Origin of the sequence: Bacillus sp. SM2101 (assembly GCF_018588585.1) — a bacterium.
Taxonomy (GTDB): Bacteria; Bacillota; Bacilli; order Bacillales; family SM2101; genus Nanhaiella; species Nanhaiella sioensis.
Genome location: NZ_JAEUFG010000032.1, coordinates 1 through 41,467 on the forward strand (window position 1 = coordinate 1; position 41,467 = coordinate 41,467).

General features: G+C 35.6%; 34 protein-coding genes. 6 read left to right on the forward strand and 28 right to left on the reverse strand.

Going from position 1 to position 41,467, the window contains the following annotated elements; translation table 11 throughout:
* The 9 genes from JM172_RS20690 to JM172_RS20730 all read right to left on the reverse strand — a co-directional run.
* A partial coding sequence (locus JM172_RS20690) for a ZmpA/ZmpB/ZmpC family metallo-endopeptidase-related protein (RefSeq protein WP_284730491.1) occupies positions 1-887 on the reverse strand: 887 nt, incomplete at its 3' end.
* A gap of 890 nt (positions 888-1,777) precedes the next feature.
* Positions 1,778-2,074 (reverse strand): antibiotic biosynthesis monooxygenase family protein, encoded by a 297-nt coding sequence (locus JM172_RS20695; RefSeq protein ID WP_214484278.1) that lies wholly within the window; start codon positions 2,072-2,074, stop codon positions 1,778-1,780.
* A 462-nt stretch (positions 2,075-2,536) separates the two neighbouring features.
* On the reverse strand, positions 2,537-3,394 hold the full coding sequence (locus JM172_RS20700) for an amidohydrolase family protein (RefSeq protein WP_214484279.1): 858 nt from the start codon (positions 3,392-3,394) through the stop codon (positions 2,537-2,539).
* Positions 3,381-6,467: a GNAT family N-acetyltransferase gene (locus tag JM172_RS20705; RefSeq protein WP_214484280.1), complete on the reverse strand. Its 3,087-nt coding sequence runs from the start codon at positions 6,465-6,467 to the stop codon at positions 3,381-3,383. The genes JM172_RS20700 and JM172_RS20705 overlap by 14 nt, the downstream gene beginning before the upstream one ends.
* An 800-nt stretch (positions 6,468-7,267) precedes the next feature.
* Positions 7,268-7,933 carry a TetR/AcrR family transcriptional regulator gene (locus JM172_RS20710; protein ID WP_214484281.1) on the reverse strand — a complete coding sequence of 222 codons (666 nt, stop codon included), beginning with the start codon at positions 7,931-7,933 and terminating at the stop codon, positions 7,268-7,270.
* Between the two features lie 74 nt (positions 7,934-8,007).
* Positions 8,008-9,036: an ABC transporter permease gene (locus tag JM172_RS20715; RefSeq protein ID WP_214484282.1), complete on the reverse strand. Its 1,029-nt coding sequence runs from the start codon at positions 9,034-9,036 to the stop codon at positions 8,008-8,010.
* The gene (locus JM172_RS20720; RefSeq protein ID WP_352223935.1) at positions 9,033-9,761 is read right to left on the reverse strand and encodes an ABC transporter ATP-binding protein; all 729 of its coding nucleotides are present in this window, start codon (positions 9,759-9,761) and stop codon (positions 9,033-9,035) included. Before JM172_RS20720 ends, JM172_RS20715 begins: the two co-directional genes overlap by 4 nt.
* Positions 9,762-10,071: 310 nt before the next feature.
* Positions 10,072-10,431, reverse strand: coding sequence for an MmcQ/YjbR family DNA-binding protein (locus JM172_RS20725; RefSeq protein WP_214484284.1), 360 nt, complete (start codon positions 10,429-10,431; stop codon positions 10,072-10,074).
* Positions 10,432-10,475: 44 nt separating this feature from the next.
* Positions 10,476-11,237 (reverse strand): MerR family transcriptional regulator, encoded by a 762-nt coding sequence (locus tag JM172_RS20730; protein WP_214484285.1) that lies wholly within the window; start codon positions 11,235-11,237, stop codon positions 10,476-10,478.
* Between the two features lie 385 nt (positions 11,238-11,622).
* On the opposite strand from JM172_RS20730, the gene JM172_RS20735 reads away from it, so the two are divergent.
* From JM172_RS20735 to JM172_RS20750, 4 genes are all read left to right on the forward strand, one after another.
* Positions 11,623-12,333: a CPBP family intramembrane glutamic endopeptidase gene (locus JM172_RS20735; protein ID WP_214484286.1), complete on the forward strand. Its 711-nt coding sequence runs from the start codon at positions 11,623-11,625 to the stop codon at positions 12,331-12,333.
* A gap of 102 nt (positions 12,334-12,435) precedes the next feature.
* Positions 12,436-13,083 (forward strand): hypothetical protein, encoded by a 648-nt coding sequence (locus JM172_RS20740; protein WP_214484287.1) that lies wholly within the window; start codon positions 12,436-12,438, stop codon positions 13,081-13,083.
* Positions 13,084-13,750: 667 nt separating this feature from the next.
* Positions 13,751-15,001, forward strand: coding sequence for a polysaccharide deacetylase family protein (locus JM172_RS20745; RefSeq protein ID WP_214484288.1), 1,251 nt, complete (start codon positions 13,751-13,753; stop codon positions 14,999-15,001).
* Between the two features lie 513 nt (positions 15,002-15,514).
* On the forward strand, positions 15,515-15,775 hold the full coding sequence (locus JM172_RS20750) for a hypothetical protein (RefSeq protein ID WP_214484289.1): 261 nt from the start codon (positions 15,515-15,517) through the stop codon (positions 15,773-15,775).
* A 369-nt stretch (positions 15,776-16,144) separates the two neighbouring features.
* On the opposite strand, the gene JM172_RS20755 is transcribed toward JM172_RS20750, so the two are convergent.
* The gene (locus tag JM172_RS20755) at positions 16,145-16,417 is read right to left on the reverse strand and encodes a hypothetical protein (RefSeq protein WP_214484290.1); all 273 of its coding nucleotides are present in this window, start codon (positions 16,415-16,417) and stop codon (positions 16,145-16,147) included.
* 378 nt (positions 16,418-16,795) lie between these two features.
* Here JM172_RS20755 and JM172_RS20760 point away from each other — a divergent pair, with 378 nt between their 5' ends.
* Positions 16,796-17,329 (forward strand): CueP family metal-binding protein, encoded by a 534-nt coding sequence (locus JM172_RS20760; RefSeq protein WP_214484291.1) that lies wholly within the window; start codon positions 16,796-16,798, stop codon positions 17,327-17,329.
* Between the two features lie 121 nt (positions 17,330-17,450).
* Here JM172_RS20760 and JM172_RS25505 read toward each other — a convergent pair whose 3' ends face one another.
* On the reverse strand, positions 17,451-18,644 hold the full coding sequence (locus JM172_RS25505) for a PDZ domain-containing protein (protein ID WP_214484292.1): 1,194 nt from the start codon (positions 18,642-18,644) through the stop codon (positions 17,451-17,453).
* Between the two features lie 467 nt (positions 18,645-19,111).
* On the opposite strand from JM172_RS25505, the gene JM172_RS20770 reads away from it, so the two are divergent.
* A complete protein-coding gene (locus JM172_RS20770) occupies positions 19,112-19,681 on the forward strand; it encodes a GNAT family N-acetyltransferase (protein ID WP_214484293.1) in 570 nt (189 codons plus the stop codon).
* A 100-nt stretch (positions 19,682-19,781) separates the two neighbouring features.
* Here JM172_RS20770 and JM172_RS20775 read toward each other — a convergent pair whose 3' ends face one another.
* The 17 genes from JM172_RS20775 to JM172_RS20855 all read right to left on the reverse strand — a co-directional run.
* Positions 19,782-21,242: a S41 family peptidase gene (locus tag JM172_RS20775; protein ID WP_214484294.1), complete on the reverse strand. Its 1,461-nt coding sequence runs from the start codon at positions 21,240-21,242 to the stop codon at positions 19,782-19,784.
* 645 nt (positions 21,243-21,887) lie between these two features.
* Positions 21,888-22,637, reverse strand: coding sequence for a methyl-accepting chemotaxis protein (locus tag JM172_RS20780; protein WP_214484295.1), 750 nt, complete (start codon positions 22,635-22,637; stop codon positions 21,888-21,890).
* 574 nt (positions 22,638-23,211) lie between these two features.
* On the reverse strand, positions 23,212-24,453 hold the full coding sequence (locus tag JM172_RS20785) for a murein hydrolase activator EnvC family protein (protein ID WP_214484296.1): 1,242 nt from the start codon (positions 24,451-24,453) through the stop codon (positions 23,212-23,214).
* 78 nt (positions 24,454-24,531) lie between these two features.
* Positions 24,532-25,419, reverse strand: coding sequence for a permease-like cell division protein FtsX (ftsX, locus tag JM172_RS20790; protein WP_214484297.1), 888 nt, complete (start codon positions 25,417-25,419; stop codon positions 24,532-24,534).
* On the reverse strand, positions 25,409-26,095 hold the full coding sequence (gene ftsE / locus JM172_RS20795; protein ID WP_214484298.1) for a cell division ATP-binding protein FtsE: 687 nt from the start codon (positions 26,093-26,095) through the stop codon (positions 25,409-25,411). Before ftsE ends, ftsX begins: the two co-directional genes overlap by 11 nt.
* A 466-nt stretch (positions 26,096-26,561) precedes the next feature.
* Positions 26,562-26,936 carry a cytochrome c551 gene (cccB, locus tag JM172_RS20800; RefSeq protein ID WP_214484299.1) on the reverse strand — a complete coding sequence of 125 codons (375 nt, stop codon included), beginning with the start codon at positions 26,934-26,936 and terminating at the stop codon, positions 26,562-26,564.
* 55 nt (positions 26,937-26,991) lie between these two features.
* A complete protein-coding gene (locus tag JM172_RS20805; protein ID WP_214484300.1) occupies positions 26,992-27,861 on the reverse strand; it encodes a YitT family protein in 870 nt (289 codons plus the stop codon).
* A gap of 677 nt (positions 27,862-28,538) precedes the next feature.
* A protein-coding gene (gene prfB, locus JM172_RS20810; protein WP_214484301.1) for a peptide chain release factor 2 occupies positions 28,539-29,640 on the reverse strand; the annotation gives its coding sequence in 2 pieces (ribosomal slippage) (positions 28,539-29,567 and positions 29,569-29,640; 1,101 coding nt in all).
* 186 nt (positions 29,641-29,826) lie between these two features.
* Positions 29,827-32,334: a preprotein translocase subunit SecA gene (gene secA, locus JM172_RS20815; RefSeq protein WP_214484302.1), complete on the reverse strand. Its 2,508-nt coding sequence runs from the start codon at positions 32,332-32,334 to the stop codon at positions 29,827-29,829.
* 486 nt (positions 32,335-32,820) lie between these two features.
* Positions 32,821-33,102 carry a hypothetical protein gene (locus JM172_RS20820; protein WP_214484303.1) on the reverse strand — a complete coding sequence of 94 codons (282 nt, stop codon included), beginning with the start codon at positions 33,100-33,102 and terminating at the stop codon, positions 32,821-32,823.
* A gap of 264 nt (positions 33,103-33,366) precedes the next feature.
* Positions 33,367-33,912 (reverse strand): ribosome hibernation-promoting factor, HPF/YfiA family, encoded by a 546-nt coding sequence (gene hpf, locus JM172_RS20825; protein WP_214484304.1) that lies wholly within the window; start codon positions 33,910-33,912, stop codon positions 33,367-33,369.
* A gap of 814 nt (positions 33,913-34,726) precedes the next feature.
* Positions 34,727-35,113: a DUF8042 domain-containing protein gene (locus tag JM172_RS20830; protein WP_214484305.1), complete on the reverse strand. Its 387-nt coding sequence runs from the start codon at positions 35,111-35,113 to the stop codon at positions 34,727-34,729.
* Between the two features lie 8 nt (positions 35,114-35,121).
* Positions 35,122-35,472 carry a flagellar protein FliT gene (gene fliT, locus JM172_RS20835; RefSeq protein WP_214484306.1) on the reverse strand — a complete coding sequence of 117 codons (351 nt, stop codon included), beginning with the start codon at positions 35,470-35,472 and terminating at the stop codon, positions 35,122-35,124.
* Complete coding sequence (fliS, locus tag JM172_RS20840) at positions 35,472-35,873, reverse strand: flagellar export chaperone FliS (RefSeq protein ID WP_214484307.1); 402 nt, start codon at positions 35,871-35,873, stop codon at positions 35,472-35,474. The genes fliT and fliS overlap by 1 nt, the downstream gene beginning before the upstream one ends.
* Before the next feature lie 22 nt (positions 35,874-35,895).
* Positions 35,896-37,407, reverse strand: coding sequence for a flagellar hook-associated protein 2 (locus JM172_RS20845; protein WP_214484308.1), 1,512 nt, complete (start codon positions 37,405-37,407; stop codon positions 35,896-35,898).
* Between the two features lie 18 nt (positions 37,408-37,425).
* Positions 37,426-37,782 (reverse strand): flagellar protein FlaG, encoded by a 357-nt coding sequence (gene flaG, locus JM172_RS20850; RefSeq protein WP_214484309.1) that lies wholly within the window; start codon positions 37,780-37,782, stop codon positions 37,426-37,428.
* A 241-nt stretch (positions 37,783-38,023) separates the two neighbouring features.
* On the reverse strand, positions 38,024-41,467 hold a 3,444-nt coding region (locus tag JM172_RS20855), incomplete at its 5' end, for an Ig-like domain-containing protein (RefSeq protein ID WP_214484310.1).

Here is a 41,467-nt window from a genome sequence, read left to right on the forward strand (position 1 = left end):
TTTCGTGATGTATAACCGATTAAGCCACCCACATATGTTGTTCCACTCACATCACCTAATGCATAGTTGTTCGTAATTACCATGTTTCCTGAAGAGCTTGGAATTTGTCCAATCAGTCCACCTACATACTCTCCTCCACTTACATTGGATGTTGAATAGCTTTCATTCACAGACATATTGCCGTTAATTCCAATCAGTCCACCTACGCCATTTCCATTTCCACTTCCAGTTACAGTTCCTAAAGCATAGCTTTTATTTAACGTTCCAGCGTTCGTAGAGCCAAATAATCCTCCTACATAGCTCGCTCCATGAACCGTACTGTTTTCTGTTAGTTTGATCTCTGTAGCTAGCGCTCCCCTTACATTACCAACCAATCCACCTACGTAGTTCGCTCCACTAACTGTACTATTTCCCGTTAGTTTCACGTTCTCGATGATTGTCGTTCCAGCTGCAATACCGATTAAGGAGCCAACATAGTTCTTCCCTGTGATTTGGATATCGTTTAATTCCAAGCTCTTAATCGTTGCATTTGATGTATAACCAAACAAGCCGATATAGTCTATACTAGATTGATCGATTACAAGATTATGAACCTTGTATCCGTTCCCATCTAATGTACCTGTGAACGTGGCACTGTTAGTGCCAATTGGTGTCCATTCTTCACCTTTGAGATCTATATCATTCATCAGTTTGTAATGCGCACCTAATTCATTACTTATCCCCTTTAAATCCTCGACAGAATAAATTAAATAAGGAGAATCAATTGTTCCACTACCTGTTTCTTCTGCTAAAGCTTGTATTTCATTAATGGGTAAAGTCAATGATAGACTTAATAAAATGAATAAAAATAAACGAATAAAAAAATGATGCTTAAATTTGTTTGACATTTTACAACCCTCCTATGGATTTTTTTGTAAATTACAGACATAAAATGTGATAAATTGCAATATTCTTCCCTTTTCGACAATACCCAACTATTTTTATACCACATTTTTCCGTTGAGAAAAAGGTTGATTTTTTCTTCTACTATTCAAAACAGGGAACATAGTCACTTATTGCAAGTAGATCCATACTCCATACGTGAGGAAAATTATAATGGTCATTATGACTGAAAGGGTGTTTGGTAAGGGGTACGGGCTTTATGATAGAGGTAAGAACCAGGAGAGTGAGTAAATTCAGAATGTGTTAAACAAAAAAATATATCAATGGGTAAAATATAAAGGTGGTGAAAATAGAAAATGTCCACCAATATATAAACATGAACGGCATAGAAAAATAAGGACTTCCATAAAAAGAGAAAATTCATTTACAGGTGAGAAATTAAGAAAAGGGAATAGTCCCTTAAAAAAAAGAAATCACATTCTTAAACAAGGTTAGGGAATTCAAGAGGGTGCGAGGTTAAGTCAAGGACGATTACTACTGAAAAGTAAAAAGTATATCGCTTTCAAGAGCTACATATAGAAGTAGGGTTTTCTATTATTATCCTTTGTTCAGGACTAGCACTTGTTTTTTCAAATCGTTAAACAAGCATCTTCAGAAACTTAAAAACCTTAGCCCTTTGAGTAGCGGGCTAAGGTTGCTTAAAGTCTAATTTTTCCTAATATTTTTTTACACAAAGTACCCTTCCGAGGAGAAAATTTTTTTGCGCTAAATAGATCATATAGGGAACCTTAGCAAATATATTCCTACTTTCTTTTTTTCACAACCTAAAAATAACATAGTTAACACCTTTTAAACATCTCATTTACATATTAATTTAACATCTTCATGTCACATATTACGAGCTATGTACGACTTCATAGATTTCTATCTTTGATCCAGTTGCAGTTGTGCCTCGTGTTCGACGCTCAGCGTGAGCTTGACGAAAAGCATCGCTTTCAGTCCATGCCTTAAAATCTTCCTTGCTTTCCCATTTTGTATACACAACTTGTTTCTCTTCTTCCGACGAGCTTAAAAATTGAAATTCTACACAACCTGGTACCTTTTTCATATTTTCAGCACTTTTGCTAAATAACTCAACCATTTTTGACTTACCGTCTTCAGGTACAGTTAACACATTCATCACTACATACATGTTATAACCTCCACTTTCTGTTATTGGATAAGATCTTTTTAATCACTTTACATTCTTATATCCATCTTAACAGCAAACCTTTGCATTATTCAATTTTTACACTTAATCGTCACGGAATCACAATAATATATAAACAGTAAATATTAAAGAAATAGCATTTTTTCAAAGCTAGTTGTCACATTAACTGTTGTTTCGTTTTCAAAATAAAAAAATCACACATATACACCAAAAGCTCGTGGCACCATCACTTCTTTATATAATAAACGTGTATAACCATCTCTTGCTGTTTTAATTGGTAACACTAGCGATAAAAGTGTCTTTAAAAAACAAAAAGACTGGCCTATAAAACCTTTGTCAAAATAGCTAACACATGTATGCGTATTACTATAAAGGTTATTGGCCAGCCTTATCTTTAGCAAGAAATAAACGGCATTATATATCTTTGCAAAAATAACAAAACGTTTATACATTTAAAAATGGTTTAATTTTCGGAAACACTTTTATTGCATTATGATAAAAAACATCCTCGTGATGCTGCTCTGGTACTAGCTCCTTCACTAAATCAATGTATGCTTGTATCGGAGCAAGTGGCCAATCTGTGCCAAATAATAGCTTGTCGTAACGATCACAAAACGTTAAAGCATGACGTATATGATCTAAAAAATTGGAGTTTATATGCTTTTCAATATCTTGTTTTGTACCAACAAGCCAACCGGATAAATCTGCGTACATATTAGAGTTTTTATATACTACTTCTGCTCCATCTAACACCCACGGATCTCCGAAGTGAGCCATCATAAAAGTGACATCACGATGCTCTACAGCAACTTCATCAAGTGTAAGAGGGTGGGAATACTTTAATAAGCCTCTCTCTGAATAAGTATCTCCTGTATGAAATACGACTGGTAGCCCATATTTCGCAGCTATTTTATATACTGGCTTATAAACGTCATCATACGCATAAAAAGGATAGTACCCTAAATAAATTTTTATCCCGACTACATGAGGCTTCTGAACTTCTTTCTCGAGCATTCGCAATGATTCATTAGTTAAAGTATAAGGATTAACCCCTGCACAATATACAATAGAAGGAGGAATTGACGACGATAGATCAATCCCCATAGGTGTTTGTGCATACTTTGAAGGAAATCCTTGATTGGACGTTTCAGTTAACCCCATTGCAATCCCAAGCACGACATTTGCGTCTTCAAATTCCTTTACGATTCCTTCAGATGAGTAATTAACTTTTGACATTTCATCTGCAGTTTGAAAGAAGCTATTAATATTTGAAAAATGCAAGTGAGCATCAATAATTTTCATGCAATTTTTCCTCTTTTGTTAGAACTAAATTTGCTAAATGATGCAGTGCCTTGTGATTAATTTTACCCTTGCCTACTGTAATGAGTAACGGTTTTGTAAATATTGTTTGACGATTAGCTAAGTGTAGCTTTTGATTGATACTTGTAAAATTCACATCCTTGTTCATATATACTTCAGTCTCAGATACTTCATCATGTTGAATGATGTGTAGTAATTCGTCTACTTCATCCCCACCAAACGCATGCTGAAGTTCTAATTTAGCCTCGTATTCCGCACCACCACCAGTAACCTTCACATCACCATTTTGTATAAAGGTTTTATCCAAATGTGAATTTGGTTTGATAGACAATTCAGTTTCCAATTTTTTATCGAGTAGGTACGTGCCTGTATGTTGTTCAATTTTCGAGAAATGAGCAACGACAGGTACCCCTGGTAGCATAACAAAATATTGATGAAAATTAAGTCCTTTATATTTTTCGTGTTCTGTAATGCTCGTTGAAATTTCTAAACCTTCCCAAACATTATGAAATTGATCCTTTAAAGTAGCAAACTGAATCGAAGATGATTCCTTGCTCCAAGAGCGGTTACTTAAATCACTCATTGTGCTACGAATACCACCTGACCATGGATTCCACCACGATTTAGATGTTAGTTTTGGAAAGGATGAGTCTAACCACTCTACTCCATTCATTTTTAATGAAAATAGCGTAGGGAAAAAGTCTGTTGATGCTCCTATTTCTATTAAACCATTATTCACTCTATGAACCTTTAGGTCATCCTCTTCAACAATATGATGCACAACTTTATCATTTGAAGGTTTCAGTAAGACACGGTCTGAATAATATACTATATTATTACGTCGATCTTTCACCTTCACATGTACGAACGGATCATGAATCTGCTTAACTGGGACAGATACTTCATGCTCTCCTGCGTATGTGTCATTTGCCAAGGTGACTTGGACAGTTCCATCAGATGAGGTATTTTTCTTTTGTTCGGTTTTAATGACGATTTCATTTGTTGAGATAACAGGGTTTCTATCATTATATACAACCTCAATTGCATCCTGTGGCAACTGTTTGTTGACAGGCTTTCTTTCCGCGAAACGACGGAATTCTTTCCATGTTTGAAAGGCACCTATGTTGATGAAGATTGGCTCTGTTTGTACAGTCACTCCTCCATCAAGCTTACCAAGGTTTTGTTCACAATATGTGTACCAGTTTTCAAATTGCAACTGCGATTGCTTTGGCCAGCAAAATCCACTAGGGTAAGGTTTGTATTGTGAAAAAATCCAGTTTTCCGTAAGCTTAGAGCTTTCCCATTCTCCGTAAAAAGTGAAGCCTTTACCGTGTTCAACTAGCTCATGATTATAATGAAAAATTGGGTTTTCCAGACTATGATAAATCGGCTGACTTATCCACACATCTTCTGATGTAGCTTCATTACCTTCGTTCGTCAGTTGTACTGCTGCTTCTATTAAACCTTCTGCAAAAAGCTTATAAATATAAACAAATGAAATGTTATTCATCGACTCTGATTCAAATGTTGCCTTTAAAACCATTGCTCCTTGTTGTTGCTCAAACTCCACCTTCTTTGGTTTTCTCTTAGAAAACTCATCGTTATACGGCTTCCCAAGCTTAGGAAACATGAGCGTTGTCGGTTGAGAATCACTCATTATACGACCGGGAATGAATTGATTATTAAACTTACTAAAATATCCTTGGTAGCTCCCATTATATATATGCCAGTATTCATCACATTCCCCGTCAAATTGCGCGCCAATCCCTTTAAAGCCAACCCCAATTCGTTTATTAAAGGTTTGTTCAGTATGACCGTCCCTAATAACACACACTTCTATTTCCGGTCCATAAAAACCATAGTCATGTAAGTATGCATCGATCGGTATAGACATTTTTTCTTTCCCTTGTAATGTTACTTCTATCTTTTGTTGCTTAATCGTTAGCAAATTCGTAGAAGGTAGTGAGAAAGAAAATGTTTGCTCGCCCTTCGATTGATTTTCAATATCAAGGAAAAAGGTTATCTCTTCCCCTGCCATAAATTGCTCTTGTGGTGCAGCAGCTTTTATATTTGCAGGTAATTTTGGATTCACTCCAATTGCAAAAGTAGCTTTTTTGCCATTTATCCACACATTTGTTTGCACAGCTGGATGCGTTCGCCACGGACTTTGCTCTTCCACATAGTCAGCGATTGAGAACATCGCTTCAATAGTCTTTTCACCTTCGACCATGACTTCATTCTCATATAAGAATCTAATTTGCCCTTGCTCTTCCCCTTCAAATCGAAATTGAAGTGGCTCATTGGTTTTATTTATGACATGAAATTGGATTTGATGGGATTTATTACAAACAAGTTCAAAATCCTCTACTGTAGCTTCTACTAAATAGTCATCCGTTTCAATAAGCCGTAAACCACGTCCTGACCTTTCAAACTGCATACGTAATTTTCCATAGTTCTCGTCGTTCCACGAATACTCGTAATAAACAAAATGATTACGCTTAATATCGTCTGGTACGACCTCAATTTGTCGATCACTAGCAGTATACCAATCTACTTTTGCAAAATAACCTTTCACTGCATCTGTAGCGAGCACAGTTGGAATAAAATTCATCAAATGTGTAGTATCATCACGATCTTCCCAAAAGAACCCACATTTTTTGTAAAGAGGAACAGCCTTCGTATTTCCGGGCCATGTATACAAGTCAAGACGCGGCCATTTCCTTTGAATTACTTCGTTTAATACTGTTGTGACGAGCATTTTTCCAATCTTCTTCCCATGATAATCTGGGTGAACATTTAATAATGGAATATACATAGCTCCTCGATCTTCACGGTATTCAGATAAAGAACAATAACCAACTACCATATCTCCGTCCATTGCTAAAAATACTTTAATATTACTAGAATTTTCCTCCTGTACCTTCACCTGTACACCTGTTTTAACAGATGTGGAACCTCCCCAGCCCTCTTGACTGTTATTCCACATATCTGCTACAGCTTCAGCTAATCCGTTATGATATTCTACAATATTAATATCTGATGTCACTTTCCCCATGATCATTCTCCTTATTGAAATGCTCAACAAATCCGTCAGTGATTCCACTCTAGAAGCTTTTTGCTTTCATTTCGTATTTATAGCTTAGTTCTTCTAGAACAATACCTCGTTATTAAAAGTCGCTTGTCATTGTTGAACACTCAGTTGTAGTTTTTTCTTATTTCTACGTTTTACAATTCCTAACCTTATGAAAATCCTTCAACTTTTTTGTTATTACCATCTCAATCTCCTCCTTATATTTTTTTAGATACTAAACTATCCATTGCTAATATTCAAAAAAATAGATTAATACCCATTTTTATACTAACGAATGTACAGATAATTGTAAATGTTTTTTAGAATAGTAATAGTTGTATTAATTTAATTAGCTTTTTAAGTAAGAATTTTTTCCGCTTTGATTGTTTTTCGTACGTAGAAATAATTATGTATCCAACTACAGTGGCTTGGCATATGTTCTTCTATAAAGGCTGTTTTCGCATTAATTGTTGCTTTTCGTACTAAGAGCCAAACACGTAGACAACTAAAGATCGTGGCATCTTTCCTCCTGTACAACAATGACTAACCATGTAAAAACCATAATCGGATAACAATAGCAATAACGTTTAAGAAAAGAGCCTCTATATAAGAGGTAACATTCACATTAGTTATATAAAAAAGTACAAAACTTAAGACACATAAATAACAAAAAGAAATGTATGATTTTACACACATTTCCTTTTAAATGGATATTTTCATATTGACTGTTGTTTAACATTAACCCTGTACATACAGCTATTATTTTTGCTCTTAATATTCGTTTTTTAACTGTCTTTCCCAGATAAACCATAGAGCATAAATTGAATAGTGTGCTCAATCTCTTGTTCGTCATCCCATTCAGCATCAGGTAAAATGAATAACCTTGTAAGAATAAATCCAATACCAGTAGTTAAAATCATACGGATAACCGTTTTTGAAGGGAGATCAATAATATCCCCTTGCTGTTGGAAATGTTCAATAATCTTTTGCAATTGAACATATATATGTTCTGTAAATATACTCGTAAATTGCTCTTTCAGCTCCTCCTGAAAAGGGATCTCTTGCAACAGGATTTTCAGCATCGGTAAATGCTTCTTAGCGAATTCTAAGCGGTTAGTTAGTAACGCTCGAAGAAAATCCTCCGCTTGATTGTATTGATTTTTCTTAAACACTTCTTTCACGAATGATTTTGCGAGCAATGGTGTAATAATTTTTGTCCAAGTTGGAACTACGATTGAAATTAATAGGTCATGCTTGGTTTTGTAATGTCGAAAAATTGTACCCTCTGCTACCCCAGCCCTTTTGGCTATTTCACTAGTAGATGATGCTGCAAATCCCTTTTCGGAAAATATTTCAACAGCAGCCTCAAGGATTTTCTTTTGCTTAGGACTAAGTTTTTCGTCACGACTACCCATTTCTAGAAGCTCTTCAAGCCATTCTTTATCCTGCATTATGATTAACTCCTTATATCTGCTAGCTTTTGCTCTCTTCTATCACCATGTTGAAATACCAGCTTTTTATACTTTTATAATCTTCTATGCTTCTTTAAAGCTACTACATTTAATACCATAAATAATAAAGAGAATCCAAGCAAGACGAATACATCAATTTGTATATCAGCCCAGCCTCCACCACGGATCATAATGTCTCTCATAGCATCCCCACCATACGTCATCGGCATAATTACACTTAATGACTGTAACCACGGTGCCATTGTTTCCAAATGGAATAATCCAGAAAAGAACACCTGTGGAATAATAACTAGCGGGATAAATTGGATCATCTGCAATTCGTTATTAGCAAATGCAGACAAGAATGTTCCTAAAGTGAGTGCAGTTAATGACAATAGAAATGTAATGAGTAACACATACCAAATTGATCCAACCATAATAATATCAAGAATTTCTATTGAGAAGAACACAATGATAGTCGCTTGAACGGTTGTGAATATACCGTATCCTAAAGCATAACCTATAACCATTTCCCACCGTTTGAGCGGTGTAGATAATATACGATCTAACGTACCACTCGTTCTTTCTCGTAAGAAAGAGACCCCTGCAATTAAAAATACGAAGAAAAATGCAAAATAACCGATTAAAAATGGACCAATGTTATCAAAGAGAGCCATCTCATCTGAACCATGTAAATATGTGAATTCAGGCTTTATTAACGATTGTTGCTCGTTTTCCAGCTGTTGAAATGCTTGTTGTATTGATAATAAAACCGCTTTATTGACAGTAGGATCACTACCTTCAAGGCTAATGTGCGGTACATTCTGATCCATAATAATAAATGCATCTATTTCTTGCTCAGTAAGCTTTGTTTCTGCTTCTTCTTGATTTATCGAAAGTAGCTCTACATTTTCCTCTTCTAGTTGCTCTAACAACATATCTGGGACATCAACCATCCCTATTGTAGGTGTGTATTCGTTACCATCAAATACTAGCGACATTAACCATAAAATAAACATAGGGGCTACTAACATAAGACCTATCGTTCGTTTATCTCTCAAGAACTGACGAATAATTCGTATAACCATCGCTCTTATTCTCATCCTCTTACACCCCCGAATGTTAAAAAGGCTTCTTCTAGAGTGTTAGCTCTCGTTTGGGCTTTTAACTCCTCTGGTGTACCGAGTCCGATTAAGCACCCTTCTCGTATCATACCGAGGCGAGAACACTTCTCTGCTTCATCCATGACATGTGTTGTTACGATGATTGTTTTTCCGTTATCTTTTAATCTTCTTAATTCATCCCAAATCGATTGTCTTAAGATAGGATCAATCCCAACAGTCGGCTCATCTAATAATAAAACTTCTGGCTCATGAACAATAGCAATAGCAAGTGATAACCGCCGCTTCATTCCTCCAGAAAACTGGTGAACAGGCTTTTTCTTTTCTGGTAGCAGGTTGACCAGTTCTAATACTTTATCAATTCTTTGTTGCTTTACCTGGCCTTTTAAACCATAAATCGTAGCAAAAAAATCAATGTTTTCAAATGCTGTTAGTTCATTATATAACGCATCTGATTGTGCCATAAAACCAATTTTATTCATCATCTTTAAATTAGGCATCTTAGTGTCTAAAACCGATATCGACCCTTCAGTTACTTCATCTATTCCACCTATCATTTTTACGAGTGTTGTTTTTCCAGCTCCAGATGGACCAAGTAAACCAAAAAACTCTCCGAAGGAAATGTCAAATGTTACATCTTGTAGCGCAGCTTTTTTACCAAACCTCTTTGTTACATGACTAACTGAAATACAAGTATCATTATTCACGTTGTATCCCCCCATTTTAGTGAGTGATTACTCACTTTTATTATACGTTGCATTTCAATTATATGTAAATGTTTTTTTGCTCTTTTCGCATAGATTGTTGGTTTACGTACTATAAATAAACTCGTTACATTTTCTCTGCTATAAAACGATGACTGTTGAGTATTTTCTATATTGCAACAAAATTTACGAAAAGAGCCTGTATTTTTGTTGTGATAATTACATTGGCATAGGTAAATGGTGTTTTGATCTGATTGACCCTAGTCATTAATGTAATTGTTGAAGCTGAGTTTCTGTTATGCGAAAACAGCTTTTAATTTTTTTCGTTAATCTCTGCCTTTTCAGCCTTTCTTAAACTGTTAAACACTAATTCATAAGACCTATCAATCATTTGTAAGATTTGTTTATTTGGTACTGTGCCATCAACTGTAATTGTATTCCAATGTCGCTTGTTTAAATGATAACCTGGTTTAATGGCTGGATATTGCTCACGAAGCATTTCATTAACATCTGGCTCACATTTTAAGCTAATGGCAGGATGGGTTTCTCCTTGAGACAAAATAGCAAACATTTTAGTTCCTACCTTCATCACATGCGCATCATCCCCAAATGGAAAATCCTCATAAGCACCTCGTTTTGTTAAACAACTTTCCTGCAGCTCTTTGAAATCCATCTTATCTCTCCTTTTTATGATTTTGATGATTTTGTTTATCCGTTTCATATGTAATTTTCTTCTAAAATATAATCAATAGCTTGTTCGATAAACTTAACAACTTCGTCATTCATCGGATATAGTCCTAGCTTTTTAGATTTCTCCTTTGATTTGCGAACTTCCCAAAATTTCAGTTCCAGTTCTTCATCTCCATGAAAGGTTTCTTTCGACAGTAATAGGATATCTTCTGCAATGAGTTGACCTTCTGCAGATTCTGGTTTTATGCTGTTTTTCAAACATAACTCCACCCTCCTAATAATGTTAATCCACTTCTTAGTTTGCTCATCGTCCTCGCCCATTTTTGGAAGGTTATTTGAGAGTGCATCAACTTCCTTTTCATTAAAAAACTCCTTCCAAATCATTTCTTTTTGTTCTGCTGACTTACGATGTTGATATTCATCTATTAGTGGTAACAAAACCTCCCAATTTAATTGTTGTTCTACTCTTATACTAGTTAAAATCGTCGTTGTATGATTCAACGACCCTTGTAGCTCAAGAATTTGGTTCTCTAATGACTTTTTATGGACAACTAAAATGTCTTGAACTGTGATTTGATCTAGAACTTTTTTAATGTCATCAAGAGAAAGTGTGAGAGCTTTCAGTATTGTAATCTTTTCTAGTTTAAGCATATCTCCCTCTGAATAAAGACGTCGGCCGTTGTCTTCTTTAATCGTCGGTTCGACGAGTCCTATTTGATCATAGTAACGAAGCGTTCGTACGGAAAGATGAAGCTTCTTTGAAGCGTCACCCGTTGAATAATATGTCACTTCTATTCCCCCTATTAGCAAGCACAATAATTTCATAACAAACTACTCCTAAATTAAGAAAAATAACTTTCTAAAAACCATTTAGGTAAAACATTTCTATGGATATACGAATTTTTCGGAGCATCTTTTCTTCTATAAAAAGGTGAATGTTGAGCAAAATCTTCCTTTATAGGAACTATATCAACAAAGTTTACGGATAGTTATTTTCATAACGATTGTTAAAAAATGCCATCTATTCTGACAATATCCCATAAAACACTTTAGAAAAAGTACTTGCAGGTGACGTTACGTCACCTTTTACAATAATTGTATCATATGGAATTTATTCATATCGAAGTCATTCACCATTCTTACTAAAACATACATTAATTTGGAGGATTTATTTATGGAAAGTATACAAATTACACGATTCGATTTTAAAGATGAAGTTTGGACATGGAAGGAATTCATAGGAGCACTTATAGTAGCATTCGTTGTTGTACCCATACTTATTGAATATTTATTACATGCATATATAAATAATATATTAGCAAACGATCTATATGCAGGTACCTTCACTGGGCTAATTATGGCAATATGTTTTCTATATAGTATTTATATGATTTCATTAAAGCCTCATCATTTAACATGGAAGGATATTGGTCTACGATCGTTTCCAATTCAATATTTGACATGGATTATACTTTGGATAATACTTTTAATCATTGTTGGCGTCATTTTACTATTTGCTATGTCGTGGTTTGGAGTTAGCTATGAAAATAGTAAAACAGCTAGTATTCAATCGCAGGTCACTCCTGTTAACTTTATCATTGGGTTTGTATCTGCTAGTGTAATTTCTCCTTTTTATGAAGAAATTTTTTATCGGGGGTTTATTTATAAATGGCTAAGGGCGAAATGGGGGATATATACCGGTATGTCGGTTAGCTCATTAATCTTTATGCTCGTTCACATACCAACATATAATGTGCTGCCAATCACTTTTGTAAGTGGACTTGTTTTTTCATGGACATACGAACGGACAGGGTCGGTCATACCAGCTATGATCATTCATGGTTGCTTTAATGGTATTGCTGTAGTAGTTACAGCTTTGGCCTAGTATCACATATAAGGAGTTAGCTAGGGTTTAATTTCAGAGGTCATATTGAAAATTGAAATGAGAGTCCAAAGCTCTTTTAAAAATTAGGAGGAGAAGTTCGTTATGGATTTCGTGCTAGAACATAAATGGATTTTTTTAATTATTGCTGAAATCTTCTTTTGGGTGTTTATGATATCATTTTTGACTGTTCGCTATTGGTTTGGGTTAAAAAAGCTGAGCATGCTTTTATTTCTCATTTTTATCATAAATGATCTATGGATTGCAGCAATGGGGTTTTTTGATTATTTAAAAACAGGAGATTTTACGAGCTATCAGATCATTATTTTAGTTATTATCGTCTACGCTCTCACATACGGTAAAGCAGATGCACAAAAGTTAGATACTATTATTCAACAAAAAGTTGCTCTTTGGAAAGGAGAACCTATCCCTCAAGCTAAACCAGCTAAAGTACTATATGGTAAAGCTCATGCCAAAAATCAACGAAAACAATTTTTTTCTCACTTTCTTATCTTTGCTATTGTACATTTCATATTATTCATTTCTTACGGTTTGTCAGAAGAAATTGTTAATATTAACAGCATCGAACAACTATTTACAGTTTGGCTTAACAATAAAAATGCTACTTTCCCTTTTAACAACGCAATTGTAAATAACCTAAGCAGAATTTGGATGATCATTCTAACACTTGATGCGGTGATCTCACTATCATATTCAGTCTTTCCAAAATCGAATAAAGCAGCTTCTTCATAACAAGTAGGACAACGGTAAAACTACTAGCGCTGGGAGATTTCCCTAGCGCTTGTTATCATTTCACGTAAGAAAGCCTCTATATCATGTCGACAACAGTATAATAAAAAAATTAGGCTGTTATAGGATTGCTTCTACAGCTTAAAAAATAATACTAATCGAACATTTTTAGTTACCCTAACTTTAATAGAATAATAAGAAAGATTGTGAAAAGAGCTTTTACAAAAGGCTATTTTCGTATAATATATTGCTTTTATTCACATATTTTCAACCGCATGCAGTGGTTTGGTATACTTTGATTTGCAGAAGAAAGGCTGTCACTAACTCTATATTTATACGTGTTAAGACCTTAGTACGAATAACAACAGTTTATGCGAAAACAGCCTACAAATAACAACTAAACTCATTACCTCCTTCCACCTAAATATCATACACAAAAAATGTAATTATTCCCTCTTCACAATAACCTAGCTACTAAACTACGATTGGATATACATACCATTGAAATGAATTAGACATCTATACTAATATCAACAAAGATTAGTTACTAAGTAATGTGCTCATTTACTTATAGCTCTCAAATTTTATTAATTGTATAATATGTGACTATAGCATTCTATCTTCCATTATTAGTAATAATAATCAATCATCATTGGAACAAGGGGAAAATATGAAAAGGTATAAAATGATTTTTAAGTCTTTAAGTGTCATGGCAGGATTGTTTTTGCTTTTTGCATTCGTTATTGGCATTGTTCAATCTGCTATGAGTATTAATTACACACCTACAAAAGCAAGTCAACAAACAAGCATACTAGAATTAGAGCCTAATAGCGCTTTTACTCCTGTATACGATAATAGGAAGGAAGAATTCACCATTGTAGGGTATTTACAAAATGGACATACATTCGAGATACTACGTGATTATAGCAATGAATGGTGGCAAATTTCCTTTGGTAACGGAAATGGATATGTAAAAAAAACAGATGTCATTGTTAATGAAGAACCATACAGATTGAAGTCTACCAAAAACACAAACGATATGTTTATTACGATTAAAGAAACAAATATATTTGAACAACCATCAGATTCTCTTCATCCTATCGCAACGATTGCTCAAAACTTAAGATATCCTATCATGTCTGAGTCAAACGATTATTATGAAGTGAAGGTAGCAGGTAAGGTCGGCTATGTAAAAAAGTCAGACGTAGAACTTGATGATGGGATTCCAATATTAATGTACCACCATTTTTCATACGATGAAGACAATCTTTACCCTGGTAATCTCAATATCATTCCTCCGCATGAATTTTCTCAGCAAATGACTATATTAGCTGAGGAAGAAGTTGAAACTATTACACTCACAGATTTAGAAGGTTATCTAAATGGTACGACGAATTTACCTGGAAAAGTCGTCGCGTTGACATTTGATGATGGGCTACAGTCTGTTAATGAATATGCTTATCCAGTATTAAAAACCAATAAACAACTTGGAAATTTATTTATTATAACTGGCCGTACTCCGAATGAAGGGGCACCATATAATCCAAAAGCTACAAAATTTCAATATTTGAGTACTCAAATAATTGATAACATGAGAGATGTTTTTTCCGTTTCCGCTCATACACATAATATGCATCGGCTAAAAGGACAAACAAGTCACTTAGTCGCTAAGCCTCTTGAAGAAGTACAAGAAGATTTACGATTGAATAAATCAATCTTGGAGACAGATTACTTTGCTTATCCTTTTGGCAAATATAATAAAGATATAGTAAAAGTTGTGAAAGAGGAAGGGTTTAAAATGGCTTTTACAACTAAACGAGGCTATGTAAAAAAAGGTGATGATCCACACCTATTGAACCGCTTGAATGTTCCTCCTGGAATGACGATAAATGAATATAAAAAACTCGTTGGAATTGACTAATGTTACTGTGGTGAACGTTTAAAATCCTAGTGTAAATCTTTCTAAAAAAGCAATTAGAGACACGACGGGGAGGTCACTACCTTCGATGTTGACGAGCAAATAGTCACATTTACTTGGATTGAAGAGATATAGAGCGGCTTCTCAATTTTTCTCGCGAAGAGAAGCCTCTTTTTTTGTAGTTGGATAGTAAAAGCAGATATTCGGTTAGTAAAAGGTGATTTTTAGATAGTATAGCAGCTTTTTGGATAGTAAAATCAAGTATTTGGATAGTAAAAGGGCATTTTTCGATAGTAAACGCAGATATTTGGATAGTAAAAGATCATTTTTCGATAGTAAAAGTAGCTATTTGGATAGTAAAAGATCATTTTTCGATAGTAAAAGCAGTTATTTGGATAGTAAAAGATCATTTTCGATAGTAAACGCAGCTTTTTGGATAGTAAAAGATCATTTTTCGATAGTAAAAGCAGTTATTTGGATAGTAAAAGCCGCTATCTGGATAGTAACCGTGCTAATTTGGACAATAAAGTAATCTATGGACAAATACCGCTAGCCAACATAGCCAGTGAAAAATTTCTAGGAATCCCTGCAGTGTTGATTATAATAATAAGTTACTTTTACGTACCTGGATATTCTATCTTTTTTGATTTACAGGCTTTTAGCTGGAAAAATAATCTTAGTCTGTATGCAATTATTTTTCTAGGCTATGTAATTACAACAAGCTTTTATAAACAACAAACGAATACAAGTAGTAAAGATAAAAACAGTCAAACTTGAGTGTGAGTGTCTTGTAATAAACTCAATGAACATTGAACAATAATGCCAATGAAATGGATTCTGTTATTAAAGAAATTAGTAATGTCTCCATTCATCAATCCGTGAACTTTTTCTGCAAAATTAACAATTATTATCAAAAAAGAGGCGTATACCTAAGTAATGAGGTTACGCCCTTTTTCATAGTAAATAACAACAATTTGTACTCAACCTTCTATACATGTGGCTGTTTTCGCACTGAATGTATCTAACATATAAGCACATAGCATTTAGCTACTACTTAAACCCTACTAAAGGATTGTTTCAGTTATCTACATCATCTACTTATGACCCAGAGCTAAGAAATCGACTTACGATTAGAATGTGTTACTATTATAATGTTGAATTTGTTAATGCCTCTGAGCTTTCACCATGACAAGAATTATACATTTCTTGTAAATCCTCTTCCCCGAGATCAGGATGTACTTCCTCCATGTATTCTTTCATTTCAGTCCATTCAAAGTTATTTTCGTTCCAACCCATGTTATTCATCTTATCGTCATTAATCATGAAATTACTTGATTGACCTCCATTTGCTAAAGCAGTAGTACCAGCTCCAATTGCTAAGCTTGCAGTTAGTATGCCGACCATTATTTTGTTTTTCATACTTTTTCCCTCCTTCATTTATTTACTGTTATTATCTTAAAAATAAATTGAGAAACTTTGCAGATTCTTAAAACATTTTGTTAACATCCAACTAAATACACGAAGATATTGCATATATACTGAATGTAGCTAATTCCCAATTGACAAACAGAATACGTGGCTGACACTTAGTTCTAATTGCTAACTTTCTTGCCTTGTTCGTATAGCAATAAGTGTTATGTCCCTCGTAATAGACTACATATAGCTCATTCTTACTCACCATTTTTAAAGCATCGAGAAACGAATTATGACATTTTAGTGATAACCATTTTGCTTTTTATCTAATTAACAGTAAATACTGTATAATACCATGTAGAAACTAATAAGGAGTGGATATTAATGAAATTGAAAAGTGTATTTGTAGTCCTCTCAACTGCGTTTTTGTTAGTAGGCTGCAGTGAAGAAAATACACAGACACAATCTCAACAAGAAATGGATCCACAGTCTATTAAAGATTTAGTAAATGACTACAGTATTGGTAACATTGACGCAGAGAATGCATCTATTACATCTGAGCAACTCATTGTAGAGGAAACTAGCGGAGAGAAACGTGAGTATGATTTACCAGATGATGAATTCTTTGTTTCAATTGCACCATATGTAAAGAATACACATCCATGTACAAACCATAGCTTGACAGGCTGCCAAGGTGAACTAGCAAATGAGCAATTTGATGTTGTAATCGTAGATGCATCAGGAAATATTATTATTGAGGAAACAATGGTTTCTGGAGAAAATGGCTTTATTGATATGTGGTTACCGCGTGACAAAGAATACGAAGTTAGAATAACTCATGACGGAAAAATGGCAGAAAACAATTTTTCTACTTATAAAACAGATCAAACTTGTATGACCACAATGCAATTAATGTAAAGAGGAGCGTCTATTAACGCCCCTCTTTTCGTAAACTTTGTTGCTATAGTTCCTAAAATAGAAGAATACTCAACAGTCATATGATATATAAATAAATGGCGAGTGAACCCCTATTTCAATTTTATACCGCTTCATTATCCCATTTCTTATCATCTTGGACGAATAGTATGCCTAGTTCATGATGCTCGCCATCGTATAACGCTCTTTGTGTAAAGCGTACCTGACCATTCACATCAATGACTTCAAGCTTACAGAAAGCACTATTTTTTTGTATAGCTTCGTAAAATTCTTCTACTGATCGAACAGTTACACCATTCACTTTCGTAATCATTTCTCCAACTTGAATTGCCATTTTTTCTGCTGGAGACTGGGAGATAATAGCTAACACAACAAGACCGTGATCACGCTGCGAAAAATAAAAAGGATAGGAGTCATCTTTCAACCGTTGTTGAATGGCAATCATTTCTCTTCCTAATATCGCAATGAATACAGCAATCGTTGCAAATACAGGTAACCAAATACTACTAATAGCAGCAATAGCTACAATCAAACTGAGCAATAAAACGCGTTTTCCTGTTTGTTGGATCATTTCAGATGGATGCATACCTTGAATATGCATTGAAAAACCGATGACAAAAGGAACGAAACATAACGCATACTCAGTTTGTCCTATGGAAAAGACAGGCCACCAAGGTATTTGAGTAGTAATAACTTCACCCGGCAATAGAAATAGTACAGGCAACATCCAAATTCGTTGTGCTTTATGTGCCCCTACTTGTAGTCCACGCTTACTTTTTTTCAAATAAGGCGACGTCCCTACCCCACCTTTTTTCCATATTAAAAAACCTTCCATTATCATAAATAATGCGAGTAGAATGGCCAATCCTGACAAGCTTGTCCACAACTGGTCTGACGAAAATGACAACATAGCAAAATTATTCAAGTCTAATTTCGGTAATAATATTAAAGAAAAGAATGTTAAACCTAACACATTTGCTGGTGTTAACAATCTAGGTGTGATCATAAAGCTTAATATCAAAGTAATAATTGCAACAATAACAATAGTCTCTAGTGTTAGAACAATTCCTACCCCGATTGTGACGATTGAAAGAATTGCTCCGGCAAATAGACCGACTGAAAATAAGGATCGAAGCTCAAGAAAAGAATCATAAATACGAACATGGAAATCACGACGTTCTTTCTTCACACGGATAAAGCCGATTAGTAATGTATATGCAATAAAATAATATGTTAATGGATGAAGGAAAAAACGACCAATCGCTTTAAGGAACTCTAATACCCATTCTTCTACCACTAAGCCACCCCCTCAATTATCTATGAAATACGTACAATTAGTTATCTATTATTTTATCAAATTGTTGGAAAAAAGGATACGTTCAATATCAACCTCTGCATGGCCTTTCATGATATGATGTGTTTACACAATTTACACCTATGACTATTACATCAAATACGAATTTATTTAGTATTTCACATGATTGTGTGTGTGATCTAGCAAATGAGTTAGATCGTTATACCTCTTTGTTTACTAAAGTAAATTAGTTACATAAAGTTTTATAAGCGTTTTATAAAGGATGTTTTCGCATTAAGAAATAAACAACTAGAGTTCATGGCATCTTTTCTTCTGTACATCGATAGCTAACAATATAAAACCACATTTTTGAAACTAATTTGATAACAGTAGTAACAAAGTTTGCGACAAGAGCACTAGTTGTATATCTAAGTATTAAAAATAACTATAAAGTATTTAGGGGTGTTTATTTGCAGCAATTTAATACAGCTTCAGAATCAACAAGATTAGTCATAAGACCATTAGCACAAGAAGATTACGAAAACTGGCTTAACGAATTTAACAATAGACTCCAATCTCAACATAGGCATGACGAAGGAAAAATTGATATGAGTATGTGTACACGAGAGTGGTTTAACAACTTAGTAGAAAAGCATCAAGAATTAGCATTGAATGATCAAGTGTACATATTTGGCATTTTCCTGAAAGAAGCAGGTACACATGTAGGAATGATTGATTTTTCCACTTTAGCAAGAGATCATTTTCAATGGGGAAGGATTGGTTATACGGTTCATAATCATCATTGGCGGAAAGGCTATGGTAAAGAGGCTGTAAATGAAGGACTTAATATTGCCTTCAGAGAATTAAAATTCCATCGTATTGAAGCTCATATTAATATTGATAATGCACCATCCATTCAATTAGCCAAAAGTGTAGGTATGGAGTTTGAATGTATAAGGAAAGGCTTTATCTATGAATTCGATGAGTGGACTGACAATCTTGTCTACTACAAAAATTCACATGAAGAAACAGGGATATAAATATAAAGGAAAAAGGTCTGTCACACAATCATGTCCTGTATAACATCTCTAAAAAGATTTTTATACAGAATTCAATGGTAATGTCAGACCTTTTTGCAACTTATTTTGTCAGTTGTTCCAATGCTGCCTTTAATTGAGCGTCATTTTCTTCTTTACCGATTTCCTCAATAATTCTATCTTCTATTTGTGTTGCTGTTTCTTGATTTATAACTCCTGTGGCTTCAAGGTTATTCGCTTGCTGAAACTTCGATACAGCTGTTTCAGTTTCTTTCCCGAAATAGCCGTCTTCACGGCCTGGGTCGAAGCCGAGTCCTTTTAACATGATTTGAATATTTTTAATGTGTTCAGAATTCATATCATAGGTTAAATCTTCTTCAAACTGGATTGGATTTGTGTAAAAATAAGCTGGTTGCTTCACTTCAATAGTTGGCTCCACACCTTTTTCATGAATCCAGTTTCCATCTGGTGTTAACCATTTAAATTGTGTAAGCTTTACACTGCTACCATCATCCATCGGAATCGCCTGTTGAACTGTTCCTTTTCCGAATGATGTTTCACCTATAATATCGTAACCACCTGCTTCTTTTAACGCCACAGCAAAGATTTCTGATGCAGAGGCACTACCTTCATTAATTAGAGCTACGATTGGATATGGCTTCTGTTCCTTTAATGATGAAGAACTACGTAGCTTCTCACCATTGCGGTCTTCAATTTGTACATATGGCTTATCTTTAGTAACTAATTGTTTTAACATTTTCTCGACACTATCTAAATAACCTCCACCATTACCACGAACATCAACAACAAGACCATCTATATTTTGTTTTTCAAGCTTGTCTAGCTGTTGCTCAAAATCTTCATCCGTGTCTTCAGAAAAAGAAGTAATTTGAATATATCCTAAGCTTTTCCCAGCGTATTCTTTCACAGATGAATAGACTGTTTCAATAGGTATTTCATCTCTCACAACGTCAAAAGTTATTGTGTCAGAAACACCTTCTCGAATCACTTCTAAAACGACGGTCGTACCTTTTTCTCCACGAATTTTTAACACTGCTTCAAAAAGATCCAAGCCTTCTATACTTTCACCGTCTACTGTAATAACTTTATCTTTAGACTTTAGCCCTGCTTTTTCGGCAGGAGAATTTTTAAAGGGTGTTACAATTGTAAGAATGCCATCTTCCATACTTACCTCTGCACCAATTCCTTCAAATGACGATGAAAGTGACTGATTAAATTGGTCAGCTGTCTCCTTATCCATATATGATGAAAACGGATCTTCTAACGTTTCAATCATGCCTTCGATGGCTCCTTCAATCAACTCTGAGTCATCAATTTGTTCTACATAACGATTTTTAATTAATTCAAACACTTCTTCAACTTTTGTAAAATCCTCTTCATCATTGGTGACCTCTTGCTGAACAGCTTTGTCTTCTACACTAGTCAACTGGTCCGACTGAATGACTGGTTGATCATCATCAATATACTTTACTCCAGCGTAAGTACCTCCAGCTCCTAGTAGCATCGATATAACAATCAAAATTACTGCTGTTTTTCGACTCACAACAACGTTCCCCCTTAACTTCGCACTCACTATTATATCATGATGTCCAACTTTCCATTTGAACACACACTATTAAGCGTAACCAAAATAACGTATGATCTTACATATTTATGAAAACATTGTAGCAAAGGCATCACACGATAGTAGTGCGATGCCTTTACAGCAACTATATGAATAACTATTTCATTTTATGTCGTTATATATAGTTTAAAGCTTTCCAACCCTTTTTTCAAATCCTATCGTAATTAATCCATATATTTACATACAAATACAGAACATCACGCTCAAACCTCTAAACAATAACTTTTTTGTGCAATGTATTGCTTTTATTAAAAAAGGACATGCATTTGTATATGGAGAAAACCGAGCAATATCAAAAGATCGGCACAATTAGTTTATATGGATTTATTATCTTAAATATATATCGATCATTTATGATAGACCATTCAATGTTTTCACTGTCACTGAGCATCCTTATCGTACATATATTTTTTCTAACAAATGGATATTATTTGAGAAAATGGTGGTAGCAATTGCTTAATGGACCATGTTAAATATGCCTGTTGTATGTATACACAGCATGAGAACCGTCATTAACCGATACGGTCCATCACCTTATGTACTGCTCAGTTTTCTAATCGCTAGTTAACTATGTACGCTTATAGCTGAATCTAAACCTATTGCAATAACTTTTCTATTTTCAGATATACTTTGACTTATCGTGTTAGCCTTTTGACTCATTTGATTGATCTCTTCAGTTACATTCCTTAGCTCTTCTTTTTGGTTAGCTACAACTGAGATCGCTGAGTGGATTGAATCGAATAGCTCTTTTGACGTTTGAACACTTTGAATCCCTGTTCCTATTTTATGTTGTCCATCCTTTGAAAGATCGCTAATATCTTGAATCTCAGATAAGATGGATGAAATTGAAGTTTGCGCCTGTTTTGTTGCTTTGGCGCTCTCTTCAGATAGCTTACGAATTTCTTTTGCGACAACATCAAACCCTCTCCCTGCATCACCGGCACGGGCTGCTTCTATGGAGGCATTTAAAGCTAATAGATTCGTCTGCGAAGAAATATTTTGTAACGATTTAATCATTTCAGTTAAATGATGAGATAATCCAGTTAATGTTTCAACCTTTATTAATAACTCCGTAGAGGCTTGTTGAATACTGTTCATCTCTTCTACAGTACGGACTACTGTTTGAGTGCCATCTTCAGCATACTGAGATGCCTCATTCACTTGATTATTAATATCGTTTGAAAGGTACGTTAGGTTATTGGATGATTCGACAATGTTATCAGCATTATTTAAAAATTCAGTCATTTCTTTTTTTTGTAGTTCCATAACATTCTTTGCTTGTAAAAGCTTATTATTACTTATCGCTTGAGACAAATTTTTCACTCCTTTGCATTTTATCTACACCTTAATAGCTACACCTCTTCAATGCCCTTGTCACCACTATAACTACCATCAAATACTGAAGTCATTTCTATTGAAGGCTGTGCTTTTGAAGGAACCAGATGAAATCGTCTTTTAAGCTAACCAAATCTAAAATGCTGATTCCACTAAATATAGGCTGGAACTAACTGAAGAAATTATAAATAAAGCACATTTAAACCAAGACTTTCAGCCCATACGAATAGGGTATATTGTACCCATGTTGACTTGTTTTTTTGTAATGAAGCTTACCGCTTGTTTCTTATTCTATATGAATCTACAAATGATGTATACTAAAAAGCAATGCTAAAGAAAGACCGTAAGTACATGAGCACTTACGGTCTTTCTACACAGACTACCTCAAGGTATTCAATAAATTCTGTTATACGGAAGTCTGAACATCATATATAGGGAAGGTACATTCATAAGCTTTGCTGTTATTGTAAAAACATAACAGCTAGTTTAAGGTTTATATGCTTCCTATTATTTTTCTAACATTTTACGTTGTGAATGTTTGTATGAAAAATCCTTAGTTAATATAGTCTCTAGGGTTTACGGCATTTGATTTTGATGCATTCCAATAGCCTTTATGTATTTCAAAATGAAGATGCTGACCAAAGGAAAACCCAGTATTACCCATCAAACCAATTTGCTGTCCTTGGGTTACAACTTGTCCTTCTGAAACTGCTCGACTACTCATATGTGCGTAAACAGTCGTATAGGTTTGTCCATCAATATCATGCAATAGAAATACAACATTACCATAGCTAGTAGAATAATAGGATCTGAATACAACACCTGTAGCTGATGCTACAATAGGTACTGTTCCGCGTTTTGCAATATCTACTCCAAAGTGAGTTGTACCCCAGCGTGCCCCATAGCCAGATGTATATGATCCTGCGGCTGGTTTAATAAATGTCCCTGATCCTGCAGAGCCACCATTCTGCCTCGCTTGCTCTTCACGCTTTTTCTCTTCCTCCAATGCTTTTAGCAGGTTTTTTGCTGCCTGCTCTTGCTTTGCAAGAATCGCTTGTTCTTCCTCTTTTGAAAGAATCTCTCTTTCTAGCTCTTCCTCTTTATCCTTTAGCTGTTCCATAAACACTTCTTTTTCTTGTGATTGTCGCTCTAGCTCAGCCTGTAATGTTTCTAGTTCACCTAGTTTTACTTCTAATTCTTCCTTCTGTTGTGTAAGATTGGCTTCCTCTTCTTCCTTCAACTGCTTGTCCGCTTCATGAGCACGTAAAATCTCTTTATCAGCTTTAACAATTTTAGCTACAGCACTCATTCGTCCTATGAAATCACCAAAGTCTTTTGCACCAAGCAAAACTTCTAAGTAGCTAACTGCTCCTCCTCCTTCTTGTAAGGAACGAGCACGATTTTTTATAAGCTCATCTCTTGCTTCAATTCGTTCTTTCAAATCAGCTATTTTACCTTTTAATACTTCAATTTCTTCCTTTTTCTGTTCAATTTCAGCTTGCTTTGCAATAATTTGTTCATTTGTTTCTGCTACGGCAATATCTAAACGTCTAATTTCATCAAGTAACACAGCTTGTTCCCGTTGTAATTCTTCAACTTCCTTTTCTGCATCAGTAATTTCACCAGTAACTTGACTTTTCTTACTTTGGATATTTTTAATTTCGCTTTTCTTATCTTCAATTTCTTCTGTTGTTACTGCGAAAGCAGCATTGTTATCCGAAGTAACTAATAGTCCACTAAGCCCAACTGTAACTGAAACTCCAAGTAGTAATAGCTTTGATTTGAAAGGCTTCAAAGTCTTATTCCTCCAAACATTGAGTTTTCATTATCTCTTTCTTTCACACTAAGATCATTTTTTATGTTATCTCTTTATCTATACTTTTAAGAATTTTCGAACGGACATTAAACTACCCCAAACACCGATACATGCACCAATCAAAATGAGTATTAAAGCGATTTGCAGTGCAAATGGGTAAAATGGGAGCATTTGTAGAAAGTCAGCAGATAGCATCGGCTGTGCATTTTCTTGTAAATAATAATAGGCTGTTAGAATGATAGATATTGGTAAAATTGCCCCTAATATTCCAAGCCATAGCCCTTCTAAGAAAAACGGCCAGCGAATAAATGAATTAGTTGCGCCAACTAATTTCATAATCTCTATCTCACTTCTGCGTGCTACAATCGTAATTTTTATCGTATTTGAGATCAGGAACATTGCGGTAAATAATAGTCCTATGACTAAACCTAACCCTATATTTCGTGATACATTAAAGATTTTAAATAGGTTGTTCACAACTTCTTCACCATAATCAACCTGTGCGACTGCTGAGAAATCTTCAATTTTTTTCGCTACTTCGTTTACTTCAATCGGTTGATTCGTTTTCACAACGTATACATCAGATAAAGGATTATTATCACCCTTGAGCATATCAAGAACTGGTCCGAGACTTTCTACTAAGCTATCAAGCTCTTCATCCTTTGATACGAAGGTAATAGATTTAACTTCAGCTATTTTATCAATCTTCTTTTCTAACTCCTTGACCTCATCACCCGTAGCTACAGTATCAATGAACACACGTATTTCTACATCTTCTTCTATCAATTGAGTAAAGTGATACATATTCATCATAATGACAAGGAAAACACCTACTAACAGCAAAGTAACAGTCACTGCACTGATAGAAGCAAAGGTCATCCACCCGTTTCTTCCTAGGTTTTTAACACTTTCCCGTGTATGCCTTTTGAGAGTACTAAATTTCATAACCATAGTCCCCTCTCATTTCATCACGGGCAATTTTGCCATTTTCAATTGCAATAACTCGTTTTTTAATTTTGTTTACGATCTCACTATTATGAGTCGCCATCAAAATTGTCGTTCCCCTATTATTAATTTCCTCAAATATGTCCATGATTTCCCACGCTGTATCTGGGTCAAGGTTCCCCGTAGGTTCATCTGCTATCATTATTTTTGGAGAGTTAACGATGGAACGGGCAATAGATACACGCTGCTGCTCTCCACCAGATAATTCATCTGGCTTAAAACGGGCCTTATGCTTCAGGCGAACTAAATCTAATACTCCCATCACTCTTCGTTTTATGTATTTTGGATTCTCTTCAATGACTTCTAAAGCAAATGCTACATTTTCATATACAGTAAGCTTAGGAAGAAGTTTAAAATCTTGAAAGACAACTCCTATATGCCTTCGTAACAAAGGAACCTTTTTTTCTTTAAGACTTGATAAATTGATTCCATTTATCATAATTGAACCATTTGAAGGCCTTTCTTCACGGTACATCATTTTAATAAACGTTGATTTCCCAGCACCACTAGGTCCAACGACATATACAAATTCACCTTCATTAATTTTCACACTAATCCCGTTAATCGCAAGGACCCCGTTTGGATAAGTTTTATACACATCCTGCATTTCTATCATTAATATCACCTAAATTTTGTCATTTTATGTAAAAAACACTCTTGTTAGTCTGTTTTTTGACAAATTATATGGATAAATCCAATAATTTTACATTCACAATATCCATTATAACATCAAAGATAGACTATTTAGGACAAAAAATTATTACAGTTATATTTCAAAAAGAGCACCAGACTCACTCAATTAATCGTGAACATTGTCAAAAGAGATAGAAAAATAAAGCTTTTTTCCTAAATTAAAAGATCTTTGTAAATTTAGTTGCTATTTGTTTATATAGAAACTCTTCTTATTTACTATTAGGTCTAAAGCAGGTGAAAAATAGAAATAGAGTTAATAATTAATCCAAAAGATAAAGGAGGTAATTGTTTAGGGGTGTCCGCAGTAGCTAGATTTTCCTACAAATAAAAAAAGTCAAACCGTGTTAATGGAATGACTTTTTATGTAAAAGCTAATTGTTATCAAAAACTTATTTTTTCTCAGCTAACCATGCTGCAACATTTACTGCATCATCGCCAGTAATGATTCCACCACTCATAGAACCTTGACCATTCGCAATGATATCTTCAATGTCTGCTTGTGAAAGCTTACTGCCAATATCCTCTAGCTGTGGACCAAATCCGCCTTCTAAATTTCCACCGTGACAACCAGCACAGCTTTGTTTATAAACATCTTCTGCTGCAGCAACATTCACTGCACCTGTATCTCCTGTTTCTGTTTCTGTTTCTTCAGTTGGTGTAGTTTCAGCCTCTTCTTTTGGTTCTGTAGCTTCATCTCCGCCACCACCACAAGCAGCTAAAACAAGAGATGTACCCATCAATAATGCAAGTAATTTCTTTTTCATTTGCGATTCCCCCTCATGTCTGAAATTAGTAAAATATAACTTTATTATACCCAATTTAGGCCCTTTTAAAACCCTCACCAAGGACTTCGGTGGCGTCCATAGCAACGACAAATGCTGATGTATCAATGCTTTTAACCAATTGTTTCAATTTAGTGAACTCTGTTTGGTTCACAACACACATAAGAATTGGCTTTTCGTCATCCGTATAGCCCCCAAAAGCTGAGAGCTTTGTCACTCCTCGATCAAGTTCATGCAATATTTTACTACGGACTTCCTCTTGCTCATTTGTAATAATCATTGCCATTTTTGAATAGCCTAACCCAACTTGTATGAAATTAATCGTTTTACTCGTAACAAATAATGCGATAATTGCATATAGACCACTTTCAATATCAAATACAATAGCCGCTGTTATAACAATGATACCGTCAATAAATGCGACGCATGTTCCAAGGGCAATGCCTGTATACTTATGAAAAATTTGCGCAGCTAAATCTGTTCCTCCTGTTGATGCTTGTCCACGAAAAACGATTCCTAGCCCTAGTCCGACACCCATTCCTCCAAATAATGCCCCTAATAGCGGGTTTTGAGTAGCAGGCTCGAGGTTTTCAGATAAATAAACAACAAACGGCAAAAACACTGTACCAATTAATGTTTTCATTCCAAATTTCCGACCAAGTAATATTACGCCAGCGATAAATAATGGTACATTGAATGCCCATTGCACATAAGCAGGCTTCCATCCGAACATCTCTTTAGTAATCGTACTAATACCACTTACCCCACCAGAGGCAACATTGTTCGGTAGTAAAAACAAGTTAAAAGCAAGAGCAACAATAGCCGATCCAATCAGTATATAACATATGTCTAGTGTTGCGATTATTTTCGGGTCCAATGCTTGACTCTTACGGCTTCGTTTCTTCATCCTTTTTTCTCCACCTTTTTAAACACAATTCTAAAAGTCATGTAGACAATTTAACTAATTGCCTATGAGAGTATAGCATGGTGGAAATATCGTGTAAATGCTAACCATATAACGTGTTAAAGGAGTAAACTATAGAAGGAACTTATTGCTTATTTTTTGTTTGAGGAACTATCTTATAAGTGGTAAAAAATGAAAAATACTTAACGCATAGAACTTAATGAGAGACATAAGAGGGAGTTTCGAGGAATAATTTAATCTCGTACTTATATATAGTAGTTTTTGGTGCCAAATTGATTTGATTAAATATGATTTATTGTTCACTCGTTATGATTGTCTACATGTTTGGGTTAAATGTTCTGTATATTGTGTAAACCTATTATTTTTTTGTTGAACATGCTTGTTATAGTCCATTTTTATGCTGTTACTCGCTAAACTTTTTGGTTTATTGGCTAAATGGAGGCTTTTACTTGCCATATTCTTTCGTTTACTGTTCAAATGTGAGGGTTTACTTGCCGTATTCTTTCGTTTACTGTTCAAATGTGAGGGTTTACTTGCCGTATTCTTTCGTTTACTGTCCCAATGGAGGATTTACTTGCCTAAGTAGTAAAAACACAAAAAACTATTCTCATAATAAGGTACACAAAAACCCCACTCATATAGAATGGGGCAACATCTGTTTAGTTAAGTTTTGAACGAAGGTACGAATCGATGAATGAATCAAGCTCACCATCCATCACACCTTGTACGTTACCTACTTCAGTATTCGTACGATGATCTTTCACGAGAGAATACGGATGGAATACGTAAGAACGAATTTGACTTCCCCAGCCGATCTCCTTTTGCTCACCACGAATTTCAGCAAGCTGCTCTTGTTGTTCTTCAATTTTCTTTTGATAGAGCTTTGCTTTTAACATTTTCATCGCTCGATCACGGTTTTTAATTTGTGAACGCTCTGATTGGCACGTAACAACAACGTTCGTCGGAGTATGAGTAATCCTTACTGCCGAATCTGTCGTATTGACGTGCTGACCACCCGCCCCACTTGCACGGTACGTGTCTATTTTCAAATCTTCAGTACGAATATCAATTTCAATGTCTTCGTTAAACTCTGGCATCACTTCACATGATACGAAAGACGTATGACGACGACCTGACGAATCAAAAGGTGAGATTCGAACGAGGCGATGAACACCTTTTTCCGCTTTTAAATAGCCGTATGCATTATGCCCTTTAATTAACAGTGTGACACTTTTAATACCAGCTTCGTCTCCTGGTAAATAATCCAAGGTTTCTACTTTGTAACCTCTTCGCTCTGCCCAACGTGTGTACATACGCAATAGCATTGAACCCCAATCTTGTGATTCAGTACCACCCGCACCTGGATGTAGCTCTAAAATTGCATTATTTTTGTCATAAGGTTCACTTAATAACAATTCTAATTCAAATGTATTTAAGTCCTTCGTTAATGCTTTACATTCATTTTCAAGCTCTTTTTGTAAATCATCATCTGGCTCTTCTTTGACTAGCTCATGAGTCACTTCAAGATTTTCAAATGTCTCATTTAGCGCTGTGAACTTGTTAACTAAGTCTTTTAAGCCATTTGCTTCATTTATGACAGTTTGAGCCGCTTGTTGATCATCCCAAAAGGATGGTGCTGCCATTAATACTTCCAACTCATCTATTCGTGCTTGCTTCGTATCGAGGTCAAAGAGACCCCCTAAAATCAGCTAAACGAGTAGCCATCTTGTCAAGCTCTTGCTTAATTTCAACTAAATCCATTTATTTTCCACCTCAATAATAATTTTTACCTACCTTACATGTATATCCTCTTGACTGTAATCTAAATACATTAAAACAAATTATCATAGAAAATAGGTGAGCTAGCATCCACTCCAACTCACCTTTGTTCACAGTAAAGAATAAAATAACCTTTATCTCTGTATAGCATCGAGGGTCAGATCCCCGTTATTTGCCGTGGCACTGTTTAAATTTCTTCCCACTTCCGCAATAACATGGGTCATTTCGGCCGATGGAGACTGCTTTTTTAACTGGTTTGCGCTTTTGCTTTTCTCCGTCTTGCTTTGGATTAACCGCCTGTCCTTTTGCGACTTCTTGACGTTGGAGGTTGTTTCGAATTTGCGCTTTCATCACATACTTAGCAACGTCCTCTTCAACTGAAGCCACCATATTTTCAAACATCGAAAATCCTTCCATTTGATACTCACGTAATGGATCAATCTGGCCATAAGCTCGAAGATGAATACCTTGACGAAGATGATCCATCGCGTCAATATGATCCATCCATTTACTATCAACCGCACGCAGAACGATAACTTTTTCAAACTCACGCATCTGCTCTGGCGCTAATTGTTGTTCTTTTTCATCATAACGTTCTTTTACTTTTGCATAGATGAGCTCACTAATTTCTTCAGGCTCCTGACCTTTAATTTGGTCAAGTGAGACATCACCTTCAGCAAGCATCGTTGCATTTGTATAATCAATGATGCCTTTAAGGTTCCACTCTTCTGGAAGCTCTTCCTTCGGAGTATGCAATTCAACAGATCGTTCAATCGTTGACTTAATCATACCTTCAACGATATCACGAAGGTTTTCTGATGACAGGACGTCAGATCTTTGTTTATATATAATTTCACGCTGCTGACGTAATACATCATCATATTGTAAAAGCTGCTTACGAGCATCAAAGTTATTTCCTTCAACACGTTTTTGAGCTGATTCAACGGCTCTTGAAACCATTTTACTTTGAATAGGCTGTGTATCATCCATGCCTAGTCGCTCCATCATCGCTTTCATATTGTCCGATCCGAAGCGACGCATCAGCTCATCTTCCATGGATAAATAAAATTGTGTCACCCCTGGATCTCCTTGACGACCGGAACGACCACGTAATTGATTGTCAATTCGGCGACTTTCATGACGTTCTGTACCAATTACCGAAAGTCCTCCTGCTTCCTTCACACCTTCACCAAGTTTAATATCTGTACCACGTCCAGCCATGTTCGTTGCAATCGTTACCGCACCAGGTTGACCGGCTTCTTCGATAATCTGTGCCTCTTTCCCATGATTTTTCGCATTTAAGATGTGATGAGGAATACCCTTTTTCTTTAAAAACTTAGATATAATTTCAGAAGTTTCAATAGCCACTGTTCCAACAAGTACAGGCTGCCCTTTTTGATGGCGTTCGGCAATATCTTCAACAACTGCTCGAAACTTCCCTTCGATCGTTTTATAAATAAGATCGGCACGATCATCACGTACGATTGGCCTATTCGTTGGGATGACGACAACGTGCATGTTATATATATTCCTAAACTCTTCTTCTTCTGTTTTTGCCGTACCTGTCATACCCGAAAGCTTTTCATACATACGGAAATAGTTTTGGAACGTTACTGTTGCCAGTGTCATGCTTTCATTTTGAATATCAAGTCCTTCTTTGGCTTCAATTGCTTGATGTAAACCTTCACTATATCGACGGCCTTTCATCAAACGTCCCGTAAAAGGATCAACGATCACAACTTCGCCATCTTGAACAACATAATCAATGTCTTTATGCATACTAGCATGCGCTTTTAACGCTTGATTTATATGATGATTTAATGAAACATGTGTAATATCAAATAGGTTATCAATACCGAAAGCACGTTCAGCCTTATTCATGCCTTCTTCAGTTAGCTGAACACCTTTTGATTTTTCATCGAAAATAAAATCTGATTCTTTATTTAGCGTACGTACGAACGCATTAGCTTGTACATATAATTGTGCTGACTTTTGTGCTGAACCAGATATAATTAGAGGTGTTCTTGCTTCATCAATAAGAATTGAGTCAACCTCATCAATCACCGCATAATACAGCGGTCGCTGAACCATCTGTTCTTTGTATAGCACCATATTATCACGTAAATAATCAAACCCTAGCTCATTGTTCGTTGCATATGTAATATCAGCTGCATACGCCTCTATTTTTTCCTCACGAGACATACCGTTTAAGTTCAAACCGACTGTTAATCCTAAAAATTCATATAGCTGACCCATCTCATGAGCATCACGACTTGCTAAATATTCATTGACAGTTACAACGTGCACACCTTTTCCTGTCAAGGCATTTAAGTATACCGGCATTGTCGCTGTTAATGTTTTACCTTCTCCTGTTTTCATCTCAGAAATATTACCATCATGAAGGGAAACACCCCCCATTAATTGTACCTTATATGGATATAAGCCTAACACACGCTTTGCTGCTTCACGAACAACCGCAAAGGCTTCAACAAGCATATCATCAAGCTTTTCCCCTTTATCATAACGACCTTTGAATTCTGCTGTTTTTGATTGTAACTGCTCATCCGTTAAGTTAGCCATATCTGCACTTAATGAATCAATTTGTGCTGCAAGCTTTTCCAATTTAGTAATTTGACGTTTATTACCATCAAGTACTTTCTTTATCATTCCAAGCATTCAAAACGCTCCTCTATTTTTCATATAAGTTACACCCAATACGACACATTCTCTCACTGGATATATAATAATGTATATACTAAGTTTTTTCCCTTATAGAAATCCTATTTCTAATATTAACATTTTGAGACAAAGTGAACAACATTTTGGAGGAATGTGGGAGCATAAGAAGGCAGAATCATATGAATATTTTTTATTTCATTCAAAAACCTTAACAAAACTTGTATGAAAAAGAGTTAGTTCATTCTTCTAAGTACATTTTTTTAAATAACTCAGTTTACGAAAAGTAATTGTTAAAAGAGGGATATGTGACAACCACATCGTTTTTCATTGTAAATCATTCATAATTAGGCTGTAGACATCTAAGACTGATCAATGGATAAAATTAGAGGTGCGGAAGTTTTTTCATGAAGTGATATAGATTGAGTTTTCAACTACTTTCGTTTTCATTTATACAATTTGTAGTTAGTGGTGATGTAGTACGTATTAATAGCGGTATTTTTTATTAATTTCATCAGTCATGAACTGAAACATGGAGTGATGTTGCTGAAGAGATTGTTCAATATGTTTAAAATGACTCCTTGACTCAGAAAGGTTATTTACAACAGCTTCCTTAATTTCCGTTACATCGTTTTCAATCTTCGATAGTCGCTTATCTACTTTTGTAAAACGCTCGTCCATTTCACCTTCTAACTTCGTGAAACGTCCATTTATCTCTGTTCTAAATTCCCGCATTTCGCTCATAAATTCTAATAAAATCTTCTCCATCATATTCACCTCCATTCATTAACATTAATTAAAAAGCCTCACAATAAACTCCTACTCGTCATAAACCACAAATATAAGGTTACTCGACATATACTATTATATTATTAAAAAAGTAACATTTCTATAAAAAAGCAATGAGATATAGACCAATAATACAAGAAATCATATGCAATTCCATACAAAGCAAGCACTTTACTCATACCTCACATTAACCATCAAAAAACGCTAGGTTATGAACAACCTAACGTTTTCTTATCAATTTTTTTAATTCGGTTCAATTAAACCGTATTTGCCATCTTTTCTTAAATAAACCACATTTGTGCGGTTCGTCTCTGAGTTCGTAAATACGTAGAAGTTATGACCGAGCATATTCATTTGCAGGATTGCTTCTTCACTGTCCATCGGCTTTAAGTTAAAGCGCTTTGTACGTACAAGCTTTAAGTCATCCTCTTCTTCATCAGGAATCGCTACAGGCTCATTTGTAAACATATATTTAGGAGTTCCAGTATCTCGGAACTTACGGTTCACCTTAGTTTTATGCTTGCGAATTTGACGCTCAAGTTTATCTAGCACAAGGTCAATCGCTGCATACATATCTTCATGATTTTCCTCTGCTCTTAACAATAGCTGAGACATTGGAATCGTTACTTCTATTTTAGAATGCTTATCACTATGAACTTTTAAATTAACATGAACTGTGGCATCTGAAGAATCATCGAAATACCTTTCTAATTTACCAATCTTTTTCTCAACATACTCACGCAATGCTGGAGTTACTTCAATGTTTTCACCACGAATGTTGTAAATCATACACGAACTCCTCCTTTAGTTAACTTGAGGATGTTCAAAAAAGTCCGGGAAAAATGACAGTGAATATCTGCGTTGGTTCGCTTTTCCGATCCTCATGTACCCTTTAAACGTACACCCTGGTACTCAAAGCTCCACCGCCTTGATCTTCTTCGTCCTTTTTATCCTCATTTTTGAACTCCATTTTGAAAGGATGTTCAAAAAGTCCAGGAATAAGACTTTACAATTCCCCATCCTTCTTATCCTCATTTTCTTGAAACTTATAACTTATTCGAGTTAAGATTGTGTGGAAGTTGTTTAAAATCTATACGCCACATACCCTTCTCTTATCTCTAGAAATCCGCTAAGCGGTTTTCTTAAGCTATGTATATACATTTCTACAATGCCCTTATCATTTCCTTCTTAAACGTCAAATAAACTGTGAATAAATTGTGACGATTTTCATTATATACATAACCGATATATTACAAATTAGACGTTAGAAGAAGGGAGTATGTAAAATTAGTTAAAAGATTTTTATATCAAACCCAGCTTATGAAAAAGCGACTTACAGTTGTTGATGAAAGTGATTAATACACTCGTCCGTAACGACCGATATTCAGCATGCTACAAATCCATTTTTTAGAGGGTAATTATTGTTATGCACAAAAAAGGATCCTTATGAATCATGACCTTTCCTTTTTGCTTTATGAAAGGAATTTAATACAATAAAAAAGGGACTGATCATTTTTAAGCTGATCAACCCCTAAGAACTCTTTCTTCATAACAAATTGTTTAACAATACATGTTAAGGGAATGCTAATGAACCAACATCTTTTTACTGCTGAATATACTTACGTAGCGCCCTTTGAATGGAATTCTTCCATGTAATGAAGACTGGATTAATATTGCTTACAATTAACCTCTGCTTTGCAGCCACGTCAAAAATGACGTCTTCAAGCTTGTTCACTTCAAGCACTACATCCTCGAATTGATCGATATGAGACTCTACATCCACATCCTCACGAAAGATTTGAACCATAAATTGATTCGTTTCGTAAATCTTTAAAAATGCAGCATGAATATCAGCAAAAATCCGATCACTTTCAGTTTGCTCGTAGTTTTCAAAGCTTGAAATTACATAATCAAAGCCTTCTTCAATCGTATCTAACAAATTAAAATATTGTTTAACCATCTCAAACTGTACAGCATCAAGTGTAACCATCGTGTCACCTATTTTCGTTTATCGTAAAATACACCATCTGTAAGTAAACTTCTGTATGGGTTAACATACTTGTTTGTAGATTGCTTTCTTTTTTTGATGTCAGTCAAATCGAGCTTAATTGTATTTTTTAATTGCAGTAATCTCTCATCGATATCCTTATTGATAGACACTATTTCAGCTCCCAGCCTTTTCTCTTCTACACTATAGGGTGGCTTTAGTGCGTCAATTAATGTCTGTCTTGTCGTTATCAGTTCCTCTATGCTTGCTATATGACCGTCACGTTCATCCTTTGGAATATCATTATGTAATATGTCATACAGCTGTTTAGATACGTTGTGCAACGCTGAGACAGTATCCACTATGCTCGCCCACCTTGGTCAGGCTGTTGCTGACGATTAATAAGGATAACTTCCTTCCATGCATCACGAAACTCAGTTATATGTCCTTCTACTTCTGTAAGTGCTTCAACATCATTGTTAATGTTCACTTCAATCAGCCTATGAAGAATATATTCATACATCGTCATCATATTTTTAGAAATTTCTATATCCATGTTTAACGATCCCATTAACTCTTTAATAATGTTTTGTGCCTTTAACAGATTGGTGTTCTTTTCTTCAATGCTATTCTCTTGAATGGCTTTGCGAGCTAGATTAATAAATTTTAAACAGCCATTATATAGCATTAACGTAAGCTCACCTGGCGACGCTGTGACAACAGAGTTTGTCTGATAAGATTGATAAGGATTATTTAAAGTCATATTACTTTTGCACTCCTTTTAATTAATAACCACCGCCGAATTGCTCAACTAAAAACGCAGATTGCTCGTTTGCACGTTGGATGGCTTGCTCCATTGCAGTGAACTGTCTCCAATAGCGATCTTCAATTTGAATTAATCGATCTTCGAAGCTATCGATTTGTTTATCGATCGATACTAAGTTTTTCCCTATCAAGAATTGTTCATCTGTCTTAAGTGGATTTCCTGCCTTCTCTACGATTTGTTCCATCGTTGTGCTAAGTGTATCTCGTAATCTTGTAGCAAGTCCCTTTGATTCATGAGAGCTTCCTTCTGCATTAAACAATTCATAAACTGCTTCTGGATCTTCGGCAATTTTCTCACGTAATGTGAATTCGTCAATCTCAAGCTTCCCATTTTCTAGGTAGTCTTTTGTAGTATTAATACCTAAATCATTGAGCATAATTGAACCATTGTCAACAGATACTGGAGAATATAAATCTATTCTTAATTGATTTAAACCACTCGATAACATTGAGTCATTCCTAATTAAGCCGCTTTTCGCTTGCGCTTCCCATAATTCAATTTCTGTTTCACTCAATCCCTGCCTTTCCTCACTAGTTAAAGGAGGATAATCACGATTACGACTTTCTGAAAGCTTACCGTTTATTGTATCAATGATTTCATTATATTTGGCAACAAATTGTACAACTGTATCAACAATTTTATCTGTATCCGTCGACGTGGAAATACTTACTGTTGTTCCAGGGCTTTCACCTTTTAATGTATAGGCTACACCGTTAATTTTAAAATCATTTGATGAACGAGTTGTGCTTAAACCGTTAATTACAAAGGCTGAATCTTCCCCACTTGTTTTAATCGGTGCATCTGAGCCATCAATTACTCCATTGCCATCCGTATCACCTAGTTCCGCACCAGCAACTGCTGTAAAGCCTATTTCTTGAAAGAACGCCTCCGTCTCAGCATCGTCAATCATGATTTGCGACTGTGCACCTGGTTCATTTGATGTAATGACAATTTTATTTGTTTCAGAATCGTGGAAAATATTTAAATCAAGCTCCTTCGTATCATTAAGCTTTTTGATAACATTATCTAACGTGTCAGTATCAGAGATATCGACCGTTATATTATTACTTACAGTGCCATCGCCATTTGTGACTGATAAACTAATCGTTCGATTTGTACCAGCCATAAAATTAGCTGTCCCATCAGAGATCCATGTGGCTGGTTTCGCTAAATTTAACACTTCGATCTCAGTCGAAATATCCGAAGCTGAAGAATCCGCAACGGCTGTCACAACACTGTCATCAGAGCTTACCGTTGTTTTTGACAATAGGTTACCTTCACGATCAATTCCTTCGAAAATAAAAGTATCTAATTCCTTTAGCAGCGTGTTCATTTCTCGATAATCATCACGCTGCCATTCTAACAATTGCTTTTGTTGATTTAATTTATCAAGCGGCAAACGCTCTGTTCTCATTAAATCACTGACGAGTTGATCAATATCCATTCCACTAGCTAAACCACCTATACGCATCTTAATAACCTCCATATGTTATATTTTTTCATCAACCATTAAACCAATGAAATCTGTCATTGCTGCATATAAATCTAGTATTTTCTTTGCTGGTATTTCTCGGACTACTTCCTTCGTCAAATCATCTATAATCGTGACGTAATATTCCTCTAATTCTTCATGGTATTCGTACTTAATAGATGTCCTTGTCGATTCAACAAATTTGTTTAATTCATCAAACAGTTTTTCTATTCTAGATTTAGGAACATACGTTACGGTTTCTTCTAATAATTTATTAACATTCTGCTCCATATTTTTCTGATTTTTAAAAGCTTGCTGACCTTCTATATAAGGTGTGGTGTAAGGAACAATTGTTGTCATATGATTAACATCCATAAACTCACCCCTTTACCGCTTGCTTACTCATTATATCGGTAATATTGGAAAAAAGTTGATAGGAAAGAATAGCTTCAATAAAAAAAGAATGAATTATAAGATCATCGTCTAGCATAACGGAGTTAACATACAAATTGACACCAAAAAATCAAAAAGTTACATATTTACATAATAACAAAAAAGGGTTGACCCATATTGAGTCAACCCCTTCATACGTATTAACTCATGCTATTGAATGATTCTACTCAATATCATAAAAGCTATGTCGCATATACATACTTCCATTAAAAGAAGGCTGTAATATCGATAAGATATTATTAAAATCTGTAAAGCTTGGTTTCATATCTCTAAACACGAATCTTGATGTGAAGTCTTGGTGGTTACTATCTGTTAATATGTTTCCTTTAGAAAACTTGGTTAAGTTTAGCGGTATAGATTGGCTATTTATTAAATTTGTACTATTAGTCGGTGGATTAGTAACAGTCACGATTGTGTATGTTGATTTACCCCCATAATAACCTCTAACAAATGCACTTCCCTCTGGTGCATTGTCTGGAATGGTAATCAAGCCATTTGCATCCACTACTGCTATACTTTCATCACTACTATTAAATGTTGCATTACCGGTTACATCCACTTGGGTACCATCTGACATATTAGCTATTACTTGTCCTTGTAAAGTATCACCTTGACTTAACGTCGCTGTTCCAGGCTCAAATGTTATGTCTGTTACTGTCGGTGGTTGTGGAATCGTCACTGTCGTTCTTGTTGTTCTTCCTTCATAGGTGACATCAATATATACCGTACCAGCGCCTGCTGTAGCTAATACTGTAATCAGACCATTTGCGTCTACTGTTGCTTGGTTTATATTACTGCTGCTGTATACTCCATTTGACGTTACATCAATTTGTGTGCCATTTCCTAGTGTCGCTATCACTTGTAGTTGCTGAACTTCTCCTTGTTTTAACGTTACTGCGTCTGGAGAAACTATTAAACTTGTAACTTCACTAGGATCTGGTGGTATTGGGACTGTAATAATTGTATATGTTGATTTACCACCATAATAACCTCGGATGTATACACTTCCTCCTGGTGAAGTAGCCGGTATAGTGATCAGACCATTTAAATCTACTGTTGCTATATTATCATCACTACTATTAAATGTTGCACTATCGGTTACATTCACTTGAGTACCGTCTGACATGCTCGCTACCACTTGACCTTGTAATGTCTCTCCTTGATTTAACGTTGCTGTATTCGGCTCAAACGTTAAGCTTGTAACTGTCGGTGGCTGTGGGATCGTTACTGTCGTCCTTGTTGTTTTTCCTTCATAGCTCATGTCAATATATACTGTACCTGCTCCTGCTGTAGCTGATACTGTAATTAAACCATTTGCATCTACTGTTGCTTGGTTTATATTACTGCTAATATATGTTGCATTTGCTGTTACATCAGTTTGCGTGCCATCTCCCTTTGTTGCTGTTACCTGTAACTGATTAGTTTCTCCTGGCTTTAGCGTCACTTCTGTTGGAGTAACTTCTATGCTTGCTACGCCATCTGGCCCTAGCTCTACTGTGACAATTGTGTATGTTGCTTTACCTCCATAAAAACCTCTAACAAATGCACTTCCCTCTGGTGCATTGTCTGGAATGGTAATCACGCCATTTGCATCCACTACTGCTATACTTTCATCACTACTATTAAATGTTGCACTATCGGTTACATCCACTTGGGTACCATCTGACATATTAGCTATTACTTGTCCTTGTAAAGTATCACCTTGACTTAACGTCGCTGTTCCAGGCTCAAATGTTATGTCTGTTACTGTCGGTGGTTGAGGAATCGTCACTGTCGTTCTTGTTGTTCTTCCTTCATAGGTGACATCAACATAGTGTGTGCCTGCTACAGCCGTATCTGAGATTGTGATAAGTCCAGCCGCATCTACTACTACACCTACGTTATTACTACTATACACCGCACTTGCTGTCACATCAGTTTGTGAGCCGTCTCCCTTTGTTGCTGTTACTTGCAACTGCTGGGTTTCTCCTGGCTTTAACGTCACTTCTGTTGGGTTAACTTCTATGCTTACTACTGCATCAGGCCCTGGCACTACTGTGACGATTGTGTATGTTGATTTACCTCCGTGATAACCTCTAACAAATGCACTTCCTTCTGGTGCATGTTCTGGAATGGTAATTAAGCCATTCTCATCTACTGTTGCTATATTTTCATTACTACTATTAAATGTTGCACTATCGGTTACATCCAATTGGGTACCATCTGACATATTAGCTATTACTTGTCCTTGTAAAGTATCACCTTGACTTAACGTCGCTGTACCAGGTTCAAATGTAATGCCAGAGACTGTTGGTGGTTGCGGAATTATTACCTTTGTCCTTGCAGTTTTACCTTCATAGCTCATATCAACATAGAATGTACCTGCTCCAGCCATATCTGAGATTGTTACGAGTCCAGCCGTATCTACTACTACATTTATGTTACTACTACTATACACCACACTTGTTGTCACATCATTTTGTGAGCCGTCTCCCTTTGTTGCTGTTACTTGCAACTGCTGGGTTTCTCCTGGCTTTAACGTCACTTCTGTTGGGTTAACTTCTATGCTTACTACTGCATCTGGCCCTGGCTCTATTGTGACAATTGTGTAGTTTGATTTACCTCCGTAATAACCTCTAACATATACACTTCCCTCTGGTGCATTGTCTGGAATGGTAATCAAGCCATTCTCATCTACTGTTGCTATATTTTCATTACTGCTATCAAATGTTGCACTATTTGTCACATCCACTTGGGTACCGTCAGACATGTTTGCTATCACTTGACCTTGTAAAGTATCACCTTGACTTAACGTCACTTCACCAGGTTCAAATGTAATTCCAGAGACTGTTGGTGGTTGCGGGATTGTTACTGTCGTTCTTACTGTTTTCCCTTCATAACTCATATCAATATATACCGTTCCAGGAATAGCCGTATCTGGAATGGAAATAAGGCCATTTACATCCACCATTGCAAGTGATTCATCACTACTACTGTAGCTAACAATGCTTGTTACATCAACCTGCGTATTGTCAAACATATCTGCTAATACGATTAGTTGTTGACTTTCTCCTGGCTTTAATGTTACTTCAGATGGATCAGCTGTAATACTTAATACTATTTCAGGAATTGTGACTGTTGTAGTTCCACTTGTTCCTTCGTAGCTTCCTGTAATTACTACAGTACCACCATTCGTGTCTGGGGAGATTGTAACTAAACCAGATGTATCTACTGTTGCTAAGCTTTCATCTGCACTACTATATGTCACTAAGTTCGTTACATCTACAGTCGTTCCGTCAGACATATTCGCTACGACTGTGATCTGTTGTGTTTCTCCTTGTGCCAACGTCACTGTTGATGGATCTAATGTAATGCTTTGCACTGTTGCTGGGACAGTTACTGTTGTTGTACCTGTATGCCCTTCATAGCTTCCTGTAATGGCTACTGTGCCTCCAGTTGCATCTGCCGGGATCGCAATTAAACCTGCCGCATCTACTGCTGCTTGGCTTGCGTCGTCACTACTGTACGCTACTTCGCTTGTTACATCTTTTGTTGTTCCATCTGACATATTGGCTACGACTGAGATTTGTTGCGTTTCTCCTTGTGCCAACGTTACTGTCGATGGATC

Coding starts and splice junctions, on each gene's coding strand:
- JM172_RS20695 (WP_214484278.1), bottom strand. CDS start 2,074: ATGTATGTAGTGATGAATGTGTTAACTGTACCTGAAGACGGTAAGTCA.
- JM172_RS20700 (WP_214484279.1), bottom strand. CDS start 3,394: ATGAAAATTATTGATGCTCACTTGCATTTTTCAAATATTAATAGCTTC.
- JM172_RS20705 (WP_214484280.1), bottom strand. CDS start 6,467: ATGGGGAAAGTGACATCAGATATTAATATTGTAGAATATCATAACGGA.
- JM172_RS20710 (WP_214484281.1), bottom strand. CDS start 7,933: ATGCAGGATAAAGAATGGCTTGAAGAGCTTCTAGAAATGGGTAGTCGT.
- JM172_RS20715 (WP_214484282.1), bottom strand. CDS start 9,036: ATGAGAATAAGAGCGATGGTTATACGAATTATTCGTCAGTTCTTGAGA.
- JM172_RS20725 (WP_214484284.1), bottom strand. CDS start 10,431: ATGGATTTCAAAGAGCTGCAGGAAAGTTGTTTAACAAAACGAGGTGCT.
- JM172_RS20735 (WP_214484286.1), top strand. CDS start 11,623: ATGGAAAGTATACAAATTACACGATTCGATTTTAAAGATGAAGTTTGG.
- JM172_RS20740 (WP_214484287.1), top strand. CDS start 12,436: ATGGATTTCGTGCTAGAACATAAATGGATTTTTTTAATTATTGCTGAA.
- JM172_RS20745 (WP_214484288.1), top strand. CDS start 13,751: ATGAAAAGGTATAAAATGATTTTTAAGTCTTTAAGTGTCATGGCAGGA.
- JM172_RS20755 (WP_214484290.1), bottom strand. CDS start 16,417: ATGAAAAACAAAATAATGGTCGGCATACTAACTGCAAGCTTAGCAATT.
- JM172_RS20760 (WP_214484291.1), top strand. CDS start 16,796: ATGAAATTGAAAAGTGTATTTGTAGTCCTCTCAACTGCGTTTTTGTTA.
- ftsX (WP_214484297.1), bottom strand. CDS start 25,419: ATGAAATTTAGTACTCTCAAAAGGCATACACGGGAAAGTGTTAAAAAC.
- ftsE (WP_214484298.1), bottom strand. CDS start 26,095: ATGATAGAAATGCAGGATGTGTATAAAACTTATCCAAACGGGGTCCTT.
- cccB (WP_214484299.1), bottom strand. CDS start 26,936: ATGAAAAAGAAATTACTTGCATTATTGATGGGTACATCTCTTGTTTTA.
- JM172_RS20805 (WP_214484300.1), bottom strand. CDS start 27,861: ATGAAGAAACGAAGCCGTAAGAGTCAAGCATTGGACCCGAAAATAATC.
- secA (WP_214484302.1), bottom strand. CDS start 32,334: ATGCTTGGAATGATAAAGAAAGTACTTGATGGTAATAAACGTCAAATT.
- JM172_RS20820 (WP_214484303.1), bottom strand. CDS start 33,102: ATGGAGAAGATTTTATTAGAATTTATGAGCGAAATGCGGGAATTTAGA.
- hpf (WP_214484304.1), bottom strand. CDS start 33,912: ATGATTTACAACATTCGTGGTGAAAACATTGAAGTAACTCCAGCATTG.
- JM172_RS20830 (WP_214484305.1), bottom strand. CDS start 35,113: ATGGTTACACTTGATGCTGTACAGTTTGAGATGGTTAAACAATATTTT.
- fliS (WP_214484307.1), bottom strand. CDS start 35,873: ATGACTTTAAATAATCCTTATCAATCTTATCAGACAAACTCTGTTGTC.
- JM172_RS20845 (WP_214484308.1), bottom strand. CDS start 37,407: ATGCGTATAGGTGGTTTAGCTAGTGGAATGGATATTGATCAACTCGTC.
- flaG (WP_214484309.1), bottom strand. CDS start 37,782: ATGGATGTTAATCATATGACAACAATTGTTCCTTACACCACACCTTAT.